We start from the raw sequence: 55,918 nt of genomic DNA, 5'->3' as shown, positions 1-55,918 counted from the left end.
CTGCGAGCTAGTTGGAAAGCCTCTTCCTGAAATTCCTTTTCAATTTCATCGATGCCGCTGTCGACCGCGGTGGAGAACCGGTCGACCATAAGCTCGTAAACCAGACCGCAGCCACGGTTAGCTTCATCGTAGAGCGCTTCCAGCCACTTTTTGATGCCGGCGCCGGTGCGCAGTGCCGCCAGTCGTTCGAGTTCGCCGGTGCGCCCCGACGACCATTCCTGGGCCAGCTGGCCCACGTCGGCAAGCATGTGGGGGCAGGTAAGGTCCGGTTGACAGCGGCCAGCAAGCCTCCCACTACGCCGTGCTTTGTCGTTCGCCGCAGACAGCAGTCTTTCCCTTGGAATGCCGCTATAACGCGGAAGGTCCATCAAGTGGGCGAACCAAAGGAATCGCGCCTCGGTCGCTGTCGTGTAAATTCCATCTGCCTTCATGCTCGGTGTCCCTTTGCTGGTGATAAATGAGCTTTGCTCAGGCGTTAATCATCGGGACAACAGTCCACGTGAGCCGCTTTTTTCGGTTGCGGCCAAAGTCCCAGCTAATGTCGGGGGACAGTAGGGAGCATGACAGTTCGAGCTGGCTGACCAGATCATTGGCAATCTCCGCCGCCGTTGCCTTGGGACCTTCCAGGCCGATCAGAATGTAACCGGTCATGATGGCATCGAGATCACCTGCAGTCGTGAAAGACAGCGCAGGTTTTAACTCTTGAATGCGCCCGTCTTCGATACTCAGGCCGGCAGCCAACAATGCTTGTTCAGGCTGTTCCAAGTAGACGCTAATCAGACCGTCGAGAGCGAAGTCGTCCTCGACCTCGCCGGTTACTGGCATATTGAGATTGAACACGGCGCGATACCGCGTGACCGCCGGTGGCCTCTTGTTTTTGGGACTCGTTGAAGACCAAACCCTTCGTGCGCATTGCAGCACATCGGCCGGCATGAAGCGTCTGGACTGTGGGATGGACCAGCTGGACTCACCCGTTTGAACTCGCAGCACTTCGGATTGACTGTAGAAAGCCTGGAGCGACAGCGATGACTCTTCGCTGATGCCGAATTTGGCGCAGAGTCCTTTGGCGACGATGATTGCCTCTTCTTGGATGCTGTCGTCATGCCAGGTGAATGTTTGACCGGTGACGAGCTGTTTGCCGCCATGCCAGTAAGAAATTTGGATTTCGGTACGGCGCACCCAGCCGATCCGAATATTTTTTGAAATGCGCACTTCCTCCGGGATCTTCAAATCCTCGGTGCGCAATACAGGCCCCCCCATTTATTTTCCCTCTGGCAAAAATTTGGATTTTATCAGAACGTTCCGACGGAACATCACGGATTAATATTCTAAATGTGTGATAATGATACAAATTGTTTTGAATAACATGATTCAATAATTGTTTGACCCAGATCATGAACCGACCCATCATCAAGCTCCATGTCGCGCCGGCCGATCTCGAAGCCAGATTGCAGGACGCGAAGGGCAATTTTCGTGCGTTGCTAGCGGCTGCCCCTTGGCTCGCAGAACTTTCAAAGCGTGGAGCGTTGATAGCCAAGGAAAATGCAAGCGCCCGAGTAAAGTATGGGAAGCTGAAGGAGCTCACGGACGCGGTGGGCCGTGTGATGGCTGAACATTCGGCTTGTCGTGAGGGGTGCTCCTACTGTTGCCACAAGCCGGTGGCGATGTCCCGTCAAGAGGCGGAAATGATTGCGCAAAGGACAGGTACTCAGTTGACAGTCGGAGGCAGCCGGCGTAAGCCGGCCGAAAACGAGAGCGTAGCGTGCCCTATGCTAGTCGACGGTCGTTGTTCGATTCACGAGTTCAGACCGCTGGTCTGTCGAACGAATTTCAACCTGTCCAACGATGTTTTGCTGTGCGATCCACAAAGAGCTCCTGACGACTTCCAGGTTCCAACGTTAAATATGGATGGGATCTGGATGGCTTATGCGACGATTTTCGGAAGAACTGATCTCGGAGACATCCGGGACTTCTTGTCTCCGGCTGGCAGTCAGACGAAATAACATGCGATGAGAGCTGACGCCAAGCCAAGCCCTAGCAGGTATGTTTTGGTACGGGTGCCCACCTTAAAGCCATGGCGCTGAAGAAAATGCTCAAGCACAGTCCAGCCGTCAAGTGGGGGGAGTGGAATGACGTTGGTCGCGAATAATACGAACGAACCTTTGGCGAGCAAGCCTATCAACCAGACTGGATGAATGTCGTTGATCATCCAGAACAGAATGCCGGTGACCAAAGACATAAGGGGACCGGCCGCAGCGATCGCCGCCCGGCGTGACGAACTTGCACTTTCATATCCCTGGCTCTTGACGAAGCCCCATAGCGGCAGTGCACCGACCTCCACGGGCATGTCCCTGAACTTGAACTTGAGGATTGGCCACGAGCCGACCACGACCTTGTCTGCACGGATGCCCAGCTTGGACATCATATGCAGATGGCCGTACTCGTGGATCGTGAGGATGACTACCAGGAGCGCCCAGAGCGTCACGAGGCTAAGAAGGCTGAGTGCAATGAAGAGTAGGGCGCTCATTTTTGTATGTTTGATATGACAGATAATCGGAGCTTCTTTTTCGATTTTATCCCATAGTGACGATTCAAGTCTGGCAATAGGCCGGCCGCCCAAATCCTGCATTGTTGCAGCGGCCTATGTACGCTAATAGTCCAAGTTCTACATCTCCCTGTGCATAGCTAATTTTTTCAACTTCACAAGGAGTGTATTCATGTTCACAGTACCTGAAGTATTTTCGTACAGATCTCCTTCAGCAGAAGAGGTCGACGTGGGTAGCCGCTTCCTGCTGCAGCAGCTTGCGCAGGAGATGGATTTTCCCTCAGGGAGCTTTCGCCTTGAGTCTCATCCGGTTTTTGGTGCCATCCTTCATGGGCCAAATTGCCAGGTGTCTATCGGCCGGAAAGGAGAAGTCAGCTGGGTAGTGGTCTTCTGCCTCATCTTTGGTGGCGATGAGGCAAGGACATCTCGGGTGCGGACATTCCCGGTCTTAGATCTGCGCCGCAACATCGGCCTCTTGGAGTTCCTGCTGGTTTTCCATCTGACCATCGAAGACGGAAAGCGGCGGCCCGCGACCCAGGATCAGTCCGAGGAGATCAGTTTTCCTTTGGCTCGCTCAGGGCAGCGGTGGTTGGAAGAACCCATGTCGGTTATCGCTACTTGAGGGGACGTCATGAAACTCTCTTCTTCAATTAATCCGCGGGCACCGTTCGCCGAAGCTGTCGCACGTTACCTTTTGCTTAAGCGGACGGTCAAAGTAGCATTTCGGCGCCGCGACCGCGACGGGAAGGCTAATTTGGCGGCTATTTCTCGCCTGTTCGACGCTCAGCGGAAGGCACCCACACCGGAGCACATCCCGGTTGATGTTGCAGTTGCTGGGCAACGTGCACTCGACGACGTCCAGCGCCTCAATGATCATTTGGATGCGGTGCGCAGCGAAGCACATCGCAGTCTAATGACGGCCTTGGGCACACTGGGTGAGTACTTTGGCCGACTTATGGCTGCTGATAGTCACGGTAGGCTTGTAGTCCGGTTTGAACGCTTTTTCAAGAAAGCTGCATTAGAGCGATTTCTCTACGTTGACGGCGTCAATTTGGTGAAAAGTCGATTCCAGGAGATGCTGTTTATGCCAGGAATCGAAGATATGGAGATGCTCAAGGCATGGTCAAAGGTCTTGGGGTACAAGAGCTCAAGGCTTTTTGTGCGAGATCTTCGTGTCGAATACGAGGCGATTCATGGTCTACGCGAGATGTCGGAGCGCGAAGTCCTGAACGGTGTAAGCCGGTTCTGAGCCGACCTATAACAATCGTCTACGACTCTACCGTAAGCGCTGCCGCCCAGGATCTATCCCGGGCGGCATTTTTTTTGCATATACGCCCGAGTGATGCATCTCAAATCGCAATCTAAACCACGGATGTTTTTTTCCGTATATCATTCCCGTAAATTAAAGGAGCAAGTATGCAGGCATCGATCAAAATTGAGATGGGTAACGCGGCTTTCGAGCAGGACCCCGCCGGCGAGCTGGCCCGAATCCTCCGTGACTTGGCTGATAAGCTGGAGGATCGCGGCGTTTCCGTCGGTAACAGCATCAAGCTGTCCGATTTCAACGGCAACACTGTTGGCAGCGCAGAGGTGACCAAATGAAGGTAGGCGCAATGAGCAACTTCGCTAAGGGTTTGGTCATTGGTACCATTCTGTTCGCGGCCGGGGCGAATGCTTCGGAGGTGAATGATGTGGTCTCGATGGTCGCCAATACCAAGCAGTCGACCCAGGCAACCGTGAACGGCTTCGACGCTGACGTCGTCTACGTGGGTAACTTCCAGGGTTGTGATTCGGTCGCAGTGCAGTCCCACGGGAAGCATTTCCAGCATTTCCGCGTGTGCGGTGACCGCGTGCAATCCATCAACGATGTCGCTCCCAAGTGGAACGACGATTCCAGCGGTAAGCGGGTACTGTCGGCCGTTGTGAAAAACGCCATTTTGTATGGCCGCTCGCAGCAACCGGATGAAAGCGGTTACCTGATTTCTGCTCGTACTCTCGGCACTGTCGAGGCTTCGTGCAAGAACATGGAAATCGTTATCAGCTACGATGGCCTCTTGGTTGATCGTGCAATCCGTAAGATCTGCGGCTGACCAATTGCCTTAACCCATACATCCCGCCACGCTTTCGAGCTGGCGGGATTTTTCATTGGCAGAGACAGTACATGGCGAATTTGAATGAGTTGAGCGCAATCGGTATAGACGCCAATAAGTTATCGTTCTTGCTTGCCGAGATCGAACTTGTGAGCTGGTCAGCTGCTGTGCAGCGTAGTAAGCCTTACGCGACGCCCAAACCACCTGAATCGGTGCTGAGCGAGGTACGCGCAGCAATCTTGTCTTGGATGGCTGCCACCCTATTGACACGCTATAGGAGGGGCTGTTCGGAAAAGCGGCATTTGGTCAACCTGCGGCAGCTCATCGCTCTGAGTCGGAAGGTGGGGGCGGAGGTTTTCGAAGGAAGGGGGCTTCGCTACGGCCTGGCGGCCAAGCTGTTAAACACGTGGCTCAAAGGATTATGGTGCTTGGGTTTGATTCCAACGCCACCGCATTGTCCTGTGGATTCAGTGATCCAGCAGCGTATTCCGGGGGGGCACCGGATCTCGTGGACTCAAATGACCACCCAAGACCAATATCTCCAAGTGATTTGCGCCTTACAAAGGGCTGCTGACCGTTCGAGCATGTCATTGGCTGAGTGGGAACTGAGCAATTTTAGCCGGCGCAGGGCAAGTTCATTGAACGTCTCACTATTTCAAAGCAGGTAGTGGCACCGTCATAGCGATTGAACTTGCAGCAGGGTTTGCTCATGGAAGTTTGACATCTCACCGGTGTCTATAACGCCGATCCTCGGCACTTCCAGGAGCAAATTTTGAAAAAAGCGACAAACGACAAGGTCATCGAAATCCTGCAGCGTACGGACGATGGGCATCGTCTAAGCCCTAGTCACCTCACTTTGCTGCAGTTGGCGCTCAACGACAACCTCTCTGATAAAGGTCAGCAGCAGCTGAACCAGCTTCATGATCGTGTAATGGCCGGTGTTTATGTGACACCATGGTTCTGCGGGATCGAGCATCTTATCCAGCGCCATGATGGTTACGTTCTCTTCAAAGGGAAAGTTGTGGAACATTACTCTTTCTCGGACAGCGTTGCCGCAAAAGATGAAGCAATTCGTTTAGTCAATCGCTGCCTCAGCGTGGAAGCACGTGGCTATCCGATTAGCGGACATACAACAAGCAGTGCCAACGCATTTGTGGGTGCACCGGAAGGCAGTAAGTGGCTTGACGCTATGATGTCTTACTATATTTTCATGGTGGTCGACGGTCAGTGCAAAGCGGCCGTCTTTTATCTGCAGGAGAAGCAGCGCACCAAGCGTATGCCGATCAGCGGAGCGATGGCTATACAGCGTAACGGTCCAAACGACTTTGAGATGGAATGCCACCGAGATGTGGTTGATCTCTACCATCAACTTGGTCGTAAGATGCCTGGCGCTCAAATGCGCCATATCAACACCTATGGCATCTTTTGCAACAGCATGCGCGAAATCGGTCTTACGCCGGAACAGTTCGTGGACTTTTCAAATGAGGCACTAGATAGGCTCCGCTCCGATCTAGTTTGACTTTAAACCCCACATTCCGAGAGCTTACCCGCTCTCGGATTTTTCATTCCGCAGACTTGTGGATGAGTGCGAGGAAATTATCCTTGCCTCTGACATGCGCAGGTTGCTGGGCTGAGATGATTCGTACCCAGCGGGCGTGCTCGTTCGACTTCTGACACGTTGATAGCGCAGCATTCTTTGCGGACTTAAGCTCACGGTCGGCCTCATTCGCTTCATCATCTCCCAGCCAGACCGAGAGGCGATGCCACCAGTTCTGGTAATGACAGTTGATCATCGCAAGCTTGTAGCGAGCAAGTACGTTTCGCACTTCGCGTTCCACGTCTGATTGATTGGTCGCGAATGGTTGGTCCATGTTTCCCTTTCTGGCCAGCACAGCGCTCGCCTCTCTCACTCACACACCCGCGTCGAGCGCGGCAGTGTGAGGCCAAGTACGGAACGCCCGGCGAACAGAGGGTCGCTGTCGAAGCATGCGTCTTGATCTCAATGAGGACACTCAACTGCTCTTACTTGAAATCCTTTACAACGGCACGAATCAGAAAGCGATCTCGTAGAACAATCTTGGGTTCTGACCCGCTTGCTTTCGCTTGAACGGTTTCAGAGTGCAAAACGGCAATTGCTGATATGGGCCGAAGCTTGCCGCCTTGGTCGAGTGTGTCGAACATTAAGATGTCTCCCCCTGATATCGTACGCACATAGACGCCGTTACGAAGGGTTCCCATCGCAGCCGGCGGATTTGTTATCTCGACGTTGATACCTTTGTCATTGGGCTTCAAAACATAGGCACGGGCTCCCCATTCCTTTGCTACCGGCTGCGAAGAAGCATCTACGAAGCCTGAAATTACAGAACCTGGAAGCACGTCATCGGCCGACGCTGCTACGGCGTTGCCAGCTAACGTCAATACAAACAAAAATAAAAATTTAAACATGATTATTCTCCTGTGGCCGGCACCCCGCCAGCCTTCTCAATGCCCAAGGCCCGTCGTTGCGGGCCAAGGATGGATCTGTCGTGCACCTGGGCGCGGCGCTGGCTATTCACACAGTAGTGTTTCTCTTTTCATAGCCTAGTGGAGCGTTGCCCTCTCACTTACACAACTGCGTCGAGCGTCACTGCGTCAAGTGCGCTTGTTAAGGAAGCGATCACGAGGTGTGTCGTTGGCCGATCCACCTGGTCGATTTAATACCCGACTCTCGGAGTGCAGCCAGGCAATCATTGCCTCTCGTGTTAGACCGAAGTCTCGCGCAGAGGTCTGCAATTTGGCGTATGCGGCTTTGTCTGTTGGTTCATACTCCGCTAGAAGAGCATATAGTTTTTGACTCCATGATCTATAGGGATGGCGCCGGTATACCAAGAAGGCCACCACCAGAGCAATACCACTAAATAGCCAAACCACATAAGATGAGGTCCTTGGCATGATGCTAAGGCGCTCCACGCCTTCGATCAATCCTGTAAGGCCGAAAAGTATAGCGAGGAATACCACAACCGCTTTGCCAAATGCGGGCCCAAAGCTGGCGTGCGTAGCCATGCGAAAAGCAACCTCAATGTCCCTGAAAATAGACTTCTTTGATCGGCCATGAGCATTGGCCAACTCACCCGCTTTTCCGCCCCTGATCACTGTAAATTTTTTCAAGATCTTTCCTTTCTATTTACGACTGGCGTTGCTGGGCTTTTCGCGCAGCTATGTTTTTGTCCATCAGCTCAAGCATTTTGTCTGACTGTTTTTTTATCCGTTGCATCTCCTGCATTTCGGCTTTTCTTACGCCGAACGGATCGCCGCCAATGTCATGCCAGAATGCCACTCCGACAGCCGCAACCATCGTGATCAGAAGCAAAAGTGATGTAGTGTCCACTTATGGTTTTTCCTTGTCTATTCTGCATTTGCGATATAGGAGCCATCTGCTCGTCGTAGCATCACCTGTTCTCGCGAACGCTCCCCGATGCGTTCCACACTCCACACCTCACGGCTAACGCCCTGTGGTAGGCCAACACTTACCAAGACTTCCTTGGTGTCGTGTGAGATGACGATGCAGCTAAACTTGCTTTCGTCCGAACTTGCACCTGAAGTTAATTCCATGGTCTTGTCAGAAGCTGGACATTCTGCGGTGCCTGCAACGGGGACTTTGAGCGGGCCAACCATCATCTTGTGACCAGGTTCGAACACCAGAGCTGGGATTCGCATCGGAGCGGCATCTGCGATTTTGTGACTTAGGTCCGTCACGACATCGCATCCAGATAAGAGGGATGTTAAGAGCAGTATTATTGAAATATGTTTCACGTATTTGTTTGTGCTTAGTCGAGCGGCTTATAGGCCGCCTTGGCGATGGTATCGTCAGCAAGAGCCTCCGCTAGCTCAGCTTCGAATTTCACTCCCGCGACTGCCTCATGTGCGGACGTACCCCCGATTGAAGCAGCTACGCGGGCAGCCATCGCCTCTTGGATACTCATGCCGACATGCAGAGAAATGGTCATGCCCTGCGGCAGAGCCATAGGTGCCAAAATACAAGAGACGCCCACGGCCTCTAAAGCACGCCTGGCGTCCTGCAGAATGCGTACGGCGGCGTCGTTGGCTAAGATGTTTGGTTCGCTCATAATTCCTTTTTCTGGCCAGCACCACGCTGCCCGTTTCACTGCCGCGGTCCGTCGAGGCGGGCTGTGGGAAGTTTTGTCATGCGCCTTGTGACCGTGTAGGTTACTTTCGATCAGTGGACTTGCAGACCCTTCCCTGTCAGCTGGATGCTGCTACCGTCAGCATAACGATACAGCGTAATGTTCTTATCGGTGTCTTGCTCGACAGCGATAGCGTTACCCTCAGCCCACCGTCGTTTTTGCTCTTCACTTGCCGTTTGCGACAGAATTTCAAATGCTTTGCTCATCGCTTTGTCCTTTTCCGGCGTAGCCGGCTTTTCCTGTACTTTAAAACGGCTCTCGATTCGACCGAAACGAGCTGGTGGGCTGGGCTGGCCATTTACCTCGAAACGCCACTGACATCATCACGGGTAAAGTGTCCCGGAGATAGCTTTGCGCGAACATCATTCCTAACGCAACCAGCGCGCAGAACGCCCAAAGCGCACCAGTTACGAACAGCGTTACGAACGCTACCAAGTAGCACCCGGCTCCGACCGCAGCCAGATCGGTAGCCTCGGTGGTCGTGTAAGAGCTGAGTCTTGTGAAATATCCCATGCATCATTCCTATCGCTTCTCGGCGATGATCTTGACCAGATCTGCTGCATCGTAGAGGCCAAAATGCACCGCTATAGCATAGAGATCACGCACCTGGTCATTGGTGCTGTCCTGTCGTTGGGCCTGCGCCGGGATCAGCTTCAGCAATTCTTGTATCTTGTTAGTCATGGATCTTGTCGCGCTTTGGCTCTTTGATTTTACGTATGGCCGCTTCCACTGCCTCAGTCCCTACCCGACGCGCCTTTTCCTCGATATCGGGATAAGTCCGCATCGCTAATCGACCAGTCCGCCGTTGCTCTGGTGGCAACGGCTTCCGGCCCGGGCGCTTATTTTCGGTTTTGGTATCCATGGGTATTAATGTACACCATCAATAAGAACTTTAAAACAATCTATGTGCAACAATAACCGTCGGAGCTGCGTAGTATGACGTTCAACATCAGATGATTACGGAAGAGGCGGTGGAATAGAATGGTGATGGCCAAGTACATTTTGAACGGCACTGCTCGCTCGGTAGCCGAATTGTGGTGATTGGACTTTATAAATTGCCCAGGCCACAGCACGATAACTTCAGCGAATGGCGTGCGTAACGTCGATTTGCCATAGAGGCTTAAAATGTCATCAAACATTTATCACCAGATCACTGTTATTGGAGTTAACAGCGAAGCGGGACCGCAAGAGATTGAGGAAGCGCATGAATACGCTGTTACGCTGTTTGAATAAGGGCTCGTAAGCGAGCTGACTCCAGTCGGCCATAACTTCATCCAGAGCTTCTGTGTTTTCCCGACCGGCTCAAGCGAGGGGAGGGGCCCGCAACTGGCCCACGCCAGAGCAATTCTGCACTTTTGCGAATGGCTGAAAGGACAGAACCTGGAGTTTGTTGCTATCAGCTGGCGGGAGCGAGAGATGCCAATTGTGACGTACACCCAGGACGGGCCCTTTGTGTAATACAGCTGAATCTTCAATCGACAAGTGGGCCTTCACGAGTTGCGCCCCTAAGCATCATGGAGAGATGATGGAGCAACGTGTATTTGAGATTCTGAGAGTAGCTGTCAACATCGCGCGATATGAGGAGGTTAGGCGGCTCTCAGTGCTGCAAGCGCGCCTAGCTGACCGATTTCCAGGTGAAGAAATTCACTGCCAGGCGGCCATTGCGGCGTGGGCGAATTCTCTGGTGGAACGCCATCCGAACGGCCCACCCCGGCTCTAGGTTCGGTAGCCCAAATGGATGTGTTTTGCCGGCCAGGCGGATTTGGCAAAGGCGTACTGTGTGCTGGTCTCCTCACGGGGATCTGCATCATGTCACTGGCCGAGCCTACTTATGTGGTCCCTGCAGGTGGCGCCGAGTCTCCGGCAGCGCCTTCGAACCGATCCGCTGTCGCGCTCGCTGTTGCTCTTTTTGGCACGGCAAAGGCGATTCCTATTAGCGTAAGCACAACGGCGAAGGGGCAGCTAGTCCTTCTTGCGGTCGAACAGGCAGTCTGCACGGTGGAGATACGCCGATTTCGCTTAGAAACCTTAGCTATGCAGCCACAATGCCAAGATAGCGCTTCGATTATGCCGCAACCGGCCGGACTGCTACGACCTCGTGAAAGTGGCCAGTAACGGCTCGACTCATAGCGCCGTCCAAGGTCTAAAGGGCACGTGTAGCGGAAGTCTCAGTTCAGTGGCCGCGGTGCTCGGTGCCTGTAGCGAGAACTATGGGTTTTGGGCCCTGATCGGCATCTTATCTTTAGGCAGACGAGGTGGTGCCAAGAGAAGTCTCTTGCGCTCCAGGTCTTTGATAACAATCGGCTCCATCATGCACATGCGGTGCAGGTCTTCCAGCAGAGAGCTGTTGATATGTACTGATCCGCCTGCGGCTGTGGCCGTGCGGGCATAGTGGGCTGCCTTCAGGATCATTCTCTGCAGCCGCCGGATTTCTCCCAAAAGAGCCCACATTTCGGGATCTTTGCTTTCTCGAACTTTCTGGCGTATTTCTTCCAGGTAATCCATTGTCAGTGGCGGAGCGTCTCCCAGCTTAGCCATGATATCCTCCCGTCTGCGCCTGTATGGATATACAGTATATCTGGAAATCTGAAATCCCATCGGAACGCTACCAGGGTCAGGGTTTGGAATGTAGGTGCGTGGCGAACATCTCCGTGTTGCATTGCTAACTTCAATCAACACAAGGAACTATATGAACCGAGTACGAATTTATCGGAACAGCCTCGAATGCGGAGAGTATTCGAGCGTGCGTAATGCAGCCATGGCGGCGAGTGATTTTCTTGCCAAACTTCCACATGGACATCAGGCCACGTTCGCTATCCGGGAGATTGCGAGTGGAGCCTTGGTGGCGGCCGTCACCAATCGGCGCATTGTTGCGACCGTCATTAAGCAACGTTGGGAAGACGGAGCGCCGCTGGAAACTCCACCACAGTATGTTGGTGAGGAGCAGATCGATGTCACAGAGGAGGTACTATTGGTCCCTCCAAACGACTTCGCACAGATCAAGGACGGCAGTGAGATGTCCGATTCACTTCTGCACCCGATCATTAATTGGTCAGGGCCAACGGAGGTGTTCTTGGAGCAGTCGATTTGCGCTTTCTTTGGCGTGGAGGCTGTCGCAGAGGTGACTCCTTCCGCCTTGGCCTTCATGATCAGCTCCAAAATGATCAATCGGCGCCAGATATCCAACGTACAACTTTCGCTCAAATTCGAGATGGCGGCGGCAGCGGACTATTCGGATCGTACCCTGGAGACACTTCTCGATATTCAGGTGGCCAGTCGCGTTCCCGGGATTCGAATCCGCGCTGTAGAAGTAGATTGGCCTCCCGCGTTCTAAAGTTCTTGAGGAATCTGCCACTTCATAGCTGGCCGCAATCACCCATCCCGCAAGTGCTATAAGCACCTGCGGGATTTTTATTTTCCGGCGAAGCAAATACAGGCGGATGTGCTGCATCACAATCGGTTATCAACGCCATCTTGGCATTTTAATTGGAGTCAATTATGCAGTCGATTCACGCCCAAACTATTACTGTCGAATCTGATCAAGATTGGACTGCTGATCCAGAGATGATCTCTGTGGTGTTCAGTCCGGATCTTCTCAAAGTCGCCTCCGACTGTTTCAAGCTGATGAGAGCCGCGAAGGCCGATTATGTGAGTGGCCGCTGGCTGACCAATTACGAACTCTACGAAAGCGCAGCGAATCTCGATGCCGCTGAACTGGTCGGGAAGTCCACTGTGGTGGGTGACGACGGTGTGGAGTATGTGTCCTTCAAGCCCAGCTATATCTTGCATGACTCCGAGGTTAAGCTCCACTCCGATGGAGTGGTGGAGGTCGTTCTGAAGTTCAAAAACAGCGGCCACCAGATCTGGTTTAGTTTCGACAATCTCAGCCCCATCCGTGAGATCGCAGATTCGCTAGCAGCGTCCTGACGTTGCATTTTTATCCATTTTTAGGAGGTTTTAATAATGGCAGGTTCGTCCTCTATCAAGTACTGGGAAGCTGCATGCCTGACCTGCGGGACTGTCAGGGTGAAACAAAAGACGAAGCCAACGTCCTGCAAAGAGCAGATGCGCACCGGCCCGCGGTCGCTGCGCCTCTGTGGCAATCGACTCAAGGATGTCGTCGACATTACCGCGAAGGTAGAAGCGGCGTTGTTGCGTGATTCCCGGTTGCAGGAGACGGCGAAGTGATAGCAATCAAGATCACCGGCCCGTCGCTCGGTTCAACGGAGGAGGCCGCGGATACTTTTGCCGGCCTGGAAGCGGTAGGTGGATTCATGTTCGCCTTCATCACCCGCGATAACCGCATCGTCAGCTTCACTGCAGACGTTCCTGGCGAACTCCCCCGTGGTGCTGAGCGTGTTACGGTATCCCTCCCGCCTTAACCCAGAGACAGCCTCGCTCGTAGCCCCCGACATCACGTTGGGGGCTTTTTTTTGGTTCTAATCCAATGTTGGGCATCCCTCTAGGCAAATTCTTCGGCCGTATGGCCCTTTACTTTCCTATGGAGATCAACATGCAACAATTCGCCCTGAACCGTGTTTCAAACCTGTCTATCCTGAGCCCGGAAACAATCATCGCAATCAACGACGCAAGCCTTTCTGACCAGTTGAAGGCGCTGCCCAAAGTAGAGCTTGTGAGCCCATCGATCAGCACCGTCTACTACCTGAATGACGATGGCAGTCAGTCGCGGCACGTTCTGACGATCGAAAGCGCACTTCCGCAGAAGATCGAGACCGTGATGCAGGTGGTCGTCACTGACTCGCATGTGATCGTGGCTGGAACATCGTATGACGATTCGGCCGAGAATCCGATTACTGACTGCGATGGCAATGGCGCTATCTATCATCGTGGCCGCCGAGCCGCCTCCGACGTCGAACGCCGTGACTTCAACAAGGTGTACGGACTGGACGAACACGGTGAAAAGGACGTAGGACTCTCCGTGGTGGTTGCGGAGTGGATTCGTGGCGCTTCCGATGCAATCCGGTCAAAGCGCAATCTGATCTCGGCGCTTTGCAATGTCCTCCGAAAGAAGAAGGGCCGTGCAACTTGGAATTCGGTGCTTTTGGAAGTGGCAAACGCAATCAACCGTGGCGGTCCTGGCTTCGCGCTCTCCCAGTTTTGCTACGAGATATTTGACGAATCGGTACCGCACAAGGTGCATGCGCGGTATCAGCACCTGGTGGAAGAGCTTGAACAAATTCTTTCTGTAGAAGCGGCCGAGGAAGCCTGGAACCGTCTGGCGATGAAAGGCGAGGTCGGTGAGAAGTATGCGGTTCCGCTGGACATCTATGAACACGGTCTGCTGGCCTATCGACTTGCTGGTACCGGTGTACGGGATCAGTTCGATACAACCTCAAACGGTGCAGTCTGGGTTCCCGACGCAGAAGCGATGTCCAACATCATGGCTGCGGCCACGTATAAGTTGGGCGACTCGATAACTGAAGAAGCGATCGAGAAGGCTGTCGTTGCTTATGCAAAACCGCTGATTGAGGACTATGAAAATTTTGTGAACGGCAACTCCTACGGTGTTCTGGCCTATGCGATAGACCGGCGTACCGGCGAAGTAACTCACCAGGAGGCGGAGTGGGGTCTGATCGGAACTGAAAGCGCGGAAGAGATCTGTCAGCAGACGCTCTTGGAACTTACTTTCGAACTGATCAAGTCGGTCCACTGATCAGTACCCAGAGTGCTAACTCGATGTCCAGGATTCTCATCCTGGACATTTTTTTTTTGCGTATCGATCGATGCGATACATCACGGGAGGTAGATAACATTCTTTTTACTGGAGATTAATCATGAATATTCATTTGGCAGCTGCAGCATACGCTTCGTATTGCTTCGATGGAATGGTAGTTCTCACGAAGGAGGGATGGGAACCTGCGAATTTGGGTTGGCAACGCTCCATCATGGTCCTTAGCGAAAGTCCGGTCGCTGATGATCGACTAGAGCGCGGTGTGTTCTTGGTTCAGGAGTGTGCGGGCGTCGTCACTGCCATACTCAGCTTGGTAGGCAGAACGGTCGGCTCGCTACCGAGCGACTGGCGAGAGGCCGCAATGTGCGTTCACCAGCGCCCTGACGGCTCCAAAGTCGAAATACCCAAGCTGGCACGACGGCACGCGCTTCTGCACAATGCCCTGAACGATGAAGCAGACTCGACGAAGAAGGCCGCGATGTTGCGAGAGTGCGATGCGCTTGGAAAAGCGCTGCTCACCGAATATGGCTTCACAGCTGAACAACTCGGAGCGAATGCACTCGACGTGGATCTGGAGACTTTCGTCAAATTCGTGAAAAACGGATTCTACCGTAGTGACTTCGCCGTACCATTCTCGGTTTTGGCTGCGGATCGCGAGGCAAATATGCGGATTCCTTGGGCTTTGGCCACTTAACCATAAAAACCCCGCTCTGGTCTTATCCGGAGCGGGGTTTGTTCGTATAGTCGCATGTGGAACATCTCAGCTTGCAATGGATTCGCACCCTGTTGCACTTTTACCTATAGGAGATTTCCGCATGACAACCGCTATCGCTAATGAAAACTATCCCACCACACAGGACGGCTTCGTCCGCGCCCGAGTACCGGTAGACCGGGCTCTCATCAAATCGAAGAAGTTGGTGCAACTGATCGAGGGCATTGAAGGCCTGAAGGTTTCCGATGGTCGTTCGATCTGGGAGCTGCTGGTGGACGCTGGCGCCGATTCCGAGACCCTTCTGTACCGGGACAAGGACGACGACAACGATACTCGCCAAGCAGCGCTGCAATTCCGTGTGAACATTCCGAATGTCGACGGTTTTTTGGTCATCGAAGAGAGTCCGACCGAGCAAAGTTTCGTTTTGCTCTTCCAGAACGTCAACAGCAACCGCTCGGTACAGGTGGGTCGAGCACTTCTGTCCACTCTTGGCCAGCAGCTCGAAAACTTGGTCCTGCACGATCAGCGGCGCTGCACCCCGGAGACGGTTCGTACCATCATCCGCTAACTGCTGTATCCCTAATCCTCACTGTCACGACAGTGAGGATTTTCTTCTTTCTGCCCCAAGAAAAGGCCTTGCCGATAATAGGTAAAGCCGGGTGGTTGATAGAGCGCTTGGACGACAGATCACCGTCAACCTCCGCATATTGACTGGAGCTCGACATTTCCGATTACAACTAACCTTTGGGAGTCGGTCATGAAGAGTTTTGTAATTCCGAAAGCAGGTCGTTTGGTTTTTCGGCAACTTGCCGCAGGTTGCAGTCTATTTCTTGGGTGCCTGGATCTACCGGGCTGCGACATCGAGGAGGGCGCAGGCTATTTCTTGTACATCTCGGGAGACCGCCTTGCGCTCGTTCCGGGCGCAATCAACAAGCTACCAGATGCGCTTAAAGGCATGGGGCTTTCCTCATACGTTAAAGCTGCAATATGGAGAGAATCGGTCGAACACGGCCTGGTTATGGCGAGATTCATCTGTGCCGGCAGTCGCTGGATGGCTTTTGGTGTTTCGCAGCGCCAGTTGCTGGGAGGTCAGGACGTGCACACCTGGTTTGACATTTGCGACGGCCGGGCAACTTCAATAGCTGCACCTTTTGATGCCGTGGGTATGGCCTGCACACAGGTTGTACAGCAGCATGCGGTCTGGCCGAGCGGCGATGGATCTTTCACAACCTTGCCGGTAGTGGAAAGGGCATGGCGCGACATCTACACCAAGAAGTCACACCTCCTCGCCGACGTTGGCGACGGTATTCTGTCAATAGAATCCGCGACTACTCTGCTGAAGGCTGATCCACAAGCAGCGCATTTGGGACTTTGGAGTGGCCTTTCTCGGGACCGGGATTACTGTGCTTATCTTTCTTGCCTGAGGAAATTGGGTGGTCTGGATCGCCCCGAGATGATGACGGCGGATGAACTGACCAGATATGAGAAGTTATCTTCTGAAGCTATCCGTATGTCACTTGAAGTTTAACCCTGAAAACCCACCGGCCATGCTGGTGGGTTTTTTTGTCATCATCGTTTGGCCGTTACGGTCATTCTGTAGTTTTGCATGCTCTTCACATACGTTCGAAGCGAACTAATCGTGTGACGATCCCATAGGTTCTCAATTCTTTGTCGTTCAAAGTTGATCACATACTGCAAGCCGGCGAGGAAGCGCAACGGCGCAGGAGCCGATACGTTGATCTTGGCCCCAGGCATATGCGACAGGATGATTTTCTGGATCGTTGGCGAGCTTATTAACTTTTGATTCGGTGAAGTTAAGACGATAGTGTTGACTCCCGCGCTAACGCAGTCGCGCAGCAGCGTCTCGAAGCAATAACTTTGGAATCGGAGTTGATCAACTTTGCTGATATCTGCGTGCAGGTGGAACGAAGCCCGTGGGAGGAATAGGCACGGACTCAAAATGACTCCTCCAAGTTGGAAGTGGCGCAGGAGCAATGCAACCGCGCAAGCCGCGATCAAAACGACTATCCCAATCGACGCCGATTGGACTTCATCAGTGCAGGCACGGATCCGCAGGATTATGAACATTTCTTTGCAGAGGACCAGAAAGCATACGAGAAGAATCACATACCTTTTGCTATAGAGCTCTCTGAAGACTAAGCGATTCAGACGGGGGAAAACAATCCCACGTAATTTGGTTTGCCACAAGATCGGCTGTACAAATTTACTCAGTGCGACACAAAGCAATATGAGGATCCTAATCCCGAAGTCGGAGAGGATCGAAAACAGGGGGTAAGAGGGATTCGATTTCGTCATGGCGTATGTGGCGTTAGTCAAGTCCGTCATTCCAACATAGATTTAACCGCAAACCAAATCCGCGAGCAAAAAATATTTTCCAGCGCGCTACGTTTTCTGTTCTTAACACGTGTAAACAGGTGCTACTATCACGCCGATGCAAAATGTGTAAAAACAATGCAAATTGGTTTTTTTCAAATTGCGGTGTTTCTGCATAGTCTAGTACCGCCGTTCTTCCTCTATTAGGAAGCAACAATTACATATAGGTCGTTCCAACTATGCCCCGCAAGACGGGGCAGGAGCCATTTTGTCGATGAGAAAGCTAATAGCGAAAATTTTGTTGACGACGATGTCGTTCAACGCTGTGGCGTCCCCACTGGTGATCCCAGATGGTTCGGTGCCGCAGAAGAAGGGCGAGTACCGAGTTGCGGAAAACAAGCCGGATTCAGACGGAAACACGGATCCGAAGGCGTTCGGTTTAGGAAAAGCATCCAGTGCGGCAAATACCTGGTTGCAAAATTTCCTTAAGGGCGGCGGTACCGCCAAGGTAGACCTTTCGGGTGCTGAAGGTTTCAAAACTGGCTCAGTCGATATTTTGCGTCCGCTCTATGAAGACGAGCAGTCGCTGATGTTCACGCAGTTTGGATTGCGGAGGTCCAATCAGCTGACAGGCAGTAGCTACCGCACGACCATCAATGCTGGCGTGGGCTATCGTTACTTCTGGGATGAGAAGTGGATGACCGGCTTTAACGCGTTCTATGATCGTGATCTGACCGTAGGACATCAGCGGCTAGGTGTGGGCAGCGAGCTATGGACCGACTATCTGAAGCTTTCTGCCAATGCATATTTGCGTCTCAGCGAATACCGCGATTCACCGGACGTCAAAGAATATCAAGAGCGACCAGCAAATGGCTGGGACGTTCGCGCGGAAGGGTATCTTCCGCAATATCCAGAACTCGGCGGCAAAGTCAAATTCGAGCAGTACTACGGGGACGAAGTTGGCCTGTTCGGCGCACAGCAGCGACAAAAGGATCCAAGTGCATTGACGCTGGGGCTGTCATATACCCCGATTCCTTTGATGACCGTATCTCTGGATCATCGCTTCGGCCAGGGCGGTCAGCGTGATACAAGCTTCAAAGTTGAGCTGAAATACACGATAGGCGAAAGTGTCGACTATCAGTCGCACTCGCGGAACGTTGCAGCGATGCGGCGCCTGAAGTTCAGCAAGTATGACCTCGTAGAGCGCAACAACACAATCGTGCTGCAGTATCGCAAGAAAGATATCGGTCAGTTCGTTCTCCCTGACTCTGTTGCGGGCAACGCGGCGGCGGTGATGGCATTCCCAATCGGGCTAAAGTCATTGGCCTCTATTCAAAGCGTCGCATGGGAGGGGACAGCAGCCGAATTCACGACCGTCGCGCCTAGTAATGCCAACGGGGAAATTCAGCTGCCTCCCTACCAGCCTGGCGCACTGAATGTCTACGAGCTCGAAGGCATCGCGACTGATGCTGTGGGACGAAAGATCCGGTCGAATCGGATGCTGGTCATCGTTAACCCGCTTGCGCTGTCTCTGGCGAGGCTGCGAGCGACCGCGCTCTCCGATGGCGTGGACGAGTTGCAGTTCACCGCGAAGCTGGTGGACAAGGACAACCAGCCTATCGCCGATCGCCCTGTCACCTGGACAGTCGATAACAGCTTGGCAGTCATCAAATCAAAAAGCGAAAAGACTGACTCGACCGGTACAGCCTTGCTGACCGCTGTCAGCGCCAAAGCTGCAAAGGTGCTTGTCACGGTTAAGGAGGCTCTCAATGGCTTCAGCGCTACCGCTGACGCTCGGTTCGTCGGGAACTCCGCAACAGCAGCGGTTGCTGAAGTCATCACGGGTGCGGCCTCTGTTGGCGCCAGCGGCACGACGGCTACTGAAATCACAGCAGTGGTAAAAGATAGTGCTGGGAACGCCGTGGGCGATGGCGTTGCGGTAGCATGGTCTACCTCGATGGGCTCGCTGCAGTCAGCGGTCACCAAGACTGATGAAACTGGCCTGGCGAAGAACGTATTACAGTCCCCTGGTTCTATGGGCACGGCAACGCTGGTAGCAAAGGCCAATAGTGGTGACGCCGGAAAATCAGCAACGGTTCAGTTCGCCGGTGACCCGAGCACCGCGAAAGTTTCAAATCTGGCGGCCTCAACCGCCACACTGCCAGCCGACGGAACATCCACCGTCACTTTGGTGGCCACGTTAAAGGACGCAGCAAACAACGCAGTTGGTGCTGGCGTCCCTGTGAAGTGGGTTTCAAACCTTGGTTCAATGCCAGCGACGAGCCTCACGGATGCCTCAGGAAACTCGACGGTCACGCTAGTTGCGCCGACGGTACCAGGTGTGGCCACAATCAAGGCCACTGGTGTAGCTGGCGACGCAGGTAAGACTTCCACCGTGACCGTAGTGGCAGATGCAACGACCGCTGACGTGACTGCACTGTCAGCAACTTCGGCCACTCTCGTCGCGAATGGAACATCGACAACCCAACTTCGCGCGGAGGTCAAGGACGCGCGTGGCAATCCAATCGGTGCGGGGAAGACCGTCAACTGGACCACATCCCTGGGAGTGATTAATGCAACCTCCGTGACGGATGCGGCCGGTATAGCGATTGCCAGCCTCACTTCTGCCACTGCCATTGGCTCCGCTAACGTAACGGCGAAGTTTGGTTCTGCGCCCGGTAAATCGCTGACCGTGCTGCTAGTGGCGGACAATTCTACTGCCACCGTCGCGACCCTGTCCGCCTCGCAGGCGAGCATCGCTGCCAACGGAAGCAGCAGCTCGACTCTTACCGCATCGGTAAAGGATAGCCATGGAAATTCGGTGGGCGCAGGCGTGGCGGTTAGCTGGTCGACGACATCAGGTACGATCGCGTCGTCAAGCACTACCGACGCCTCTGGCACTGCTGTTGGTCTCCTGAAGTCATCAACGACCGCTGGTACTGCCGTGGTTACTGCGAAAGCTAGTTCAGGCGATGCGGGCAGGACTGCAGTCGTGAGTATGACGCCAGATACCGGTACCGCTAAGGTAAGCAGCGTGAGTGCATCGCCTGCCAGTGCTAATGCTACCGGCACCGATGTAATTACGCTGACTGCAATTTTGAAGGACGGAAACGGCAATCGAATGGGGGCTGGGATCGCTGTAAACTGGTCCAGCACGAAAGGAACAATCGCCCAAACTTCCCAAACTGATGCGACCGGAGCTGCTACAGCGAGTTTGACATCAACCCAGGCTGGTAGCGGTGTGGTGACAGCGAAGGGCGGTTCTGGGGACGCCGGCCAAACTGTGAGTGTGACGTTCAACCCCGACTTGGCCACGGCTCGGGTGGGTGTTGTCAATGCGACTCCAAACTCGGTAATTGCGAATGGCAGTACCATCAGCTTGTCAACTGAAGTGCGCGATGCCAATGGGAATCCCGTTGGCGCTGGTCAGTCTGTTTCCTGGATCAGCTCTGGTGGCACGTTGGCGAGCTCGACAACCAATACCGATGCCTCCGGCAAAGCAACTGTGGTACTGACCTCCGGAATGACTGCCGGAACGTACACGGTCACGGCGAAGGCTGCCGCTGGCGATCCAGGGAAATCGGCGACTGTGGCCTTTACCGGTAATCCTTCTACCGCACAGGTGAGCAACCTAACCAGCAGCCAGAACTCGGCCGCTGCAAACGGACAGGCAAATGTAACGGTCACTGCGACCGTCAAGGATGCGGGCGGCAACTCGGTCGGAAGCGGTATAGCCGTTAATTGGACTACTACTGCAGGTTCCATTGTCGCTACGTCTGTGACTGATACCAATGGGCAGGCCAGTGCGACAATTACGGCCCCGACGACGGTGGGGACAGCTACCATTACCGCCAAAGCAGCAAGCGGTGATGCTGGTCGGTCCGTCACGGTCTCGTACGTCGCTGACAGCAATAGCGCAAAGGTAAATAGCTTCAGTGCAAGTAGGAGCAATGCGCCGGCCAACGGAAGTGACACCATCCAGCTTACTGCCACCGTTGTTGATGGCAACGGCAATCCGCTGGGTGCCGGTAACTTGGTGAAGTGGACCGCTAGTGCCGGTACAGTCGTCGCCAGTAGCACCACAGATGCTACCGGCACGGCTCTTGCGACGTTGACGACTCCGACCGCTGCTGGCACAGCAACCCTGAAAGCCGTGGCGGGTAGCAGTGATACCGGGAAGACGCTTTCGGTCACGTACATTGCCGACGCTACGACGGCGCACGTCATTTCCCTGTCCTCGTCCGCAACCACGCTGGTGGCGAATGGCTCTCAAGCGACGTTGACTGCCACGGTGGCTGATGCAAATGGCAATCTGTTCGGTAACGGTGTTCCAGTAAGCTGGTCTACGACAGGAGGCAGTCTCTCCGCAAGCAACAGTAATACTGACGCGAGCGGAAAAGCTATCGTTGTTCTCACTTCGAGCACCACCGTCGGTGTTTATAGCGTGAGTGCAAAGGCAACTGGAGGGGACGCGGGCAAAACTGTATCGATCACCTTCACCGGAGATGCAGCCACCGCTCGCGTCGTTGCACTGACGAGCAGCCAGAGTACGGCCCCGGCCAATGGTTCGGCGAACGTTACCTTGACCGCGACAGTGAAGGATGCCAACGGCAACGCTGCAGGTGCCGGAATTACCGTTAATTGGAGTGGCACTGCTGGATCGGTCGCCGCAACAAGCGTGACTAATGCCAGCGGTGTCGCATCCGCGGAGGTGACAGCGCCCACGTCCGCCGGCGCCGCCACTTTCACTGCGAAGGGTGCTGCAGGCGATCCGGGGCAGTCCGTTAGCGTGAGTTACACGGCCGATAGCACCACAGCGAAGATTGCAACCTTCACTGCTGACAAGGCCAGCGTACCTGCAAATGGCACCTCCACGGTCCAGCTGACGGCGTCGCTGGTAGATGCTCAGAACAATCCTCTTGGTGCGGGCGTTGTCGTCCATTGGACAACAACATCAGGTGCGGTTGCGGCCACGTCGACTACCGATGCATCCGGCACGGCCGTGGCCGTATTGACTGCTTCGACCGCCGCCGGAACTGCGACGGTGTCGGCCAAGGGGGCAGCAGGAGATAATGGAAAGACCGTCTCTGTCGCGTTTGTCCCTGACGTCAGTACTGCTCGCGTGACTTCGATTGGGTCTGTGCCAGGATCTCTGGTCGCCAACGGGACCGCGCAAGCATCCGTCTTTGCTACTGTTGCCGATGCTAACGGTAACGTCATCGGTGCCGGAATACCAGTATCTTGGACTTCCACGGGAGGCAATCTGGCGGCTGCCACTACGAATACTGATGCGTCAGGAAAGGCGTTGGTGACTTTGACCGCAGGGACAGTCGCAGGCAACTATTCGGTGACAGCGAAGGCGGCAAGCGGCGACACCGGTAAGAACATGGCGATCAGCTTCACCGGTGATACCACCACTGCTCGTGTGGCCACTCTGACGAGCAGCCAGAGTACCGCAGCAGCAAACGGTACCGGTAACGTGACGTTGACTGCAGCAGTGCAGGACGCTAGCGGGAACCAGGTTGGTGCTGGCGTTGTGGTGAACTGGACGGCTACCGTGGGCAGCGTTGTCGCATCGAGTTCCACGAATAGTGCCGGCATTGCGACTGCGGTCGTGACATCACCAACCACCTCTGGTCCGGCAACCTTCACAGCGAAGGCTGTATCTGGCTCAGCTCAGACGGTCAATGTTCTCTATGTTGGAGATGCATCGACAGCAAGGGTCTCGCTGATCTCCAGCGACGCGTCAAGTATTAAGGCAGATGGCACAGCGAAGGCAACCATTTCGGCCGTTCTGAAGGATGCCAACGGGAACGACCTGGGTGCCAATCTTCCGGTGAACTGGTCCACTACCCAAGGGAACCTTTCGGCAGCGAGCACTTTGACGGACAGCAGCGGCACCGCAACAGTTACTCTTAGCTCGACGGCGGCCGGCTCGACGACCGTAACGGCCAAGGGTACCGGTTCTGACGCTGGGAAGGCCGTTACATTGGATGTCACGGCTGATCCGGCGAGTGCACGTGTGGTCAGCGTGTCTTCGGCGGCAAACTCTCTTGTGGCCAACGGCTCTTCGACCACGGCAGTTACCGCCGTAATAAAGGACGCTAACGGCAACACTCTCGGCGCGGGCGTTTCTGTTGCGTGGATCGCGAGCGGCGGCACGGTAAGCTCCGCCACGTCGGTGACTGACTCAAGCGGGATCGCGTCAGTGACGTTCACGGCAGGCACCGCGGCTGGTAATGCCACCGTTACGGCGAAAGCCGCAAATCCGGACGCTGGGAAGAGCGCCGCAATCGCCCTTATTGGCGATCAGGCATCGGCCAAAGTCACCGTTGTGAACGCTACCCCGACGTCGCTTCCTGCTAACGGGACGGCGACCGCCAATGTGATTGCTACATTGCGCGATGCGGGTGGTAATCCGGTTGGGGCTGGTGTGACAGTAACTTGGACGGCGAACGGTGGTAGCCTTTCGAGCAGCTCGTCAATCACTGATGCAAATAGCCAAGCGTCCGTTGTGCTGACCGCTCCCAAAGTAGCTGGCACCATCGTGGTCACAGCCACAGGCGTCGCCGGCGATGGCGGGAAGTCGACGGCCATTGCGGTCAGTGGCGATCCGACAACCGCCAAGGTGGTAAGTGTTTCTGCGTCGGGCACCAATATCGTGGCGAATGGCAGTGATCAAGTTACACTCACCGCGATGGTTCGCGATGCTAGCGATATCCCGGTAGGCGCAGGTGTTACGGTTCAATGGTCTACAAACAAAGGCAACCTTGCAGCGACATCCAGCGTGACAGACTCAAGTGGCATGGCCTCCATGACCTTGACATCGAAGCGAGACGGAACTGCAACGGTAACGGCGAAGGGGGTAGCAGGTGACGCAGGCAAGACTGCTGCAGTCAAATTCACTGCTGATCCGACCACTGCTATCGTGGGCACGTTGAACCTCTATAAGTATCACCCACCTGGTAACGGTACTGTTGTTCAGGCAGGCGCGCAGATTGTCGACGCCAACGGGAATTATCTGGTCGGTTATACGGTGAACTGGTCAATTACCTCCGGCACGATGGGTTCCGCAACCAGCGTGACTAACGACGGTGGATGGGCGATGAATACCGTAACAACCTCGATGGTGGATGTGGATACGAACGTCACCATGCGCACGGATCTGCCGAATGGCTCCGCCAACTGGATGAACACGGTGTTCACAGGACCAAGCATCAAGACGATTTCGGCGTCGCCGGACACCATCGCAGCTGATAACACTTCTGTGTCGACGGTCACCGCAACGGCCGTCTACAGCGATGGTTCGGCATACAATGGAGCGATCCAGTTTGACGCTGACTTTGGTTCATTCGATGATGGGACGACCTCGACAACCAGAACTGGCTCGCCGGCAACGGTGTCGTGGAAGTCCTCCATCGACGGGACCTCGAATGTAACGGCTTCGGTGAACGGAACGTCGCAATCAGTACCGATCACGGCAAATCCATAAAGGCGCTTTATGTAATTCAACCTCGCCGAGCTACTGTCATGTAGCTCGGTACACCAAGTAATAGCGGGAAATGGAAAAGGCCACCTTCAACGTGAAGGTGGCCTTTTACTTTGACGAGAGTGTTCGAAACTCTACGTTCGGTTGCCATGGAAAAAAAAGAGCGACCCGGAAGGTCGCTCAGTGTTAGGCAATGCTGCGCACTAATGCGATGCGCTATGGGTTCGGTACCAGCCCGTTGAGCCGTCCATAGTCCCAGGCCTTTTTTATCATTTCGTAAGTGACGAACGCGGTCGTATGAAGATCGCGATGCGTCCCCTTGACGATGCCGATCGCCCGGCCATCTTTTGCTCGGAATACTGGACCTCCAGACATACCAGGGAGAGCCTGCCCATCAAACATCATCAAGTACGTCAGATACGAGCGTCCACCAAGCTCACAAAGCGGCACCACAGAGTGGTTTACTTTGCCTGAGACTTCGTGCTTTGCCACTCCCTCGCGGTCTTCCAAGGCGGAGAAACCAACTGCGACGACTTGGTCATCAAGAGTTCCTTCGGCCCATTGAAGGGGCGTTCCTTTGCGAGCGATAAATTTCACATCCGCGCATTCAACTCCAAAAAGAGTTGAATTAGCAGGATTATGGAAGACAGTTACCGCAACGTTTTCGGTCCATTGCGCGTAACTCCCGACTGCACCACTTTGCAACTCGTCGTACAGAAGTCCGGCACGTTGTTGCGAATGGGCCGGTTGGCACATCGCCGCCGCGATCACGATACCAAGTACTACCAGATTCAAGAAACGGAACATTTTGTTCTCCAAAGAGGTTTTCAAGTCTCTTGGGATGAAGCACACACGGTTGTAAGCACTCGACCTGTTGTCATCGGCAATAATCGTATTCGGGGCAGGGGTATTGGTGCCATGGTTGATGACGAGGCAGGGCAAGATAACCTGGGCAAGCTGCGGAGCATTCTGCGCGATGAAGCACGGAGCGCCGGCGTTGACCCGACAGCGGAATGGCTGACTTTAGCAGTCAAAGGTCTACTTTCTATGTACGAAGAAGCCCATGAAGCTTGGGCCAATGCGAAGAACGGCTGCGTCGGACATGTCTTCGAGGCCGGTCTACCGTCGGGGAAGGCGATTCTAATGGCGGACTGGCGCACTCTAGCACTGCTGCCATAACCATAATTCCTAGTCTCAAGCAATGCCGCCTCCCTTAACGGGCAGGCGGCATTTTTGTTTACCGGTTCTTAGTGGCGTGCTACGCCGGGTGTGCAGATCGAGGCAGGTATCTTCGCACCTGGAGGGTCCGGGTACTGGACTGCATACCGGTAAATGTTCGTCATTCCGATGGCAGTCAAATTCCTTTAATCATGCACGCGGAATATAACCGTTTGCGCACATCTTTGGAGAAAACATGGAACAAATTAGCCAGTCACCCTTTACTCTGCCTGGCGTGATCGGCACCTTTCGTCCAGCAGTGGTATTCGTTGAAGCGTTTTCTGTAGAAGAACACCTCGACGCCCGGTGGGCTAGGTTCGAAATCACAGAGGGCTTTCTCCTTCAGATTCTTCGTCTCCAGGCAGTTTGCAAGGAAAACAATCTAACCGATCTGCGCGTCTTCGCTGGCCCGGGCCAATGGGACCAAGAGGAACGCTGGCGTCCAGACGTGCCGCATCTTCACATCAGCGGAGCGGATTTCTGGTACCAGGCTGTACCGAAGCACGGTGACGGAATGGTGCAGACCCAGGCCATTCCCATCGAACCGCTACTTCGCTTGCTAGCCCAGCACCGTACCGGTGAAAATGACCGAAAGGACTTCAAGTGGCTCAACGGAGTTCTGTATTTTTCTGGCTCCGATGCCGACCTGCTGGCAGAAGACGTAGCAGAGGCTGTCTAGCCCTTGTCCTCATCGTAAACTCATACAAGGCTGCCGCTCGAAAGAGTAGGGCGGCCTTTTTTCTTGTTTGCTACCCACCTCCCTGCGTATATCTGGATGTCAAGCATTTCGATGGCAACTAACTTTCCGCCCGCTCGCGACAGAGCCCCGGAATTTTTTAATCATTCAAGGAGAAATTTGATGCCTATCGATAACGAGTATTCAGCCAAGGTCCAGCAGTGCGCCCAACAAGGTCAGGCCCTAATGCGCCAGCTTACCAACGCAGGGGCTCCGGAGACTCTGTATCTTCATGTCAGGGCGAGCGAAGTTGGAAAGCCAGGTCAACTCTTTCTTGCTCGTCGCGATGCACCGAATCCTTACGGATATCCGCGCGTCACGCAAGAAGGACTTCCCACCAGCCTGCCGTACGACAGCTATTTCCAGTGGGTATGGGAACGTGCCCGCCGAGCCCCAATTCTCTCACTAGCGGGAGACGGCCATTCGAACGAGCAAGATGAATGCCAGTAACGGATTTTAACTGTAAATATTGTGTCGACTTGACTAATTACTTAAAGGGAACCAAGGATGTATTTGCGCAGCCAACTTGAACCAATTTTTTCACTGACCTCGAAGTTGTCGGCCGCGATGAATCAATCGTCCGATGAGATTTCAGGAAAAATCAGCTTGCCAGCGCAGGATCTAGCACACTTGATCGACGAGATCGGAAAATTGCAATCCCTCAAGAGCCAGCTGTATCACGGCGAGCATACGCATCGCCATGGGACCAGCAGCTATTTCTTTCTGGTTGCTGCTGGTGCTTCGCTATCGCTTGAGAATTTTCAAGAGCATCTTCAAGAGGAGTTTGAGCCTGAATGTGGTGAGCAGCTTCATCTGACCTTCGCCGATGAGCCAACGTTCATCGGCTAAACGCTACGCCACGCGAGAGTGACGCCAAGTTCCTCTGGGACGAGGCTTGCTCCAGGTCACAGATAGAGAGAAAGGAAACGCTATGGCCCGCTTTTCTATGGCCAAGGAGTTCGAGGTCAAGGAATCGGTGGATTCTCCCACCATCGCTCGCTTGCGTAGTATCGCGGACGATGGGAAGGTGGGGGCCCATTCACTGAAGCACAGGCACCCTCGCTTTGCAAATCGCTTTACGCAACCGCATTACTATGCCTGGTTCAAAATGAACGGGACGCAGTACGCGGAAGACGCTGAAACCCTTAATGACCTGAACATGATCCTCGAAAGAGACTATCTCTGCTCAGGTTGATCTAAACTTTGCATAACCCAAAGCCCCTCGATTGATCGAGGGGCATTTTTTTTGCCTGGTGATCGAGTTCACTTTGCTGGCCATCCAAACTAATTAGACCTCTGCAGCATTTTCTAGAGGTGTTTGTTCTTGATGGGTGTCGTGCATCTCTTCAGTACATAAAACTACTTTGGAGTGTCAAATGAAACAACCTCAGGACTTCGTAACTCTTGATTTCTTTCCTCAGCAAACCCTTGAAGCGAAGATCACTGTTGAAGAGCGGATTAAAGTCGCACTCGCAACCCTAGCGGGTTTGTTTGTGCAGGACACTGATGTGGTGACAGCAACCAGTTTCGGCAAGGATTCGTCCATATGTTTGGCTCTGGTGCTGCATGCAGCTGCGGAGGCTAAGAGAAATGGACTGGCTCCTCGGGTCTGGGTATTGTCAGCAGATACCCTCGTTGAATCACCTGAGGTCGCCCGCCACGCTAAGCTGGAAATGCAAAAAGTGAGAAGCTTCGCAAAGAGGCACGGATTGAACGTGAGGACACAGTTTGTCTCCCCCAATATCCTCTCATCGTTCCAAGTCAAGGTGTTGTCAGGTAGAGCGCTTCCCAGCTTCGCAGGAACCAATACGTCCTGCTCGGTAGACTGGAAGGTGACACCCATGGCGAACTTCCGATCGCGGCTATTTCGGCAGCTAAAAAAGGAGGGCCGGCCTGAGCCGGTAACGGTCTTGGGGACGCGCTTTTCCGAAAGCGTTGTACGTGACTCTAAGATGCGCGAACGCGGTGAGTCAGCGGCCGTACCGGTGCGTAACAAGAATGGTGAGCTGATTCTCAGTTTGATCGCGGATTGGCAAACGGATGATGTCTGGGAAGCCTTGGCATTGTACGGATCTGGGCAGTATGAGAGCTACAGCACCTTCGAAGAGACCTTCCGGATCTACGCGCATAGCGGTGGCACTAGCTGCGCAATTGTTTCCGAGAGCCTCTATGAGGGTAAAGCCAAGCGTAGCTCCGGTGGTTGTGGAGCCAGGCTGGGGTGCTGGAGCTGTCAGCGAGTGGCTGCCGACAAGTCCCTCACCAACATGGTCGAATATGATCCGCGTTATCGTTACGCTGCTGGCTTGGTGCGTCTTAACAACTATCTTCGCGCACGCCAATATGATTGGACGACGAGGCACTTTGTCGGCCGCACGGTGATCGCGGGCTATTTGGTTGTACAACCTGATACGTACCATCCCACTTTCATCCGAGAATTAATGCGGATGATGTTGACGCTAGATTATGAGGAAGAGCTTCTAGCGCAGGAGGAGGGGCGCCAAGTGATGTTCCGTATTTTGCCGGTAAGTACCATGGTCGCCGTTGACGCCATGCAGTCTCTGAATGGAACAGCAGCGCCTTTCGCAATCTGGGCAGATTATCGGGACATCCGAGAACGTGGTATTCGCTATCCGGTACCGGTTGTTGAGGCCGTTCCTCCTCAGCCGCTACCAGATGCGAAGTTTCTTTACGTCGGGGAACGCTTTGATTCAACCTTGGAGAACAAGTCGTGGAGCGGGCTCAGAAACTCGTATTTCGAGGCTCTGACATCCGATTCTCCGTGTGCGCCTGAGTTGATCGAATTGAAGAACGGCCATATGGGGTGGAAACTTCCTACAGCCAAGTTTTTCAGTGTGAACGACGAATCAGCCTTGATGATCGAGGAGTTCGAGGCGCTTCGTCTGGCCGAGAACTTTGATCGCGGATTTCTCCCGGGAGGGATCACCTCAGCGTATTTTTGGTATCTAAGCTACGGAGCACTGGAAGTAAGCTATTCGCAACAACAGATGCACGATGACATTGCTCGAAGGACTGCCTACAAGGACCAACTGAAGCTCACATTGGAGTACGACATCAAAGATCTGCTAGCCCGCAGTGTCGACTACAAGGATTTGCCCCCGGAAGCTCGAAAGGCCTGGGCGAACCGTGTTTCTACGGAATCAGCCCAGGTTGAATTGGAGTTCGACTAAACCAACGCCCCTCGATGTATCGAGGGGCTTTTTTTCATTCGGCTTCCGACAGCATGAGTGACATCTCACATTCACACCAAACAGCACCTGTCAGTGATCTCCGTTCTGAGAGGATTGATTTAATTTTGAAGTTCTGTCGGGTGTATCGCAAGAGCGCATCCGCAGACTAGAAAGGTAAACGAGCATGAAACATTCTGTATCCGCCCAGGCGGACGTAGTACAGGAAGCTGAATCGCAGGTGACCACTCAGTCTGCAGGGAAGGCTGATCCGGTCTATCTCATCTTCTCTCAAAGCGAGGCTGAGTCTAGCAGTATCCGAGAAGGCTTCTGGTCGTCTAAGACAGGCTGGGGTGACTTCGCGGACGCCACACGCTATACGGCACTCGAAAAGATCCAAACTTCCTTGCCTACCTCCTCTGGAGCTGACGCAAAGTTCGTCGATGAAGTTGACATGCTTCCGTTTTTCGAGGAGCAGGGGCACCACATAGTAGCCGACGCATCTCTGCAATCCAGCTGTCACGGCAGCGTCAGTGATGGCTGGAGTAGTGAGCGAAAGCCCAACCTGGTAAAGCTGTTCACTGTGAATGGACCGATGTATATCGATACGCATCAGCTGGCACAGCAAAGCCGAAACATCCTGCGAATTTACACATCACGAGGGAATCGTTTAATGGACGTCGGCAGGACAGCAAGAATCCGTGAAATCGCTGGTTTCGGTGTCCATCGCAACAATCTCTTCGCTACAGAGGAGCTGGCCAAGAAAGATATGGAACGTATCTATGCGGATATGGCGGCTCGCCACGTCACGCCGGATGGCAATACCAAACTGTGAAGCGAGGTTATCCCCCGGTTCACATAGCGCACTAACACTTCGTTTTTAACCCTGGCGGGGACGCGTTCCCCGTATGGGGACGTTTCTCGCAAAGTCTTTGGAGAAGCATCATGAAAAACAGTAACACGCACGAACTGGTTCAACACGAATACGCTTTTGACTGCACTTTGACTGCAGCAATTCGCGTCAAGGCTACCTCGCGCGACGAGGCGGAAGCCAAGCTCAGAAAGCTGATGGATGCCGCTGATTGCAACGGTGGAGCATGGCCGGATGGTGAGCCGATTCTCTTTGAGGCGAGCGTCAACGAAGGTTCGCTCGTATTGTTCGAAGTTGATGGCGAAGAAGTCTGCCATGACGTACAGCAGCTGCAGCACGTACAGGCGGTGCTCGGGCAGATCTTTGTTCGATGTGAGCCCAGCGAGATTGATCTGGTGGTCAACCGTGTCATGGGAGTCCATCCGGACTCCGCCGCTGCAGGCGAGGATTTCGAGTCACAAGTGCGCGGGACCGGATGTATCGGGGATGCAGCGGTTGTTTCCCAGGAATTCTCGACCGCATCGGGCCGTACAGTCACCGATGTTCAAATTCTGCTTGGCCGTGCACTTGCAGCAGATGGGATCACGGATTGGGCGCCTGGAAACGCTGCGGCAAAGTTGGTCAATGGACCTTGGTGCGATTCATCGGCGGGGGACGAGGCACATCGCTATCTTGATATCTCGACCGCGCATATCTCGCAAGCAACAATGAACTTCTTGCAGGGCCGAGCGGGCACCAATGCAATTGGTCAAACAGTTGCTGCTTACGAATATGGTGTCTTCGTCAGTGTGCCTGATCTAGCCGATGTCAAGAACGACGTGCCGGAGGATCTCCGCCAGGTATTCAACTATGCCAGGAAGAGGAACTGTTCTGTCGTCCGGTTCGACGCCGATGGCGACGGACATCGAGACTTGCCGACGTTTGATTGGTAATAACACGGAGAGCAGCAATCGCTCTCATCTGCGCCGCGTCCCACTATGGTGGATCGCGGCGTTTTTCTTGCCTGGGCAGAATTGATTATCGAGCCATGTTGCTACATCTCATCGATGCAAAAAACATAAAGGCTTATTAACTTTTCCCTAAGGAGAATCACATGAAACAATTCCTGATCAATGTTCCAGTTAAGGCTCCCTCAGCGATGGCGGCGGCCACCGTCGCAGACCTGGTTCAACAGCTCCTCGCCATTGGTCTCGCTGATGCACGCGCAACTGTCGAGGACGGTATCAACGGCGATGAAGGTGATGTTGATGCGGCCAAATCGGCACTCGATTTGGAGATCGGTAATGTCATCGCCTCGCCGGCTGCATGTTGATATGAGCAGGAGAGAGAAATGACGCACACCTTCACTGCATCAAAGCCTGCCGCCGCACAAGTGCATGCCCCGCAGCTACTGACATTGTTCGCGAGGAAAGAGGAGTCTTGCGACCCACTCGACGCAGGCGCATCGAGACCGCGGATGGATACGGTTCTCTATCGTGACGAGGCGTGCACCGATCAGGCAGCTCGGTGGCCGTGGCACCACTCGAACTGTCCGCGACGTGGACAGGCCCGGGTGATTTTCAATTGCTGGCCGTGGAAGTTGTCCTGGTTGTGACGAATTATGAGGGCTATTCCTGCCCGGCCTACACATCTTGTGAAGCCGGGCATTTTTCAGTCTTGATGATCCCTATCTGAGTTGCATTTAATCTTCCGGAGCATTTCCATGCCTAATACCCAACCTATGGCTCACGCCGTTCCCGCACCGATTAAAGACGCACTTTTAGAAAGTGCGGAGCAAGAGTCATCCTTTCAGAACCACTACCTTTGTACGAAGTGCGACTGTTCGTGGATCGATCACTGGAGCTGCAGCTGCAATGATCGGTGTCCTCAATGTAACTCCGAAATCGAACCTCACGAGAGCATCGAGCTGTCCTGACTTGCCACGAGCACGGACGTTTAAGAACCGCAGTATGCCTCGGACGTCATGTCCGGGGCATTTTTTTTTGCGCGCATTACCACCGCATGAATGTCATCTCAGCGAGGCAAATCTTTTCCTTTTCGGACAATTTTCTAACAGAGGACATTTATGAACGAGCAGCAAATCAAATTCGTCAGCCCGAAGTTTCTGGCCGGTGCCCCAGCAGGAAAACCCAATGACGTATGTGTGACACCAGAGGTCGAGCAGATGCTGGCGAACGAGTGTGTGGTGGCGATTTCGGTATCAGGCGGCAAGGATTCGGAGGCCGTCGCGCTGGCGGTTGCAAGGCATCTAGACCGTGTGGGCCATAATGGACCGAAGGTTCTGATACACGCAGATCTCGGCCGCATCGAATGGCGCCAGAGTTTGCCCAAGTGTCAGCAGCTGGCGGAGCATCTTGGCTGGGAGCTAATGATCGTCCGACGTGAAGCCGGTGACATGATGGAGAGGTGGGAGAGTCGTTGGGAAAACTGCGTTTCTCGCTATCTGCAGCTCTCTTGTGTGAAACTCATAATGCCGTGGAGTTCACCGGTTTGGCGCTTCTGTACGTCCGAATTGAAAGCCAGCGTACTGTCCCGCGCCCTGCGCAAGCGATTCCCAACACAAGCCATTCTCAACGTCACAGGTGTCAGAGCAGAGGAAAGTCGGAATCGCAGTAAGATGCCGATTTCTGCACCCAACACATTGCTGAAGCGGAAAAATGCCGAGGCGATCACCTGGAACGCAATCCTCAACTGGCCGGTGCAAGACGTAGTATATACGATCCACGAGGAAGGTATCGAGCTGCACGAGGCTTACACGCAGTATGGGATGACGAGGGTGAGCTGCAGCTTCTGCATTATGTCGTCGGAAGCGGATTTGATTGCGTCTGCCACGTGCTCTGATAACCACGAACCTTATCGCCGTCTTGTCGCTCTGGAAGCCAAATCTTCTTTCGCATTCCAGAACCGCTGGCTCGCCGATATCGCTCCTCATTTGCTGTCCGAGGGCATGCGGAAAGACGTTGAGCGGGCGAAGGAAATAGCCGTGTTGCGGAAAATTGCCGAGGAGAAGATCCCGAAGCACCTGCTTTACACCGCTGGTTGGCCAGAAGTGGTACCTACCACGGAAGAGGCTGATGTCATCGCGAGCGTGCGAAAGACGGTTTCAGGACTTCTCAACCTCAACGCCAATTACCTCGATGCTGCGAGTGTTCGCGATCGCTATGCCGAGCTGTTGGAGATCAAACTGGCTAAAGGTAAAGGACAGGTTGCAGATAGTGTCCAACAACGCCAAGGTGAATTCCTCTTCGCCTAACCGTTGCATTAGCCCTCCTCCTGACACATCAGAAGGGGGGCTTTTCTCATATCTCCCCATGTTGCTCATCCCTTTTCGCTAGATAACTTAAAAGGAGAGCATCTTGAATCAGCAATCTTTACAACCTCAAACCGGTCGGCAAGAGTCGCGAGAAGTCGCGCTCATTGCCCTGCTTTGCGGTGAACCTGACCCCGAGGATCAGTTCATCGCCGGCACCTATAGCGTTCTGGTTGATCAGGATCTTCCGATCAACTTGGTAGCGTCTGCAGCCTTGGACTACTTCCATTCCAACATTCCGGTGAAGTTACTCGACAGCTTTAAGTTTTTCGTCTTCTCGCCGGACAGTGGTATGGTCCTCGATGAGTCCGACGAAGTTACGGGGTATGAGCTCACCAAGTACGGCCAGGCCGTAGATCAGGTTTCTGAGAATGTCCCAACGATCTTCGAGGTTGCGTATGTTTCTGCTCAGGAGCAGGTGCTCGCCAGCGGCCTCTTCGTCGCAGACGACCTCGGAACAGCGGTTAAGCGTGCAGTCCTGGCGCTATGGAGTGACGAAGTGAAGCAAGTACGACCCGTCCCGGGTTTGCGAATCTCCGCTGTAAATTAACTTTCACCATTCAACCCTGCGGGAAAGCCAATCCCGCAAGGGGGCCCTACCGCGATTTTTCCTATTGGAGAACACATGAGCAAGCAGATAAGTGCAGCAGAGTTGGCGGAGATCGTTCACATCCTTCTGACCGGGAAAAAGCCTGGTCAAGGCGATGGAGAAGCAACTGCCGTCGAGCATGGGCAATTGGATGAGGCAAGCCAATATCAGCGATTTATGACCGATGTCGCTGAGGTCGTGGCCAATCACTGCGGCGGTGAGGTCAGAAACCCAGCGGAGGAGTTCGAGGGCGTATGGTACGTTGGGATTCACGGCAACGAGAGCCTTCCAGACACCGCAGGCGGGATATGGGCTGCTTACGATCCCGAAGGAGAGCTGTTCGGCGAGCTAGCAAAGGCTTTGCGAGCTGATGGAATCACTGACTACTGCGGGCAGGTGTGCGGTGGAGGTGAATGCGGGACTGGTCCTCTCTGTGTCAATGGCATTGACTCTTCTACACATATGCCCCCTGTGACCGTGAAATTGAGCTAGCTCAATAGCCATTTCTAAACCAACACCCCGCTCAGCGCTGCTGGCGGGGTTTTTTTTCTGGCTGAGACTAAGTCCCCCTCGGGTTAGCTCACATACAGAGAGATATCGGCCGTGACGATTATCGAGCGAAGGAGCTCATCTCAGTTGCGCTGATCAACCCATTGGGCGCATTAATCTCAACCTGCCCATCAAATACGGAGAAACTATCGTGGAAAACCATCATCAAGACCGTCAACCAGTAGGCGCAACTACCGACCAAGCAAATCGCCTCCTTGAAGCAATGAAAGAGGCTCGTGCCAGGGTTCTCGAAGCATGGCGCGTTGAGGCTAGCCAAAATTTTGGCATCTGGAAGGAGGCTGCGGCAGTCATTCTGGAAACAATGCAGAAACACCGGCTGGCCGTCGCACTTCGTCTTCTCCAAGGGCGGCTTAAGCAGGCAGGAAAAATGGCAGTATGCGTTTATTACGAGCGTGCAGTTAGCGAGATATCGATGTTCGCTGAGGTTGAATCGGAGATCAACAAAATCCGGTTCGGGAGCCTTGACTCATATTACGGGGACGATGCTTTGTCGTGCGTCACGCGTTTAGGTACTCGCCAGCAGGTGGACTCATTAGTGGCTGGGATCTTGGCCAAGGCGCGGTCTTTCGAACGCGTCCAGGTGACCGTTTGGCACTCGAATCTTCTCTACCTTCAGGTCATCGACACCCGACTGGATTACCCTCGGAACTTGCGCTTGAACGTTACTGTCGATGCAATCACAGGAGAGCCTTGTGATCCACGCACCGCGAGTAAACATCACAACTTCTACCGTCGGGGCTGGGGTTCTTTCATGACCGCGCTTGTCGGATCTGGGGTTCCTAATTACGGGGCGTAGGCCTAGCGATCGCCGTCATATTCTTCGATTCATTTAACCGTCATTGCCCAGGTCTCTTCCGAGCCTGGGCATTTTTTATAAGGATGTGCGATTTTTCTGCATTCGCTCTAGGAAACGCATAGAAGAGGCGGCATTTGCGCGATAATTAAATTCTATTTCTGTGCACCTAGAAAGGGGCTGATTTTGAATGCTCGCTATTGTGCCGACTCTCGCGTTGAGGAGTGCTGGAGTCGAGCTTGGCAACAGCTATGCCCGGGTACTGAAGGAAGACTTGAGCAAGTTGATCTCCTGGCCAAGTATTCGTCACCGAGCCGGCACTATCATACGGTGCGACACCTTGAGGAATGCTTGGCAGCATTTGAGGAGTTTCGCGCTCTTGCTGTGCGTCCGGCTGAAGTCGAGCTTGCGCTGCTTTTCCACGACGCCGTATTGGACCAGCACCGTTATGATAACGAGCAGCAAAGTGCGGATCTCGCGCGAGCAGTTCTCAGCCTGAATGGGGCTCGACGTCAGGCAGTCAAAGGGGTTTGTGATTTGATCTTGGCTACCCGTCACCATGGCGGCGTACTTACTGGAGATGCAGCGCTGGTAGCTGATCTGGACCTTTGGATTCTGGCGGCGCCACGTAGTCGCTTTGCCGAGTATGAGACTCAAGTTCGCGCGGAGTATACAGAAATCCCCGAGTACGTTTTTTGGGACAAACGTCGTGGGCTTTTAGAGCAATTTCTAGCTCGCGAATGCATCTATAGGACTCCATCCCTACGCGAGCGATGGGAAGCGACGGCGCGGGATAATTTGGCGTGGTCGATTCAGCAGTCAAAGCTCGTGCCGGTGGTATCGCGTTCTCAGGCCGAAAGGGAGGGATTCGTCTTGGCTGGTTTCGTCTCTGGTGGTGAGGAGCTTCGAGCGGCCGGCTTTGTTCGGGGGAGCATCCTACTGGTGCAGCAGTCTGAGGCAGAGTTGCCGGCAGCGGTCGGTTATGCGATTTTCGTTAAGCCGGAAAGGATCAACACCGAGCTCTGGTCCCAGATTGCGGCTGCATGGGCACCCAAACCCCGCAGCGACAATCCGCGGGGCTGAGGTTTACCAATCGCCTAATCTTGCGGCCGTGGGAGTAGTCTACTAACGTCTACCGGCGGGGGCACCTGTTGCGTTGTGAAGTGTTCCTGTAGTTCATAAACTCCTCCCCCTTCTGCCATAATTTCGCATGAGACGGCGATGATGACGTCTCCGGCATCGTCGACAGAAATACCATCTACGGCGCAGTCGTCGGGAAGTCTGAAGAGGAATTGAGCGACTTCATCGTCGTCCGCATATTCCTCAATTTCTTCCAAAGATTCCCTTCGAAGCGCACTAGCATCCTTCGCTGCATCATGGAATGCACCGCTAGACAGCGGAATGTACGGAATTCGACGCTGCAGCAGCAGAACGGTAAGTACATTCCGGACTTCTAAATCACTAGCGTGGCCGTTTTGGACTCGATAGGCTAACTCGTCCATTCCGGCCATTTCGAAGATGCTGCAAATTTGATCGCTTACGTCATGGTAGTCACAGCGACCGGACGAGCGTTGGCGCTCCAACATATTGGCGTGCCGATCGATCTCTTGCGATAGCTGAGGCATGCCCGCTAAGCGGTTGAAAATGTACCTGATTTCGATTTTGTCCGGTTTAATGCTCTCAGTGTATTGAGTCAAGCTTTCAATTGAGGCCTGAATTTCCGTAGCAAGATCGGGAATTTTCAAGGCGCTCTCCCATTCACGGTACTGCATCGGCCGCGAGTCCAATACTAGTGTCCTCAGCCTCCGGTATTTTTCTCTAAGCAACTTCGTCGCTTCGTTGAGCAGAATTGCGCCCGTACCGTGAGGAGCCGTCTCTGCCCGTTCCCATTTTGAACAAAAGCACAAGTCTGATTTCTCCATGAGCTCGGCGGCATCTGCGTGCTCGTTCACGAAGAAGGAGACCTGTTGAAGGCCAACGCCTTCGAATACGTGGGCAGCGCGGCATAAGTCGTCCTCGCCACCTAAGCACTTACCATCTTCGCGCTCAAAGATGTAAAGGAATCCGTCGGCAGTCGCCAGAGGCACGTTTGGCGAACCAGCGGAAATTAGGCTTGCTTCCCAGTAGAGCCCGGTGACAGGGCAGGGAGGGTCGAGTTCATCGAATGTTGAGAGGACGACCCTTACCTTAAGGTCGGACAGGCTGTGCTCACTGCCAGGTTGACCAGGTGAATTGACGACCACTTTGAGTTCGGTGAGCCGTTTTCCTACATCAACGTTAGACATCTCCGGTCGGCCGTAGAAGCCACCGTTGCGTCTCACTCGGAAAAAATCCTTCAGACACTTTGACCTGTTGACCTCGCAGAATATCGCGAACAATGCATCTACCATCTGATGCGCTATGGTCTCATCGAGCCTCCGCGCCACAATGCGTTCGAAGTCCTTTCGGTTGGAAACCGATAGTTCCTCGCATATCTGATCTTGAATGGCTGGCGGATCGCCGGGTTGAGAGTCCATCACACCTTCAATTAGCGGCTTTAGCAGAGGTCTTGCGAAAAAACTACAAAACAAGTCTGCCATGGTTTGGCGCTCGTCGAAGCCCTTCAGATCCAGCTCAAGCAATTTTCCCAGCGGCATCGATAGGTCCCTGACGACAGGCAGTGTATTTACTACTTGGCCACGTATCTCGGCGAACATCGCTTGGATTATTGGCGGCAGATCTGAATCAGCGTTTTCACGCAAAGGAGCTGCGATCAGGAAGGCCAAGAAATTCGCCACGGAGTGGGGGACAGGTTCTCCGTTGGTCAACGAGGAGAAATCATCTCGCTCCACGCACCGGCGGTAGCGGTGGCAAATCAGTTCCAGGGTCTTATTGAAGGGTTTCATTACTGGGCATTCATTAATTGGCCGGATGTTATGGGGGGTATCTGACTATCGCTACGTTTTTCAGGATAGACGTCAGCCGACGGTTGTTTAAGGGCGCACCGACGAATTCTTGACCGGGCCTAAGGGTTGTGGCGTTACTGATCGGCGCACATTTTGAATGATAGGGCCTCACTTGTCAGTTTGAATCTCGCTGCATCGGAGGCGGTGGCTGGTGAATGCGTTTGCTGGCTGGATTGGTGAGCGTCGCCGGCGATGACACGACGAGCGGTGTACCAGGATTGATATGTAGCCTGGCCACGTCCTGTTACAGCGCGCGAATCCAGGCATCCCGCTGCGCAATCTCCTGTCCCGCGTCCTTGAATCACGCTCCGCGTCCATGTGCTTGGCGCTGGCCATCTCGTTGGCGGAGGCCGGCTGCTCGGCAAGGAACGATGCCTGGCCTGCGTGGCCAGCGCCCCGCGGTGTTCGCCCAGATAGCTCCGCACGTCGGTCAGCTCGCTCCCCAGGGCTGGCGGCGGTGGCGTCGGCCGCCAGCTTGTCGCTCTCGCGCTGGGCGGTCGTCACGGCCGCGTGCTGCCGCTCGCGCGCTCATGCGGCGTGCAGCTGGCGCCCGCCCGCTCGGCGGGCCTGTTCGTGCTCGGTGCGCAGTTGCTCTATCCCGGGCGTCATCGTGCGCGTGCGGAGGTTTTTGGCCATGGGGTAATGGTCACCAGTTTCGGAAATCACTTCAGTGATGTTGCGAATCTGCGACGCTAACAACTGCGTGCAGCTAATAGTCATTGGCAATAAACATCGAGTGATGGCCGATTATCGGAAGATGGTTTAAATTGTTAAAAACGGATCGCCCACTGTATATTTATCCAGACGCTGCTAATAGTCGGAGGACAGATGAAGAAGACCCAACAGCTCTTTTCCTACGAGGGGAATGAAGATTCAGCCTTCGAAGCCTGGGTAAGCTCGGTACCAGGGAGGGGAAAGTCCAAGAAAGTAAAAGAAGATACGTTGTTAATTTATAAATATCAGTGGAATCAATTCCGCCAGTATCTCGAAAAACACGACCTGACTATCTTCCAGGTGACCTCAACTCACGTTGATGCGTTTCTGGCAGAGAAAGCATGGCTGCAGGAAGAGGACAAAAAGGATAAAAAGGGCAAAAAGGACAAAAGCGGGCTGAACCGTTACGAACAAGTCATCCGATATCGCCGACTGCTTGAACGAGTCTTCCAAGACATCATGAAAAAGCATCCGGATAAGATCTCGATCAATCCCGCCGCTTTCCCAAAGCTGGACTCCAAAACATGGTCTGACGCAACGAAAAGGGATCTGCGCGAGTTTCTCACCCAGGATGAACGGGCGGTTATAGAGCGATTACTAAATCTGGCGAAATTCCAGGATTTTTCGCCTTACAGCTCGCCAAAGGAGGTCAGTGAATTTCGTCCTTACGTCATTACCGCCCTCATGATCGGGGGAGGTCTGAAGTCGGGGGAGATTATCGCCCTGACTGTTAGCAGCTTGGACTTGACGGCTGCGACACTTCGGGTCGCTCACGCAGACTCCGATTTCACCCGCAAGATCGAGCTCGATAAGCAGGGTTATCTGGCCGCGCTCCTCGCCAAATGGATGGTCTACTGGGAAGAAAACCTCGACGCCTCGCAGGGAAGCACCAAGCTGCTGTTTCCGCGCCTAGACCTTCATGGCAAGCCCACCGGCGGAGAAATGGCGTCTACGACCCTCCAGCGCAACGTAAGAGCCCTCTTTGAGCAGGCCTTGCATCATCCCGACGTAGGTTCGCCTGGCTTGCGCCAACGCGCGGCCGAAGCCCTGGCCAGCCGCGGCAACACCATCAACCCCCAGGTGCTGCGCAACACCTACGTGGCCCGTCTTTTCGAGCAAGGAAAGGCTGTCGACGATGTAGCCGCACACATGCAGTTCTCCGAAAAGCTCATCGCCGATCGGATATGGGTCGATTGGCTGGAATGGCGCGCAAAGTACGACAAGCAAGGCTTCTTGGCCTGGGCCGAATCTGCGGCCTGGGATAGACGCTTGCTGCCCGCCATGCTCAAGGAATTCGACCCCGCAACCTACGAGCCACTGTTGCAGAGCAAGGGCATCCATCCAACGCACTACCAAGCCCTCATACGGGGATTGGACTGAGAAAATAAAAAAGCCCCGGCCAGACATAGTCTGAGCACGGGGCTGACATTTACGGTTTCGCAATTAACCGAGGCTACTGAACCGCACTGTTTTCCTTGGTCTAGATGATGTCCTTACGCCTTCTTCCGAAATCCGGAGAAATGGGGATCGATCTCGAATCCACGGAGATCGGCTTCCGCAACGGCAGCGCGGATACCCTCCACGAAAGTGTGCAACTCGGTACCGTTCTCGATCAGCCAGTCCACCGTGAAGAAGCCAAAGCTCCCCTTATTTACGGTCACAGCGAAGGCGTTGTAGGCCGCCACACCGACGACGCCCTCGGCCTGCACTACCAGTACAGCATTGTCGAAGTGCGGCTTTCCCGGCATATACGGGCGATCAGAATCATCCTTGGCCAACTGAGACGAGGAGTATTCCCTCATCGCTATTTTTGTCATCGCTATTTTCCTCACTCAGTTGATAACGGCGTTCAAGGCATCGCACACGTCGTTGATGCTGTCGGGTGATGCGCAATCTCCAACCAACACATCAAGAGCACCAACCGATGTCGCGTTTTCGAATGCAAGACTCAGCGCCTGCAATGCTTCACGCTGCTGTTCATTCAGGTGCCTATGATTTTCCCATACTTCTTGGTTGGCATCGACCTTGCTCGTACTACTGCGAAGGCTCTGTTCATCATTCGAAAGCACAAGCTCCTCAGCTTTTCGCTTAAGATCGGCCATGCCTTGAGGCAGCACGAAATCCACTTGATCCGTGTTAGCGACATCTGCAATAGAACCAACCGCTCGCACCAGACCATCTGGTCCGTATAGTCCCTCCTTTGTGAGAAGTGCCTTAACGAGACCTTCAGGCATTTCAGCACTCACCCAGAGCACCAGGTGATCAGTCTCATCGGTCTCTCCTTTGAAGCCACGAAGAATCAGTTCAAATAGGGCCATTCTCTACTCCTTTTATGCGAAATCGCGGAGCTTTCCCTTGTCGGGAAAGCATCTTTCCCGCTTGGGTTGACGTTTCTGGATCCTAAACTCGGCCTCGTACGATATGTCGCCAAATTGGCAAGTGTGTTCAGCCTAGATAGTTAATATGCAATGCCAGGGGAGATGCGATACAGGCTAAGATAATCATCCTGGCCTTTGCGTCGCAGGGCGACCTTCGTTGCCCTCTGAAGTAGTCAGCATCGATGACGGACATCTCTCAAAGCATTCACAACCCATTAACATCTTTGAGGAACAACGTATGAATATCAATCAAGCATTGCTTTCCGGCGCCCGTGCTTTCCTGAACGGCAAACCACGTGCCCCGGCCCAAAATGGCCAGTTCATGGAGGCCCTTTTCAGAGAGGATCCTGAACGGAAGTGCTCCACTGCAGAGCTTTTGCAAGCGTTTTTGACCGGGTGGGATCGAGCCTCATTGGGTCACGACGCCCCTCCCGATTTTCCTTCTGCCCTAGCGTTCAGGCGCATCATGGCGCTCGCGGAGGACGGGACTGCTCCAATGAGCTTCCTGGAATACCGCATCCACAGTGCGGATCGTGGTTTTTACTTCCAGCACAATGGCTTCACATCGCAGCTATATCCGACGTTCGACGAAGTGGTAGAGGCCGCGGGCAAAGATGCCGCCCTCACGGAAGAAGGACGACAAGTTTTGCGGGTTTGATATCTGTCTGACCTTGCTCCTAACCATTCACCCAGCCGGCCCCTCGTGGCCGGCTTTCTTATTGAGGGCCGGCCGAAAATGCGGTTCTCCAAGGAAACAAGACTGATGCCCGGCCGACCGCTTGAGCCCCTAGGCTCGGCGGTGGCCCGCTCGATGGAACACTCCCCTCTGTCCGGAGTCACATTGGCATTGCTTGGAGAACATCATGCCCACCTACCATTTAAGATACGTTGTCGATGCCGATAATGAGACCCGGGAAGTTGAACTCTCGCTCTCCAGCTCAGCTTCTCCAGTAGCATTGGTCGAAGCGGTGGCCACGGCTTATCGTCCAGAGGAGCAGCAGGAGATCGGCGCCATCATGGACAGCTTATCGGAGGACGCAGAAGGCATGACCCAAGCGCAGGACTTTATGGCGCAAATGGGTATCCTGCAAATTCGATACCGCATTGACGGGCAAGGCGACGAGCACATCCTGTAGCGCAGTCGGAGTTAGGAGTTCCATGCCCAGAGTGGGACAGCCGACTTGGCCAGGCGGAGCGCGGCGATCAGCCTGCGTTGCTGCGCCATTTGCTTGACGACAATTGCCTCCATCATGCAGCGCGGATGCAGATCCTCCAGCAGAGGCTAGTTGATGCGCACGGTGCCACGGGCGGCTGTTGCCGTACGCGCATAGTGCGCGGTCTGCAGAGTCATTCGGGGAAGCCGCCGAGTTTCTCCCAGGAGAGCACGCATGTCAGGGGCGCCAATGGCCCGAACATGCTTAGCAAACACCCGTCAAGCACGCCGCCCACTAAGCTCTTCAATGGATACCCCATGTGAGGGTCGGCCGGGATTACGGTTATTTTCGCCAAAACGATCTTAACTCTTTGATTTAAAAACAATCATTGATCTGCGGGAGTTCTTCAGCGTTTCCGAGTCACTTCCTTTTCTGCTTTCGTCTGATTTGCCAAAAATGCCTGTAGCTCAGCCTTCTGTGTAAGTAATGCTACCCGCTCCTGTTCCAGCGCTCCCAACTTTTGTTCGGTTTGAGCAAGCCGCTCGGTAAGCAGTTTTGTTTCCTTTTCTTGGCCCGCCAGCGCCATACGCGCTTCGGTGAGCGCCTGTTCGGTTGCATCCAGGTGCTCTTGAAGCTGCCGGCGTGCCGAAGCAGTTTCCTGAAGCTGATAAGTCAGCTGATCCCGTTCAGTCCTGGTTGCGGTCGCTTGTTCCTGGTCATGGCGCGCCGCTTCCTGCAACCGCATGTTTTCTTCGGTCAAACGAGTGATCTGCGCTTCCTGCTGCCCGATCGTCGCCTGCTGCGCGGCCATTTGCCGCTGCGCGCTTGCCAACTCTTGCTCCAGACGCGTAATGCGTTGCTCTGCTGCTTGGCGCTCCTCGGATCGTTGACGCGCAGTGGCTTCCTGGTAGTGCTCGAACTGTACGCGGCTCTGGGTCAATTGCTGATTGAGCGCGGCAATTTCAGCGGCACGGTCTGTCAAGCGCTGCTGCAAGCCCGCATTGTCGCTCTGCACGGTGGCCATCGTCACGTTCAAGGCCTGCTGCTCGGTTTGCAGACGCGCCAGCGCATCTTTTGCCTGCTTTAACTCCGCCGACAGTGCCCCGTTCGTATCTGGGGGAAACTGAGCAAACGGAAAAATTTGTACTTTAAGCGTTTTGGATATATACGCTGTCAGCCTTAAGATATTTTGGCTATTTAGAACGGTACTGCACAGCCGTTCGGCGAAGTAAATCTGCGTCAAATCCGGAAGTAAATTTGTGCTCCCTGATCGATTAGCGAAGTAAATCTGTGTCCCCCTAACCCGCCCTATGGATGCTGGGTACGGCGTCCCATTTGGGATTGGGTTTCAAAGGCATTGATCGTCGAATTACGACCCGAAGAGGACGTAAATCTTTCTTCGCAATAAATCGTTTCCGCCTAAATGCGCGCGGTCCGATCATGCGAAATATTTCTCGTTCTTCTCGAATGCGCTCTCGCAGTGGATTCATGGGATTTTCAAAATTTATATGACACTGTCAGAAACTACGTAGTTCTTCTTTAACTGGAGGCTCTCTAAATTGGCTCAAACAGGAAAACGTGATGAAACTCAAGATGATCTTCGCCGCTCTCAAAATATAGAGTCCCAATCGTACGCACTTTTCTATCTTTTAACTGGAAAATGGAATTCGGATCTTGTGATGAGCCGGAGGGCTTTTGAGTATTTAGCTGCTTATTGAAAAGATCCGTATGGTATTCAGAGAACGTCGGATCTGCATCGGGATTCAAGTAAAAGCAGCAGAAGATGCGATTTTTCGTCTGCTGTTTAATTTGGTCCAGAGCACTCTTAGACACGGGAATAAATTCCGCCGACTTATCCATGCGCGAAAGATGCATATGATTGATGTCAGAATTTAAGACCATCCTGTTCCAAGTGTGGGAAATGCATTCAATAAAATCCGCCGACGTCAGACCAAAATCCAGAAACGCGAAATATGTTAGCAGGAGGGAGAGTTTCTCAGTGAGTCGCGGAATTATTGATGCTGATGCACCACCAAAGCTTATCGATTTTCCGTGCGCAAGATCGTCTCTAAATTTCTTCAAAATAGCGAAGTCAGAATTCGCCAAATTGATAATCTTTAGCACGTCTTGATCAACATTCGAAACTACGTGCTGATACCTCTCCGCGAATGAATGATCAGTCGATCCAAAGATTTTGGTGGCTAACTCAGCGATACTAGATCTTTGTCTGACATTCAAATTCGATACGGTTAGCAATTGCTTGTTGAACTCGTCTACTCTGTTGGTAGCTGACTTGCTACGTTTCTTTTGTAATGATTTTGTCTTAAAGTCTACGTAGGAGTCGAGAATAAAAACATAAGCAGCAACCTTATACTCCCAGAAGTCTTGATAGCGTTTCATGGAAGAAAGTCTAATCCAATTGGGATCTCGCAGTCCTGAATTAAAAAACGACTGCGCAATGATCTGCCATTTTGACTTGTCATCTAAGATTTTTAGCTTTAACAAATATCGCATTCCATCGTTGCGATCTCGTTCATCGTCTTCCACTTTTTCATAGTGAGGAAAATAGATAGAGTGCCATTTTCCGTTTTTGCCCCTGACACGAATTTTAAGAACCGATACTGGTAGCGCCAGCAGAATGGAAAACAGAGTGCAAAGACTAGTTGCGATCGAGCGGATGTCAGTCACTCCGAGATCAGATTGAGAATCCTCGATTGAAACAAGCGCAGTATTTAGAATTTCGCTCCTCTCAGCACCTGCCGTGAAATCGGTGTATGGGCTAATTGCGAGACTAAAATTCCCTAACGGAGATGTTACGTTTGCAGAGATCTTTGATGGCCTGTATTTCCATTCAATGGACTGGCCCACATCTCCAATAATTCGTTCCCATTGAAAGAACCAAGCAGTGATGTGCGTCATTTCAATTTCGATGAAATCGAAAGCATTAAATGCTTCACCCTCAAGAATGTAGTCAGCATATATATAGCCGAAATTCAGCTCGCAATTAATCAACGTGTAGGATCTTCCTTCAGGCGTAGTTGCGACTAATCTGTGGTACGGTTTTGATGTATCGAGTTTCGCAGTTGTTCTACCTTGAAAAGTGAGAGAAATCGCTTTTCCAGGACCAAAGGCCAGAGTCGCATTTCCGATCTTTCCCAATTCGTCGTGAAAAACGTCAACTGGAAAAGAATGATCTTCAGTAAAAGAAAGTTTAGTCGTCATAGAACTCACATGCTGCGTGATTTAGCTGCCAAAGGACTTCGCTCGGTTCGTCAGCTATTTCGCGGGAGAAAATATTCATTCATCGAATCCATCTCTAGGCTGCCACAAAACATTTCTGACGCTTGCGTGTTGTGACGCCAGAGTGGCAATCTGCCGCCAGATGTGCGCGCGTGTTTGTGGATCATCAGTTGCCTCCTCTACGGCCATGATAGCGAGCTCAAGGGGTGTTTCATCCAGAAAAGTTCCGATGTTCGAAATGTACTCCGTTGGACAGGCTCCAGTAAGCAACACGGTGCGCAACATATCGGGAGAAATTTCGGTTCGATAAGACACGCTAATATTCTTCGCAGCCATCCAGAGCGCGCGCTTGGACAGTCGAGCCGAGGTATTCAGCTCACCAAAAGAGAGACTAAGCAGCTGCAGTAAGACGGCCAACTGGTTATAGCCAATGTCGGCAAGGGTTCCTTTCTCTAAGGCGACGAGCGCCCGGGCGTCCATGCCGCTGAAAGCGGCCAGTTGCTGAGGCGAAAGGCCCACTTCTTGGCGGCGAGCTCTGACAGCGCTCCCGATTTCAGGCAGCCTAATCATGGCGAACACCTTCATGGGCAATTGACACGGCAGCAGCCGCGTTATCTGGACGTTGCGCGAGGATCTTGTCAATCCAGGCTGCCTTGTCCCTCTCGGCTTGGTCGGCCTTGCGTTCCGCCGAGGCCAGTTGACTCTCCAGTATTTCAGTGTGCTTGCCAGCAGCCGCTACGCCTGCTTTGGCCTCGATGAGCGCCTGCTGCGCCAAGTCGAGTCGGCGCTCTGCGTCGGCTCGTACCGCAGTCAGTTCCTGAAGTTGAACGGCCTGCTGGTTTCGCTCCAAGCGAACCTGTTGCAGTTCATTGTGTGCGTCAGTCAGGGCATCGCGAAGTCGTTTCAGTTCGCTCTCCTGGTGCGCTAACGTGGCCTCCTGCTGGCCCAGCGTCACTTGCTGAGCCTCCTGGCGCTGCTGGCCGGCGAGATTTTCCTGCTCAAGGCGCGCAAGACGCTGCTCGAACGCCTGCCGCTCCTCGGCGCGCTGCCGCGCCGCCGCCTCCTGGAAGTGCTCAAACTGGGTGCGAGTCTGTGTCAGCTGCTGGTTCAAGGCATGAGCCTCGGCGGCGCGATCACTTAGCCGTTGCAGGAGGCCGGCATTCTCAGTTTGAGCGGACGTGAGTTTGAGAGCATTGGTCTGCAGATCCTGCTGGCATCTCACCAAGGCTTGCTGTGTCTGAGCATGCTCTCGGGCTAAGGCGGCGTGGACCTGGCAGAGTTGTTCTTCGGCGGCTAGGGCTGCGTCTCTCTGATTGCGCAAGGTCGCCTGGGCCTGCTCGTGTGCCTCGTTGGCCGCCTCGAACTGCCTGGCCACACCATCCTGAAGCCGCTGGTAGACGCTCTTGACAGCATCAACAAGATCGTTTGGCAAACCTGTGTCGACGTCGGCAACCACTTCCTGATGTTCGGCCTTCCAGCGCTTGAGCATCGGGGCAATCGTGCTCTTGCTTCCCGTATCTCCGAGCGCTTCGCGAACCGTGTCGATGGTGGGGGCTTTGCCAGCGGCGGCCAGCTGGGAAGCCGCTTTGGCGACTTGTGAGTAGAGGATGCCAGCACGGGCCATGGGAGCTCCATCAAATAAGGTATCGTATTACGTTATACGTAATAATACGTTTAAATACAATTGGAAATTTATTATGAAATCAGTTTTATAACGCTCTATAAGAAGCGTTATGGAATGTTATAGTGCGTCATTCATCGTTTATGACGCCCCGTTGCGGTACATGAGCCAAAATGAGCGACAAATTGCCTCCCTCTGAGATTATCCCTGCCATTAGCAATGCGATGACTGCCGGTACGCTATTGCCCGCAGATGTTGAAGCGGCCCATAGGGATTTCCTCGCCGCAGCGACGTCCGAAAATACCCGGCTCACCTATCGTTCCGCCATTCGGCATTTCCTGGCCTGGGGTGGCATCCTGCCGGCTGACGAGAATGCAGTCATCCGCTACCTGCTAGCCCATGCCAGCAGCCTCAATGCGCGTACCCTGGCCTTGCGCCTGACGGCCTTGTCGCAATGGCATCTCTACCAAGGCTTTGCTGATCCTGCCGGCACCCCGACGGTCCGCAAGACCCTGAAAGGCATTGGGCGCACCCACGGACGCCCCAAAAAGCAGGCCAAGGCCCTCCCGATTGAGGATCTTGAAAAGATCATCGTGAAGTTGGATTCCGTGGATACCCTCAAGGCTAAGCGGGACAGCGCGCTGCTGCAGCTGGGCTTCTTTGGCGGCTTTCGGCGAAGTGAGCTCGCAGGATTGCAGGTTTCTGATCTTGCATGGGAGCCGGATGGCTTGATCGTGACGCTGCAGCGCTCCAAGACAGACCAACAAGGCCAGGGGATCGTCAAGGCGATTCCCTACGGTGCCGGCCCGTGCTGCCCAGCGACCGCTCTGAGAGGTTGGCTGGAGACCGCAGGAATTGGCGACGGAGCGGTATTCCGTTCCATTAACAAATGGGCGATGCTAGGCGAGCACGCCATCCACCCCGCCAGCATCAACGCGATCCTGGCTGATTGCGCAAGTATGGCGGGACTGGACTATGTACCGGATCTTTCCAGTCACAGCCTGCGCCGGGGCATGGCGACCAGCGCTTATCGCGCCGGCGCAGACTTTCGGGACATCAAGCGCCAAGGCGGCTGGCGCCATGACGGAACGGTGCAAGGCTACATCGAAGAGGCTGGCAGATTCCAAGAAAATGCCGCTGGCCACCTGCTAAGGAAGCGCACCAGCTGATTTCACCAGATCCAAGCGCGCCACACGGGCTCTGGCCTGGGCCTCAGTCTGCTCAGTAATTTCACCTCGGACCGTCGTGAAGGTTTCGCTTAGCTGGTATTGCAAATAAGTAGTAGCGTCGCCGGAAATCTCATACTCCCGGTTCGCCACCCCCGTTGTTTCAATTCGAATCCGATGCGTGCCTTGCTCAGCCACGATGCGGAAAAAGGTCATCGGGCCTAGCGTCGCCGCCAGACGGTCGTCGACGAAGACTTGCGAAACGGTGTTGCGCTGTTGTGCGTAGGGCCGCAACACGTAGATCGCCACTTTTCCAACCGGTGCTGAATTGAGTGTACGGGCCTGTGCCGCCACGACTTCCTCTTCGACCGGTACTTCAACGCAGTGGCTGGACTGCAGCAGAATGGTACAGTGGGCGACGCCCGGATGTGTATGGGCACAAGTGTCGAGAAAAATTATAAGTGGACAAGGAAAATTATAAGTGAACGACTGACCTATAAAAATCAATGGCTTAGTAATGAGGACAAATATCGACCTCTTTATATGTGGACAAAGCTTAAGCAGCGAACTGCGAAATATATTTCTACTTGGAAATAAATTCAAGGTCAGATGCTGTTGATTTGCTCGCAGATTTGACCCTCTCAAGTTGACCCACCTTCCACTGACATCCGAAGGCCGCCACACGGTCATAGGAGCCTTCGTATCCCAGATCTCTCAGATCCGGGAACATCTGCTTAAGCGTTCTTCGCTGCTTTCTGGATTTGACCGCTTCGGTGACTAGCCAAGTATTCAGCCTCGGTGCGTACTCACCCAGTGAGCTCAATTTCTGCTGGCGGCATAGGAAGGTTCAATCGCTTCGGATCGAATGTAGCTTCGAACGGTATTTCGAGAGATATCAAGCCGTCTGGCTATTTCTCTGATCGAGACGCGGTCTCTGATGTACCAGCGTCGAATAATTCCAAGTAGTGCCACGTCTATCACCCCATTCTCTTACTCGCTGTCTTGAGCAGGATTGTGTTCTAAACATGGGGCACCATTGGATGCAATTTAGGCCCTCAACAGTGAGTATGCTCAATTTTAATGATGTCTGCGTCTGACAGGTCGCAGACAGCGCCTATGTGACAATTTAGGTATAAAACGAGCCAGGTGAGCGAATGACCTATCAGAAAACTAGAACTCATTTCATAAATAGGGTCTGTTAACTTTTTGTCGTGCGTGTTAACTTCTTCGTATGGCGCGAAGAGAAGAACTAACAGACGAACAATGGGCGATTCTGGAGCCGCTGATACCAGAAACACCTAGACGCGATGATGGGCGTGGGCGCCCGGAATTGCACAGCAACCGCGCCGTCATGAACGGAATTCTCTGGGTGCTCCGCACCGGTGCGGCCTGGTGTGATTTGCCAGATCGGTTCCCCTCTGGCACGACATGCTTCCGACGATTCTCGCGCTGGGTCAAGAATGGCGTGCTACGGCACATACTCGAAGCACTGGCGCAACACCTCGAAGAGGTTGGCCAAATCAATCTTTCTGAATGCTTTATTGACGGCACGTTTGTGTTGGCAAAAAAAGGGGCCCAAAGGTCGGAAAGACCAAGCGGGGCAAGGGTACGAAGCTCATGGTTATTGCAGACGCTACTGGTCTTCCACTCGGCGTGCACACGTCTTCTGCTAGCCCACATGAAGTCACCCTTGTCGAGGCTACCCTCGATGAGATTGTCACCGTGGGACGACCCGAACGAATTATTGGGGATCGCGCCTACGATAGTGATCCGCTCGATCAAAGACTTGCTGCCAAAGGCATTGAACTGATCGCACCACACAAGAGCAATCGAAAAAGAGCGGTCACTCAAGATGGCCGGGCGCTGCGCCGATACCGGCGCCGATGGAAGATCGAACGGCTCTTTGCCTGGCTTAATGCCTTCAAGCGTGTACTTACCCGATGGGAGCGTTGCGCCGATCATTACATCGGCTTTGTTCATCTCGCTTTCTCCGTCATCCTCATGCGGCGCTATTTATGAAATGAGTTCTAGGAACAACCATTACGTCCCGCAGTGGTATCAACGCGGTTTTCTCGCTCCTGGCCAATCCCGCCTCTTTCATCTCAACTTGGCCCCGGATCGCAAGACGCTACCTGATGGCCGGCAAGTTCCACGCGCCGAGCTTCACGAATGGGGCACGAAGAACTGCTTTGTGGAGTACGACTTATATACCACCCACTTTGGCACAATTGTCAACGACGATGTCGAGAAGCACTTGTTTGGTGTCATTGACGATCAAGGAGCAAAAGCAGTCCGCGCCTTCTCGCTCGGGAATCCTGCCGACGTGCATGACTCGTTTCAGGACTTCTTTGAACACATGGCAGCGCAAAAGCTTCGCACGCCCAAGGGGCTGGACTGGATTCTCTCGTGTTACGGTACTTTGGGGCAGGTTGATTTGATGGTCGAGATGCAGGCACTCCGGTTTATGCACTGCACGATGTGGGCCGAGGGTGTTAGGGAAGTCGTGTCTGCACACGATTCGGATGTGAAGTTCATCCTGACGGACCATCCCGTTACGGTCTACAACGCGGCGATGAATCCGACGTCCGAGAAGTGTTCTTACCCGCAGGATCCGATGGTAGCGGCAGTTGGATCTCAGACAGTGTTCGCCATGGACGCCAATACTTGCTTGATCCTGACTCACTTGGAATATGCTAAGGAACAGAATCATCTTGACCTGACGCGATTGCGCACGAACGCCCGGCACCTAGGCGAGGGAATGTTGCGCACTGATAACTTCATTCGCGGCCGTCGCCTAAGTCGGGAGGAGGTGATAGCGATCAACCATCTACTGAAGTCGAGGGCGAGGCGTTACATCGCAGCCGCCGAAAAAAGGTGGCTCTATCCGGAGCAGGAGTTCAAAGGAGCATGGGCGCAGATCGCTAACGTGTTGCTACCTAAGGCCGATCTATGGCGCTTTGGTGGTGAGATCTATGTCGGTTACAAAGATGGCACTTCAGGCTATTGGGACGAATATGGCCGTACGTCCAAAGCCCATGAGTTCCTCACCCGCAAATTTCCCCGCAAGAACATCGGGGCCAACGAATTCTGCGGCTGCGGCAGCGCATACGCGTTCAAAAACTGTTGCCAGCGTTTGCCACCTTCAGAGCGCCCTCCGTGGGAGATCTACGGCCTGCGTGAACGCAACCTGATGTTCTGCAACGCGGTCCAGCGCATCTTGGGTCTCTCTGAGGGGGCATCTTGGGAGGATGTTCGCCGCGACCTGAGCGACGAGCAGGTCAAACGAATTCATAGCGTTTTCGCTAGCTTGTGGGCGGATGACACCGATCTAGCCTCACTATTACCGCGACCCAACTCGAAGGTCTTGCGGTCGGTATATATGGGCTTCAGTGATCCGCGCACCATTGAAGCGGCGGTACTGGGGTGGCTACCGTTTGTTGATGAGATCGTACTTGTGAACCCATTTTTCATAGGTACGCGCATGAAGCCAGAATTCAGCCCCATAGAGTCGCCAGCTGGCCACAAGATGCAGACGCTCAAGAACGTCATGCTGCTTCTGATTCTGGAGCCGTATATCCGCGCCGGCCTCGTTCATCTAGTGCCCGACCCTGGGGAGATCAGTGCGCCACTTGGTCATCATGTACGGAAAGTGCTTACGCAACGCACAGAAGGATGGAAGCCTCCGAAAGGCGACGGCCAGAAGCGTTTCCTAGAGCTTGCAAAAGAGGAAACGCGACGCGCCATCTTGATGCTGCCGGAGGAGCACCAGCGCCGTTTGATTGCCAAACAGAGGCCTGACGCCGACACTGAGATGACGGATCGGCTTATCGCTTACTGTAAGGAGCAGGCCGAGGCGGATCCATATGCGCTGCTGCAAGCGCTTCCCGTGGGCAAGGACGGTGCGCAGCATCAGATATTCAAGGGTCTGAATCTAGAAGCTGCTATGTATGTGGCATTACTGACAGGCTCAATCGTCCACGTGGACACTGAGGCTCAGTGGGCGCAGCTCCTGAAGGACGCCCAGCCTTGTTACGCACCATCGCAGTCCACATGGGAATCGGTTCGGCGGGCGTTGGGGGAAATCTCATTCCCGGTTGAACTCGACTCGCAACGAGTGGCAGAAAACATCGCTAGCGTCGACCGCCCACCGATCCGGTTGCTGTTACGGAGGCTGGCGGAATCTATCGCTCACCCGGGAGGAGGATGTGATCCCAACATGCTGGCAAAGCAACTGCGTCAGGCGCGCGGTAAGGTCGAACGCTCAGGGAAGCGTACGAATGATGGCAGCCTGCTTCACGCCCGCCTAGAGCTGCATGTGCCACCGGCAGGATTTTCCAGTCATGAGGTGCAGCGGCTGCTCGTGATGTTCGCCGGTGTGACCCGGCCGCGATCCATTCCATACGCGCTGCGTTTCGTGTTCGATGAGCCAGAAGATGACAAATGAAAAATTTGAAAATCCCTTATGTCCAGCTTGCCCGAACTGAAAATGTCCACCTCTCCGAACTAAGGTTCCACCATTACTGAAATACGCACGAGCGATTTCCCGGATTGAGATATGGTCTCTGGTGTACCAGAGTCGAATAATTCCTAGTAGGGCCACGTTTATCACTCCGTTCTCCCGCTCGCTGTCATGAGCAGGATTATGGGCTAAAACATGGGGTAACTTTGGATGCAAATTTCCTAAGAAAGTGGAGCAGATTTCAATGCAATTCAGCATTATCTAGAAAATCCGCGGCCAGGTGATGGCGGTTTGGGGCCGCGATCATGGCGTTGTTGTGGTCCATTTCTCAGAATTTTTTCGTAATGACGCGAAATCTCTTTTACGAGATTATTTGAATTCCACTGGTGTTCATAGCGACTCATGTTTTGAGCTGCGACCACTACGAAAAGTGGCTTATTTGGTGCGATGGATTGAAGAAAATTAATGACATCGGAGTGTGTTGCCAAGTTACTTCCTGTCGAAACTGAGGAGGAGGAAATGTGGTTCATTACAACCTCAGAAAAGCGCGCACCTGTCTTCGCCAAATCCACTCGTAGACTCAGATCGGGTGAGTGCATTGAAAGCGAGAAAGACGGGATAAACGGTAGGCTAGTGTTGTAATTGATGTAGAGTCCTATTGAACCCACGTCGGGCTGGTGAACCTTTCTAAGCAGTTTGAGCTGGTAATCGCCTTTGCTTTTATGGGCGCAGTGAATTACATAAGGATTGGAGTCTCCAATGCTTCTCTTGGCTTGGATCCATAAAAGCCGAGCGCCTCCATCTGGCGTTAATTTCTTTCCCGCTATGATGAGGAGAATGTCGGCACCGACATCTTCTTCCTTGAGGCCAGGGCGAGCTTGTTCGTATATCGCGCAAAATCCGATTTGAAGTGGCGAGCTATTGTCATCATAGGTTGATGAGAGATTAGCTGCTTGTACCTTTAGTTCGCTTAAAAACTCATTTGAAATGCCATTTTCAATCTTTTGTGCTGTGTGCCGAAGCGCTGCCTGTGATGCGTAAGTTAGGCACCAATATAGTCCCCATTGTCCGGAGAGCTTGAATCGGTCTTGTTTGGTCAGATCATAAAGGCTGGGATGGCCATTTATCAGTGTTTTGCGAAGGTAGTCTAATGTCAGATTTTGGAACTCTTTAGGCGTATCTGCCGCCATCTCCAATAATCTAGGATTGCACCAACCATCTCTTGCCTGGTTGATTTCAATGAGTCTGCTTGATTTCGCAAGCTGGTTCTCTAATTTATTTCGCGCAGCAATCTCAGCGTTTAATGATGTGCGGATGTCAGTGTTATCAAGTCTGGCGCTTTTTAGATCCGCTTCCAGTTTGGCGATTTCTAAGCCTGCCTCTCTCATGTATTTTCGAAACACATTAGCAATGTATGAAATCAAGCCAATGAAGATAACGCCAGCTATCCAAAGAAAAACGTCATCACGCATATTGCTCAACTAGAGATGATTGGGTGAAAAGTTCTTCAGCGCGCTTGATCTTGGGGGGGCGTTGAAGGGAATTGAATCCAAGCCAGAACTCAGACTTAAGGGCGGTGCCAATACTGGCGATCCAAGCGGTAGTTCGCCCTCTGTTTTGAATCGTTCCGGGAAACTCGACTTGAATTGTCCGCTCGATGACTAGGCGAACATGTTCGGAAAGATCGCTTTTTTGGGTGCATGAAAAGCGACTGAAATAGGGCAGGACTTGATACCCTTCATTCCGACTTTCCCAGCCGGCATCTTCTGAGGTCTTGAGGGGATTACTAGTCATCGTGGATGAGCTTAGCGTTCATTTATTTAAATGATAAATCGAGTTTTATGAAGAACGGAAATCTAGATCAAATTAAAGAAGCCATTGATATTGGTGCAAAATTCGTTGGCGTCGGTATTGCAGGAGGTG

60 protein-coding genes (2 of these 60 running past the window's edge) are annotated in these 55,918 nt (G+C 53.6%); 37 read left to right on the top strand and 23 right to left on the bottom strand.

Annotated elements, in window-relative coordinates:
• Both ACLRDN_RS27485 and ACLRDN_RS27480 read right to left on the bottom strand, forming a co-directional pair.
• A protein-coding gene (locus ACLRDN_RS27485; RefSeq protein ID WP_413460580.1) for a hypothetical protein crosses the window boundary here: on the bottom strand, window positions 1–431 show its 5' portion. The gene continues 118 nt to the left of window position 1, outside the view; 431 of the gene's 549 nt are visible here — the first part of the coding sequence; the start codon lies at window positions 429–431; its stop codon lies beyond the left edge, outside the window.
• A 37-nt stretch (window positions 432–468) separates the two neighbouring features.
• The gene (locus ACLRDN_RS27480; protein ID WP_413460579.1) at window positions 469–1,260 is read right to left on the bottom strand and encodes a hypothetical protein; all 792 of its coding nucleotides are present in this window, start codon (window positions 1,258–1,260) and stop codon (window positions 469–471) included.
• A gap of 134 nt (window positions 1,261–1,394) precedes the next feature.
• Here ACLRDN_RS27480 and ACLRDN_RS27475 point away from each other — a divergent pair, with 134 nt between their 5' ends.
• A complete protein-coding gene (locus ACLRDN_RS27475; protein WP_413460578.1) occupies window positions 1,395–2,003 on the top strand; it encodes a YkgJ family cysteine cluster protein in 609 nt (202 codons plus the stop codon).
• Here ACLRDN_RS27475 and ACLRDN_RS27470 read toward each other — a convergent pair.
• The gene (locus ACLRDN_RS27470; protein ID WP_413460577.1) at window positions 1,991–2,527 is read right to left on the bottom strand and encodes a site-2 protease family protein; all 537 of its coding nucleotides are present in this window, start codon (window positions 2,525–2,527) and stop codon (window positions 1,991–1,993) included. The two genes, ACLRDN_RS27475 and ACLRDN_RS27470, sit on opposite strands and share 13 nt — an antisense overlap.
• A gap of 190 nt (window positions 2,528–2,717) precedes the next feature.
• On the opposite strand from ACLRDN_RS27470, the gene ACLRDN_RS27465 reads away from it, so the two are divergent.
• The 6 genes from ACLRDN_RS27465 to ACLRDN_RS27440 all read left to right on the top strand — a co-directional run bounded on the left by ACLRDN_RS27465 (window position 2,718) and on the right by ACLRDN_RS27440 (window position 6,154).
• Window positions 2,718–3,167, top strand: a complete 450-nt coding sequence (locus tag ACLRDN_RS27465; protein ID WP_413460576.1) for a hypothetical protein — start codon at window positions 2,718–2,720, stop codon at window positions 3,165–3,167.
• A gap of 9 nt (window positions 3,168–3,176) precedes the next feature.
• Window positions 3,177–3,794, top strand: coding sequence for a hypothetical protein (locus ACLRDN_RS27460; RefSeq protein WP_413460575.1), 618 nt, complete (start codon window positions 3,177–3,179; stop codon window positions 3,792–3,794).
• Between the two features lie 167 nt (window positions 3,795–3,961).
• Complete coding sequence (locus ACLRDN_RS27455; RefSeq protein ID WP_413460574.1) at window positions 3,962–4,147, top strand: hypothetical protein; 186 nt, start codon at window positions 3,962–3,964, stop codon at window positions 4,145–4,147.
• Window positions 4,148–4,158: 11 nt separating this feature from the next.
• A complete protein-coding gene (locus tag ACLRDN_RS27450) occupies window positions 4,159–4,635 on the top strand; it encodes a hypothetical protein (protein ID WP_413460573.1) in 477 nt (158 codons plus the stop codon).
• A gap of 71 nt (window positions 4,636–4,706) precedes the next feature.
• On the top strand, window positions 4,707–5,303 hold the full coding sequence (locus tag ACLRDN_RS27445) for a hypothetical protein (protein WP_413460572.1): 597 nt from the start codon (window positions 4,707–4,709) through the stop codon (window positions 5,301–5,303).
• A 104-nt stretch (window positions 5,304–5,407) separates the two neighbouring features.
• The gene (locus ACLRDN_RS27440) at window positions 5,408–6,154 is read left to right on the top strand and encodes a hypothetical protein (RefSeq protein ID WP_413460571.1); all 747 of its coding nucleotides are present in this window, start codon (window positions 5,408–5,410) and stop codon (window positions 6,152–6,154) included.
• Window positions 6,155–6,197: 43 nt separating this feature from the next.
• Here the strand turns inward: ACLRDN_RS27440 and ACLRDN_RS27435 are convergent, their stop codons facing one another.
• The 8 genes from ACLRDN_RS27435 to ACLRDN_RS27400 form a co-directional block, all read right to left on the bottom strand.
• Entirely contained in the window at window positions 6,198–6,506 is a 309-nt protein-coding gene (locus tag ACLRDN_RS27435) for a hypothetical protein (RefSeq protein WP_413460570.1), read from the bottom strand.
• 151 nt (window positions 6,507–6,657) lie between these two features.
• Window positions 6,658–7,080, bottom strand: coding sequence for a hypothetical protein (locus ACLRDN_RS27430; protein WP_413460569.1), 423 nt, complete (start codon window positions 7,078–7,080; stop codon window positions 6,658–6,660).
• 186 nt (window positions 7,081–7,266) lie between these two features.
• Window positions 7,267–7,782, bottom strand: a complete 516-nt coding sequence (locus ACLRDN_RS27425) for a hypothetical protein (RefSeq protein ID WP_413460568.1) — start codon at window positions 7,780–7,782, stop codon at window positions 7,267–7,269.
• 16 nt (window positions 7,783–7,798) lie between these two features.
• Entirely contained in the window at window positions 7,799–8,002 is a 204-nt protein-coding gene (locus ACLRDN_RS27420) for a hypothetical protein (protein WP_413460567.1), read from the bottom strand.
• A 439-nt stretch (window positions 8,003–8,441) separates the two neighbouring features.
• The gene (locus tag ACLRDN_RS27415; protein WP_413460566.1) at window positions 8,442–8,741 is read right to left on the bottom strand and encodes a hypothetical protein; all 300 of its coding nucleotides are present in this window, start codon (window positions 8,739–8,741) and stop codon (window positions 8,442–8,444) included.
• 110 nt (window positions 8,742–8,851) lie between these two features.
• Entirely contained in the window at window positions 8,852–9,025 is a 174-nt protein-coding gene (locus ACLRDN_RS27410) for a hypothetical protein (protein ID WP_413460565.1), read from the bottom strand.
• Window positions 9,026–9,341: 316 nt separating this feature from the next.
• Entirely contained in the window at window positions 9,342–9,500 is a 159-nt protein-coding gene (locus ACLRDN_RS27405) for a hypothetical protein (protein ID WP_413460564.1), read from the bottom strand.
• A gap of 1,527 nt (window positions 9,501–11,027) precedes the next feature.
• Window positions 11,028–11,357: a hypothetical protein gene (locus tag ACLRDN_RS27400; RefSeq protein ID WP_413460563.1), complete on the bottom strand. Its 330-nt coding sequence runs from the start codon at window positions 11,355–11,357 to the stop codon at window positions 11,028–11,030.
• 151 nt (window positions 11,358–11,508) lie between these two features.
• Here ACLRDN_RS27400 and ACLRDN_RS27395 point away from each other — a divergent pair, with 151 nt between their 5' ends.
• From ACLRDN_RS27395 to ACLRDN_RS27355, 9 genes are all read left to right on the top strand, one after another.
• Entirely contained in the window at window positions 11,509–12,153 is a 645-nt protein-coding gene (locus ACLRDN_RS27395) for a hypothetical protein (protein ID WP_413460562.1), read from the top strand.
• 164 nt (window positions 12,154–12,317) lie between these two features.
• Complete coding sequence (locus ACLRDN_RS27390; protein ID WP_413460561.1) at window positions 12,318–12,746, top strand: hypothetical protein; 429 nt, start codon at window positions 12,318–12,320, stop codon at window positions 12,744–12,746.
• A 36-nt stretch (window positions 12,747–12,782) separates the two neighbouring features.
• Entirely contained in the window at window positions 12,783–13,007 is a 225-nt protein-coding gene (locus ACLRDN_RS27385) for a hypothetical protein (protein WP_413460560.1), read from the top strand.
• Entirely contained in the window at window positions 13,004–13,201 is a 198-nt protein-coding gene (locus ACLRDN_RS27380) for a hypothetical protein (RefSeq protein ID WP_413460559.1), read from the top strand. The genes ACLRDN_RS27385 and ACLRDN_RS27380 overlap by 4 nt, the downstream gene beginning before the upstream one ends.
• Window positions 13,202–13,332: 131 nt before the next feature.
• Window positions 13,333–14,493 carry a hypothetical protein gene (locus ACLRDN_RS27375; protein WP_413460558.1) on the top strand — a complete coding sequence of 387 codons (1,161 nt, stop codon included), beginning with the start codon at window positions 13,333–13,335 and terminating at the stop codon, window positions 14,491–14,493.
• A gap of 121 nt (window positions 14,494–14,614) precedes the next feature.
• A complete protein-coding gene (locus ACLRDN_RS27370) occupies window positions 14,615–15,205 on the top strand; it encodes a hypothetical protein (RefSeq protein ID WP_413460557.1) in 591 nt (196 codons plus the stop codon).
• 121 nt (window positions 15,206–15,326) lie between these two features.
• A complete protein-coding gene (locus ACLRDN_RS27365) occupies window positions 15,327–15,791 on the top strand; it encodes a hypothetical protein (RefSeq protein WP_413460556.1) in 465 nt (154 codons plus the stop codon).
• Window positions 15,792–15,980: 189 nt separating this feature from the next.
• Window positions 15,981–16,751 (top strand): hypothetical protein, encoded by a 771-nt coding sequence (locus ACLRDN_RS27360; protein ID WP_413460555.1) that lies wholly within the window; start codon window positions 15,981–15,983, stop codon window positions 16,749–16,751.
• 1,080 nt (window positions 16,752–17,831) lie between these two features.
• Window positions 17,832–25,049, top strand: coding sequence for an Ig-like domain-containing protein (locus tag ACLRDN_RS27355; protein ID WP_413460554.1), 7,218 nt, complete (start codon window positions 17,832–17,834; stop codon window positions 25,047–25,049).
• Window positions 25,050–25,262: 213 nt separating this feature from the next.
• Here ACLRDN_RS27355 and ACLRDN_RS27350 read toward each other — a convergent pair whose 3' ends face one another.
• Complete coding sequence (locus ACLRDN_RS27350) at window positions 25,263–25,853, bottom strand: trypsin-like peptidase domain-containing protein (RefSeq protein WP_284078274.1); 591 nt, start codon at window positions 25,851–25,853, stop codon at window positions 25,263–25,265.
• Window positions 25,854–25,964: 111 nt separating this feature from the next.
• Between ACLRDN_RS27350 and ACLRDN_RS27345 the strand changes: the two genes are divergently transcribed.
• The 14 genes from ACLRDN_RS27345 to ACLRDN_RS27280 all read left to right on the top strand — a co-directional run bounded on the left by ACLRDN_RS27345 (window position 25,965) and on the right by ACLRDN_RS27280 (window position 37,401).
• Entirely contained in the window at window positions 25,965–26,225 is a 261-nt protein-coding gene (locus ACLRDN_RS27345; RefSeq protein WP_413460553.1) for a hypothetical protein, read from the top strand.
• Between the two features lie 235 nt (window positions 26,226–26,460).
• Complete coding sequence (locus ACLRDN_RS27340) at window positions 26,461–26,943, top strand: hypothetical protein (RefSeq protein ID WP_413460552.1); 483 nt, start codon at window positions 26,461–26,463, stop codon at window positions 26,941–26,943.
• 180 nt (window positions 26,944–27,123) lie between these two features.
• Window positions 27,124–27,450 carry a hypothetical protein gene (locus ACLRDN_RS27335; protein WP_413460551.1) on the top strand — a complete coding sequence of 109 codons (327 nt, stop codon included), beginning with the start codon at window positions 27,124–27,126 and terminating at the stop codon, window positions 27,448–27,450.
• A 57-nt stretch (window positions 27,451–27,507) separates the two neighbouring features.
• Complete coding sequence (locus ACLRDN_RS27330; RefSeq protein WP_413460550.1) at window positions 27,508–27,849, top strand: hypothetical protein; 342 nt, start codon at window positions 27,508–27,510, stop codon at window positions 27,847–27,849.
• 82 nt (window positions 27,850–27,931) lie between these two features.
• The gene (locus ACLRDN_RS27325) at window positions 27,932–28,195 is read left to right on the top strand and encodes a hypothetical protein (protein ID WP_413460549.1); all 264 of its coding nucleotides are present in this window, start codon (window positions 27,932–27,934) and stop codon (window positions 28,193–28,195) included.
• 181 nt (window positions 28,196–28,376) lie between these two features.
• Window positions 28,377–30,188 (top strand): phosphoadenosine phosphosulfate sulfotransferase, encoded by a 1,812-nt coding sequence (locus tag ACLRDN_RS27320; RefSeq protein WP_413460548.1) that lies wholly within the window; start codon window positions 28,377–28,379, stop codon window positions 30,186–30,188.
• A 184-nt stretch (window positions 30,189–30,372) separates the two neighbouring features.
• Entirely contained in the window at window positions 30,373–31,020 is a 648-nt protein-coding gene (locus tag ACLRDN_RS27315; RefSeq protein ID WP_413460547.1) for a hypothetical protein, read from the top strand.
• Between the two features lie 110 nt (window positions 31,021–31,130).
• The gene (locus tag ACLRDN_RS27310; RefSeq protein ID WP_413460546.1) at window positions 31,131–31,988 is read left to right on the top strand and encodes a hypothetical protein; all 858 of its coding nucleotides are present in this window, start codon (window positions 31,131–31,133) and stop codon (window positions 31,986–31,988) included.
• Between the two features lie 161 nt (window positions 31,989–32,149).
• The gene (locus tag ACLRDN_RS27305; RefSeq protein WP_413460545.1) at window positions 32,150–32,368 is read left to right on the top strand and encodes a hypothetical protein; all 219 of its coding nucleotides are present in this window, start codon (window positions 32,150–32,152) and stop codon (window positions 32,366–32,368) included.
• Between the two features lie 753 nt (window positions 32,369–33,121).
• Window positions 33,122–34,309: a phosphoadenosine phosphosulfate reductase family protein gene (locus ACLRDN_RS27300; RefSeq protein WP_413460544.1), complete on the top strand. Its 1,188-nt coding sequence runs from the start codon at window positions 33,122–33,124 to the stop codon at window positions 34,307–34,309.
• Between the two features lie 103 nt (window positions 34,310–34,412).
• Complete coding sequence (locus ACLRDN_RS27295) at window positions 34,413–34,916, top strand: hypothetical protein (RefSeq protein WP_413460543.1); 504 nt, start codon at window positions 34,413–34,415, stop codon at window positions 34,914–34,916.
• A gap of 75 nt (window positions 34,917–34,991) precedes the next feature.
• Window positions 34,992–35,447: a hypothetical protein gene (locus ACLRDN_RS27290; protein WP_413460542.1), complete on the top strand. Its 456-nt coding sequence runs from the start codon at window positions 34,992–34,994 to the stop codon at window positions 35,445–35,447.
• A 208-nt stretch (window positions 35,448–35,655) separates the two neighbouring features.
• Complete coding sequence (locus tag ACLRDN_RS27285; protein WP_413460541.1) at window positions 35,656–36,321, top strand: hypothetical protein; 666 nt, start codon at window positions 35,656–35,658, stop codon at window positions 36,319–36,321.
• A 348-nt stretch (window positions 36,322–36,669) separates the two neighbouring features.
• Window positions 36,670–37,401, top strand: a complete 732-nt coding sequence (locus ACLRDN_RS27280) for a hypothetical protein (protein WP_413460540.1) — start codon at window positions 36,670–36,672, stop codon at window positions 37,399–37,401.
• Window positions 37,402–37,415: 14 nt separating this feature from the next.
• Here ACLRDN_RS27280 and ACLRDN_RS27275 read toward each other — a convergent pair whose 3' ends face one another.
• Window positions 37,416–39,203 (bottom strand): hypothetical protein, encoded by a 1,788-nt coding sequence (locus tag ACLRDN_RS27275; protein ID WP_413460539.1) that lies wholly within the window; start codon window positions 39,201–39,203, stop codon window positions 37,416–37,418.
• A gap of 888 nt (window positions 39,204–40,091) precedes the next feature.
• Between ACLRDN_RS27275 and ACLRDN_RS27270 the strand changes: the two genes are divergently transcribed.
• Entirely contained in the window at window positions 40,092–41,357 is a 1,266-nt protein-coding gene (locus tag ACLRDN_RS27270) for a tyrosine-type recombinase/integrase (RefSeq protein ID WP_413460538.1), read from the top strand.
• A 113-nt stretch (window positions 41,358–41,470) separates the two neighbouring features.
• On the opposite strand, the gene ACLRDN_RS27265 is transcribed toward ACLRDN_RS27270, so the two are convergent.
• Together ACLRDN_RS27265 and ACLRDN_RS27260 are read right to left on the bottom strand one after the other, a co-directional pair.
• Window positions 41,471–41,794, bottom strand: coding sequence for a hypothetical protein (locus ACLRDN_RS27265; protein WP_413460537.1), 324 nt, complete (start codon window positions 41,792–41,794; stop codon window positions 41,471–41,473).
• Between the two features lie 15 nt (window positions 41,795–41,809).
• Complete coding sequence (locus tag ACLRDN_RS27260; protein WP_413460536.1) at window positions 41,810–42,295, bottom strand: hypothetical protein; 486 nt, start codon at window positions 42,293–42,295, stop codon at window positions 41,810–41,812.
• 298 nt (window positions 42,296–42,593) lie between these two features.
• Between ACLRDN_RS27260 and ACLRDN_RS27255 the strand changes: the two genes are divergently transcribed.
• Window positions 42,594–43,013, top strand: coding sequence for a hypothetical protein (locus ACLRDN_RS27255; protein WP_413460535.1), 420 nt, complete (start codon window positions 42,594–42,596; stop codon window positions 43,011–43,013).
• A 205-nt stretch (window positions 43,014–43,218) separates the two neighbouring features.
• The gene (locus tag ACLRDN_RS27250) at window positions 43,219–43,491 is read left to right on the top strand and encodes a hypothetical protein (RefSeq protein ID WP_413460534.1); all 273 of its coding nucleotides are present in this window, start codon (window positions 43,219–43,221) and stop codon (window positions 43,489–43,491) included.
• Window positions 43,492–43,915: 424 nt separating this feature from the next.
• Here the strand turns inward: ACLRDN_RS27250 and ACLRDN_RS27245 are convergent, their stop codons facing one another.
• The 4 genes from ACLRDN_RS27245 to ACLRDN_RS27230 form a co-directional block, all read right to left on the bottom strand.
• Window positions 43,916–44,752 (bottom strand): hypothetical protein, encoded by an 837-nt coding sequence (locus ACLRDN_RS27245; RefSeq protein WP_413460533.1) that lies wholly within the window; start codon window positions 44,750–44,752, stop codon window positions 43,916–43,918.
• 311 nt (window positions 44,753–45,063) lie between these two features.
• Window positions 45,064–46,731: a hypothetical protein gene (locus tag ACLRDN_RS27240; protein WP_151201320.1), complete on the bottom strand. Its 1,668-nt coding sequence runs from the start codon at window positions 46,729–46,731 to the stop codon at window positions 45,064–45,066.
• Window positions 46,732–46,806: 75 nt separating this feature from the next.
• Complete coding sequence (locus ACLRDN_RS27235) at window positions 46,807–47,334, bottom strand: transcriptional regulator (protein ID WP_413460532.1); 528 nt, start codon at window positions 47,332–47,334, stop codon at window positions 46,807–46,809.
• The gene (locus ACLRDN_RS27230) at window positions 47,312–48,373 is read right to left on the bottom strand and encodes a DNA-binding protein (protein ID WP_413460531.1); all 1,062 of its coding nucleotides are present in this window, start codon (window positions 48,371–48,373) and stop codon (window positions 47,312–47,314) included. Before ACLRDN_RS27230 ends, ACLRDN_RS27235 begins: the two co-directional genes overlap by 23 nt.
• Window positions 48,374–48,543: 170 nt before the next feature.
• On the opposite strand from ACLRDN_RS27230, the gene ACLRDN_RS27225 reads away from it, so the two are divergent.
• A complete protein-coding gene (locus ACLRDN_RS27225; RefSeq protein ID WP_077235334.1) occupies window positions 48,544–49,539 on the top strand; it encodes a site-specific integrase in 996 nt (331 codons plus the stop codon).
• Here ACLRDN_RS27225 and ACLRDN_RS27220 read toward each other — a convergent pair.
• Both ACLRDN_RS27220 and ACLRDN_RS27215 read right to left on the bottom strand, forming a co-directional pair.
• A complete protein-coding gene (locus ACLRDN_RS27220; protein ID WP_413460530.1) occupies window positions 49,519–50,139 on the bottom strand; it encodes a hypothetical protein in 621 nt (206 codons plus the stop codon). The two genes, ACLRDN_RS27225 and ACLRDN_RS27220, sit on opposite strands and share 21 nt — an antisense overlap.
• A gap of 216 nt (window positions 50,140–50,355) precedes the next feature.
• Window positions 50,356–50,508, bottom strand: coding sequence for a helix-turn-helix domain-containing protein (locus tag ACLRDN_RS27215; protein ID WP_413460843.1), 153 nt, complete (start codon window positions 50,506–50,508; stop codon window positions 50,356–50,358).
• A gap of 259 nt (window positions 50,509–50,767) precedes the next feature.
• Here ACLRDN_RS27215 and ACLRDN_RS27210 point away from each other — a divergent pair.
• Both ACLRDN_RS27210 and ACLRDN_RS27205 read left to right on the top strand, forming a co-directional pair.
• Window positions 50,768–51,555 (top strand): IS5 family transposase gene (locus tag ACLRDN_RS27210; protein WP_413460529.1). Its coding sequence is split into 2 segments (ribosomal slippage): window positions 50,768–51,119 and window positions 51,119–51,555, totalling 789 coding nucleotides; the frame shifts between segments, so codons are not numbered across the junction.
• Window positions 51,452–53,980: a hypothetical protein gene (locus ACLRDN_RS27205; protein WP_413460528.1), complete on the top strand. Its 2,529-nt coding sequence runs from the start codon at window positions 51,452–51,454 to the stop codon at window positions 53,978–53,980. Before ACLRDN_RS27210 ends, ACLRDN_RS27205 begins: the two co-directional genes overlap by 104 nt.
• Window positions 53,981–54,252: 272 nt before the next feature.
• On the opposite strand, the gene ACLRDN_RS27200 is transcribed toward ACLRDN_RS27205, so the two are convergent.
• Together ACLRDN_RS27200 and ACLRDN_RS27195 are read right to left on the bottom strand one after the other, a co-directional pair.
• Complete coding sequence (locus ACLRDN_RS27200) at window positions 54,253–55,467, bottom strand: hypothetical protein (protein WP_413460527.1); 1,215 nt, start codon at window positions 55,465–55,467, stop codon at window positions 54,253–54,255.
• A complete protein-coding gene (locus tag ACLRDN_RS27195; RefSeq protein WP_413460526.1) occupies window positions 55,460–55,789 on the bottom strand; it encodes a hypothetical protein in 330 nt (109 codons plus the stop codon). Before ACLRDN_RS27195 ends, ACLRDN_RS27200 begins: the two co-directional genes overlap by 8 nt.
• Before the next feature lie 5 nt (window positions 55,790–55,794).
• Here ACLRDN_RS27195 and ACLRDN_RS27190 point away from each other — a divergent pair, with 5 nt between their 5' ends.
• Window positions 55,795–55,918, top strand: partial view of a hypothetical protein gene (locus ACLRDN_RS27190; RefSeq protein ID WP_413460525.1) — the start only. 779 nt of this gene lie beyond the right edge of the window; only the first 124 of its 903 coding nucleotides appear in the window; it begins with the start codon at window positions 55,795–55,797; its stop codon lies off the right edge, out of view.

This window comes from Herbaspirillum huttiense, from assembly GCF_047300815.1.
Taxonomy (GTDB): domain Bacteria; phylum Pseudomonadota; class Gammaproteobacteria; order Burkholderiales; family Burkholderiaceae_D; genus Herbaspirillum; species Herbaspirillum huttiense_A.
Note: the sequence above shows the minus strand (reverse complement) of the source record. Positions and strands in the feature narration are given on the sequence as shown.

Bases quoted from the DNA above. Each gene is read 5' to 3' on its own strand.
- ACLRDN_RS27345 (WP_413460553.1), top strand. From the start codon at position 25,965: ATGGTTGATGACGAGGCAGGGCAAGATAACCTGGGCAAGCTGCGGAGC.
- ACLRDN_RS27395 (WP_413460562.1), top strand. From the start codon at position 11,509: ATGAACCGAGTACGAATTTATCGGAACAGCCTCGAATGCGGAGAGTAT.
- ACLRDN_RS27270 (WP_413460538.1), top strand. From the start codon at position 40,092: ATGAAGAAGACCCAACAGCTCTTTTCCTACGAGGGGAATGAAGATTCA.
- ACLRDN_RS27365 (WP_413460556.1), top strand. From the start codon at position 15,327: ATGACAACCGCTATCGCTAATGAAAACTATCCCACCACACAGGACGGC.
- ACLRDN_RS27470 (WP_413460577.1), bottom strand. From the start codon at position 2,527: ATGAGCGCCCTACTCTTCATTGCACTCAGCCTTCTTAGCCTCGTGACG.
- ACLRDN_RS27355 (WP_413460554.1), top strand. From the start codon at position 17,832: ATGAGAAAGCTAATAGCGAAAATTTTGTTGACGACGATGTCGTTCAAC.
- ACLRDN_RS27435 (WP_413460570.1), bottom strand. From the start codon at position 6,506: ATGGACCAACCATTCGCGACCAATCAATCAGACGTGGAACGCGAAGTG.
- ACLRDN_RS27230 (WP_413460531.1), bottom strand. From the start codon at position 48,373: ATGGCCCGTGCTGGCATCCTCTACTCACAAGTCGCCAAAGCGGCTTCC.
- ACLRDN_RS27375 (WP_413460558.1), top strand. From the start codon at position 13,333: ATGCAACAATTCGCCCTGAACCGTGTTTCAAACCTGTCTATCCTGAGC.
- ACLRDN_RS27255 (WP_413460535.1), top strand. From the start codon at position 42,594: ATGAATATCAATCAAGCATTGCTTTCCGGCGCCCGTGCTTTCCTGAAC.
- ACLRDN_RS27475 (WP_413460578.1), top strand. From the start codon at position 1,395: ATGAACCGACCCATCATCAAGCTCCATGTCGCGCCGGCCGATCTCGAA.
- ACLRDN_RS27460 (WP_413460575.1), top strand. From the start codon at position 3,177: ATGAAACTCTCTTCTTCAATTAATCCGCGGGCACCGTTCGCCGAAGCT.
- ACLRDN_RS27330 (WP_413460550.1), top strand. From the start codon at position 27,508: ATGTATTTGCGCAGCCAACTTGAACCAATTTTTTCACTGACCTCGAAG.
- ACLRDN_RS27390 (WP_413460561.1), top strand. From the start codon at position 12,318: ATGCAGTCGATTCACGCCCAAACTATTACTGTCGAATCTGATCAAGAT.
- ACLRDN_RS27240 (WP_151201320.1), bottom strand. From the start codon at position 46,731: ATGACGACTAAACTTTCTTTTACTGAAGATCATTCTTTTCCAGTTGAC.
- ACLRDN_RS27325 (WP_413460549.1), top strand. From the start codon at position 27,932: ATGGCCCGCTTTTCTATGGCCAAGGAGTTCGAGGTCAAGGAATCGGTG.
- ACLRDN_RS27235 (WP_413460532.1), bottom strand. From the start codon at position 47,334: ATGAAGGTGTTCGCCATGATTAGGCTGCCTGAAATCGGGAGCGCTGTC.
- ACLRDN_RS27310 (WP_413460546.1), top strand. From the start codon at position 31,131: ATGAAAAACAGTAACACGCACGAACTGGTTCAACACGAATACGCTTTT.
- ACLRDN_RS27200 (WP_413460527.1), bottom strand. From the start codon at position 55,467: ATGCGTGATGACGTTTTTCTTTGGATAGCTGGCGTTATCTTCATTGGC.
- ACLRDN_RS27315 (WP_413460547.1), top strand. From the start codon at position 30,373: ATGAAACATTCTGTATCCGCCCAGGCGGACGTAGTACAGGAAGCTGAA.
- ACLRDN_RS27250 (WP_413460534.1), top strand. From the start codon at position 43,219: ATGCCCACCTACCATTTAAGATACGTTGTCGATGCCGATAATGAGACC.
- ACLRDN_RS27350 (WP_284078274.1), bottom strand. From the start codon at position 25,853: ATGTTCCGTTTCTTGAATCTGGTAGTACTTGGTATCGTGATCGCGGCG.
- ACLRDN_RS27480 (WP_413460579.1), bottom strand. From the start codon at position 1,260: ATGGGGGGGCCTGTATTGCGCACCGAGGATTTGAAGATCCCGGAGGAA.
- ACLRDN_RS27260 (WP_413460536.1), bottom strand. From the start codon at position 42,295: ATGGCCCTATTTGAACTGATTCTTCGTGGCTTCAAAGGAGAGACCGAT.
- ACLRDN_RS27205 (WP_413460528.1), top strand. From the start codon at position 51,452: ATGCCTTCAAGCGTGTACTTACCCGATGGGAGCGTTGCGCCGATCATT.
- ACLRDN_RS27320 (WP_413460548.1), top strand. From the start codon at position 28,377: ATGAAACAACCTCAGGACTTCGTAACTCTTGATTTCTTTCCTCAGCAA.
- ACLRDN_RS27430 (WP_413460569.1), bottom strand. From the start codon at position 7,080: ATGTTTAAATTTTTATTTTTGTTTGTATTGACGTTAGCTGGCAACGCC.
- ACLRDN_RS27195 (WP_413460526.1), bottom strand. From the start codon at position 55,789: ATGACTAGTAATCCCCTCAAGACCTCAGAAGATGCCGGCTGGGAAAGT.
- ACLRDN_RS27415 (WP_413460566.1), bottom strand. From the start codon at position 8,741: ATGAGCGAACCAAACATCTTAGCCAACGACGCCGCCGTACGCATTCTG.
- ACLRDN_RS27445 (WP_413460572.1), top strand. From the start codon at position 4,707: ATGGCGAATTTGAATGAGTTGAGCGCAATCGGTATAGACGCCAATAAG.
- ACLRDN_RS27465 (WP_413460576.1), top strand. From the start codon at position 2,718: ATGTTCACAGTACCTGAAGTATTTTCGTACAGATCTCCTTCAGCAGAA.
- ACLRDN_RS27410 (WP_413460565.1), bottom strand. From the start codon at position 9,025: ATGAGCAAAGCATTTGAAATTCTGTCGCAAACGGCAAGTGAAGAGCAA.
- ACLRDN_RS27225 (WP_077235334.1), top strand. From the start codon at position 48,544: ATGAGCGACAAATTGCCTCCCTCTGAGATTATCCCTGCCATTAGCAAT.
- ACLRDN_RS27400 (WP_413460563.1), bottom strand. From the start codon at position 11,357: ATGGCTAAGCTGGGAGACGCTCCGCCACTGACAATGGATTACCTGGAA.
- ACLRDN_RS27275 (WP_413460539.1), bottom strand. From the start codon at position 39,203: ATGAAACCCTTCAATAAGACCCTGGAACTGATTTGCCACCGCTACCGC.
- ACLRDN_RS27290 (WP_413460542.1), top strand. From the start codon at position 34,992: ATGAGCAAGCAGATAAGTGCAGCAGAGTTGGCGGAGATCGTTCACATC.
- ACLRDN_RS27265 (WP_413460537.1), bottom strand. From the start codon at position 41,794: ATGACAAAAATAGCGATGAGGGAATACTCCTCGTCTCAGTTGGCCAAG.
- ACLRDN_RS27360 (WP_413460555.1), top strand. From the start codon at position 15,981: ATGAAGAGTTTTGTAATTCCGAAAGCAGGTCGTTTGGTTTTTCGGCAA.
- ACLRDN_RS27305 (WP_413460545.1), top strand. From the start codon at position 32,150: ATGAAACAATTCCTGATCAATGTTCCAGTTAAGGCTCCCTCAGCGATG.
- ACLRDN_RS27370 (WP_413460557.1), top strand. From the start codon at position 14,615: ATGAATATTCATTTGGCAGCTGCAGCATACGCTTCGTATTGCTTCGAT.
- ACLRDN_RS27385 (WP_413460560.1), top strand. From the start codon at position 12,783: ATGGCAGGTTCGTCCTCTATCAAGTACTGGGAAGCTGCATGCCTGACC.
- ACLRDN_RS27455 (WP_413460574.1), top strand. From the start codon at position 3,962: ATGCAGGCATCGATCAAAATTGAGATGGGTAACGCGGCTTTCGAGCAG.
- ACLRDN_RS27335 (WP_413460551.1), top strand. From the start codon at position 27,124: ATGCCTATCGATAACGAGTATTCAGCCAAGGTCCAGCAGTGCGCCCAA.
- ACLRDN_RS27405 (WP_413460564.1), bottom strand. From the start codon at position 9,500: ATGACTAACAAGATACAAGAATTGCTGAAGCTGATCCCGGCGCAGGCC.
- ACLRDN_RS27450 (WP_413460573.1), top strand. From the start codon at position 4,159: ATGAGCAACTTCGCTAAGGGTTTGGTCATTGGTACCATTCTGTTCGCG.
- ACLRDN_RS27340 (WP_413460552.1), top strand. From the start codon at position 26,461: ATGGAACAAATTAGCCAGTCACCCTTTACTCTGCCTGGCGTGATCGGC.
- ACLRDN_RS27300 (WP_413460544.1), top strand. From the start codon at position 33,122: ATGAACGAGCAGCAAATCAAATTCGTCAGCCCGAAGTTTCTGGCCGGT.